The sequence below is a fragment of the Bacillus kalamii genome (genome assembly GCF_047238185.1).
Classification (GTDB): Bacteria; Bacillota; Bacilli; order Bacillales; family DSM-1321; genus Bacillus_AD.
The window spans coordinates 2,305,371-2,363,041 of sequence record NZ_JBDFMI010000001.1; the positions used below are offsets into that span (position 1 = coordinate 2,305,371).

General features: G+C 43.7%; 54 protein-coding genes and 1 other annotated feature (1 of these 55 only partly in view). Of the genes, 3 read left to right on the plus strand and 51 right to left on the minus strand.

All coding sequences use genetic code 11. The features are described 5' to 3' along the window. The 13 genes from ftsY to ABC357_RS11540 form a co-directional block, all read right to left on the minus strand. Window positions 1–254 carry the 5' portion of a signal recognition particle-docking protein FtsY gene (ftsY, locus tag ABC357_RS11480; RefSeq protein ID WP_412887633.1) on the minus strand. 733 nt of this gene lie to the left of the window's left edge, so the window shows 254 of its 987 coding nt (coding positions 1–254); the start codon lies at window positions 252–254; the stop codon falls past the left edge of the window. Window positions 255–265: 11 nt separating this feature from the next. Further along, complete coding sequence (gene smc / locus ABC357_RS11485) at window positions 266–3,829, minus strand: chromosome segregation protein SMC (RefSeq protein ID WP_412887634.1); 3,564 nt, start codon at window positions 3,827–3,829, stop codon at window positions 266–268. A gap of 40 nt (window positions 3,830–3,869) precedes the next feature. Then, window positions 3,870–4,598, minus strand: coding sequence for a ribonuclease III (rnc, locus tag ABC357_RS11490; protein ID WP_412887635.1), 729 nt, complete (start codon window positions 4,596–4,598; stop codon window positions 3,870–3,872). A gap of 321 nt (window positions 4,599–4,919) precedes the next feature. After that, entirely contained in the window at window positions 4,920–5,153 is a 234-nt protein-coding gene (gene acpP / locus ABC357_RS11495) for an acyl carrier protein (protein WP_412887636.1), read from the minus strand. A 103-nt stretch (window positions 5,154–5,256) separates the two neighbouring features. Further along, complete coding sequence (gene fabG, locus ABC357_RS11500; protein WP_412888645.1) at window positions 5,257–5,997, minus strand: 3-oxoacyl-[acyl-carrier-protein] reductase; 741 nt, start codon at window positions 5,995–5,997, stop codon at window positions 5,257–5,259. After that, the gene (gene fabD, locus ABC357_RS11505; RefSeq protein ID WP_412888646.1) at window positions 5,997–6,944 is read right to left on the minus strand and encodes an ACP S-malonyltransferase; all 948 of its coding nucleotides are present in this window, start codon (window positions 6,942–6,944) and stop codon (window positions 5,997–5,999) included. Before fabD ends, fabG begins: the two co-directional genes overlap by 1 nt. A gap of 27 nt (window positions 6,945–6,971) precedes the next feature. Beyond that, on the minus strand, window positions 6,972–7,961 hold the full coding sequence (gene plsX / locus ABC357_RS11510; protein WP_412887637.1) for a phosphate acyltransferase PlsX: 990 nt from the start codon (window positions 7,959–7,961) through the stop codon (window positions 6,972–6,974). Beyond that, window positions 7,945–8,544: a transcription factor FapR gene (fapR, locus tag ABC357_RS11515; RefSeq protein ID WP_412887638.1), complete on the minus strand. Its 600-nt coding sequence runs from the start codon at window positions 8,542–8,544 to the stop codon at window positions 7,945–7,947. The genes plsX and fapR overlap by 17 nt, the downstream gene beginning before the upstream one ends. A 124-nt stretch (window positions 8,545–8,668) precedes the next feature. Beyond that, complete coding sequence (gene recG, locus ABC357_RS11520) at window positions 8,669–10,714, minus strand: ATP-dependent DNA helicase RecG (protein WP_412887639.1); 2,046 nt, start codon at window positions 10,712–10,714, stop codon at window positions 8,669–8,671. Continuing rightward, the gene (sdaAA, locus tag ABC357_RS11525; RefSeq protein WP_412887640.1) at window positions 10,711–11,598 is read right to left on the minus strand and encodes an L-serine ammonia-lyase, iron-sulfur-dependent, subunit alpha; all 888 of its coding nucleotides are present in this window, start codon (window positions 11,596–11,598) and stop codon (window positions 10,711–10,713) included. Before sdaAA ends, recG begins: the two co-directional genes overlap by 4 nt. 45 nt (window positions 11,599–11,643) lie before the next feature. Next, window positions 11,644–12,306: an L-serine ammonia-lyase, iron-sulfur-dependent subunit beta gene (gene sdaAB / locus ABC357_RS11530; RefSeq protein WP_412887641.1), complete on the minus strand. Its 663-nt coding sequence runs from the start codon at window positions 12,304–12,306 to the stop codon at window positions 11,644–11,646. Between the two features lie 228 nt (window positions 12,307–12,534). After that, window positions 12,535–14,214 (minus strand): DAK2 domain-containing protein, encoded by a 1,680-nt coding sequence (locus tag ABC357_RS11535; RefSeq protein WP_412887642.1) that lies wholly within the window; start codon window positions 14,212–14,214, stop codon window positions 12,535–12,537. 16 nt (window positions 14,215–14,230) lie between these two features. Further along, window positions 14,231–14,593 carry an Asp23/Gls24 family envelope stress response protein gene (locus ABC357_RS11540; protein WP_412887643.1) on the minus strand — a complete coding sequence of 121 codons (363 nt, stop codon included), beginning with the start codon at window positions 14,591–14,593 and terminating at the stop codon, window positions 14,231–14,233. A 249-nt stretch (window positions 14,594–14,842) separates the two neighbouring features. Here ABC357_RS11540 and rpmB point away from each other — a divergent pair, with 249 nt between their 5' ends. Continuing rightward, window positions 14,843–15,031: a 50S ribosomal protein L28 gene (rpmB, locus tag ABC357_RS11545; protein ID WP_050614736.1), complete on the plus strand. Its 189-nt coding sequence runs from the start codon at window positions 14,843–14,845 to the stop codon at window positions 15,029–15,031. Between the two features lie 85 nt (window positions 15,032–15,116). Here the strand turns inward: rpmB and spoVM are convergent, their stop codons facing one another. The 17 genes from spoVM to ABC357_RS11630 form a co-directional block, all read right to left on the minus strand. After that, window positions 15,117–15,197, minus strand: a complete 81-nt coding sequence (gene spoVM / locus ABC357_RS11550; RefSeq protein WP_412888647.1) for a stage V sporulation protein SpoVM — start codon at window positions 15,195–15,197, stop codon at window positions 15,117–15,119. 165 nt (window positions 15,198–15,362) lie between these two features. After that, window positions 15,363–16,016, minus strand: a complete 654-nt coding sequence (locus ABC357_RS11555) for a thiamine diphosphokinase (RefSeq protein ID WP_412887644.1) — start codon at window positions 16,014–16,016, stop codon at window positions 15,363–15,365. A gap of 75 nt (window positions 16,017–16,091) precedes the next feature. Beyond that, window positions 16,092–16,739, minus strand: a complete 648-nt coding sequence (gene rpe, locus ABC357_RS11560; RefSeq protein ID WP_412887645.1) for a ribulose-phosphate 3-epimerase — start codon at window positions 16,737–16,739, stop codon at window positions 16,092–16,094. A gap of 4 nt (window positions 16,740–16,743) precedes the next feature. Next, on the minus strand, window positions 16,744–17,622 hold the full coding sequence (gene rsgA, locus ABC357_RS11565) for a ribosome small subunit-dependent GTPase A (protein ID WP_412887646.1): 879 nt from the start codon (window positions 17,620–17,622) through the stop codon (window positions 16,744–16,746). 37 nt (window positions 17,623–17,659) lie between these two features. After that, window positions 17,660–19,705, minus strand: coding sequence for a Stk1 family PASTA domain-containing Ser/Thr kinase (gene pknB / locus ABC357_RS11570; protein WP_412887647.1), 2,046 nt, complete (start codon window positions 19,703–19,705; stop codon window positions 17,660–17,662). A 6-nt stretch (window positions 19,706–19,711) separates the two neighbouring features. Beyond that, complete coding sequence (locus ABC357_RS11575) at window positions 19,712–20,458, minus strand: Stp1/IreP family PP2C-type Ser/Thr phosphatase (RefSeq protein ID WP_412887648.1); 747 nt, start codon at window positions 20,456–20,458, stop codon at window positions 19,712–19,714. Between the two features lie 5 nt (window positions 20,459–20,463). Beyond that, window positions 20,464–21,561 carry a dual-specificity RNA methyltransferase RlmN gene (rlmN, locus tag ABC357_RS11580; protein ID WP_412887649.1) on the minus strand — a complete coding sequence of 366 codons (1,098 nt, stop codon included), beginning with the start codon at window positions 21,559–21,561 and terminating at the stop codon, window positions 20,464–20,466. Window positions 21,562–21,563: 2 nt separating this feature from the next. After that, window positions 21,564–22,916: a 16S rRNA (cytosine(967)-C(5))-methyltransferase RsmB gene (gene rsmB, locus ABC357_RS11585; protein WP_412887650.1), complete on the minus strand. Its 1,353-nt coding sequence runs from the start codon at window positions 22,914–22,916 to the stop codon at window positions 21,564–21,566. Continuing rightward, on the minus strand, window positions 22,909–23,862 hold the full coding sequence (fmt, locus tag ABC357_RS11590) for a methionyl-tRNA formyltransferase (RefSeq protein WP_412887651.1): 954 nt from the start codon (window positions 23,860–23,862) through the stop codon (window positions 22,909–22,911). The genes rsmB and fmt overlap by 8 nt, the downstream gene beginning before the upstream one ends. Continuing rightward, window positions 23,859–24,344, minus strand: coding sequence for a peptide deformylase (gene def, locus ABC357_RS11595; protein WP_412887652.1), 486 nt, complete (start codon window positions 24,342–24,344; stop codon window positions 23,859–23,861). The genes fmt and def overlap by 4 nt, the downstream gene beginning before the upstream one ends. Window positions 24,345–24,374: 30 nt before the next feature. Then, window positions 24,375–26,783, minus strand: a complete 2,409-nt coding sequence (priA, locus tag ABC357_RS11600; protein ID WP_412887653.1) for a primosomal protein N' — start codon at window positions 26,781–26,783, stop codon at window positions 24,375–24,377. Between the two features lie 5 nt (window positions 26,784–26,788). Continuing rightward, complete coding sequence (coaBC, locus tag ABC357_RS11605; RefSeq protein WP_412887654.1) at window positions 26,789–27,997, minus strand: bifunctional phosphopantothenoylcysteine decarboxylase/phosphopantothenate--cysteine ligase CoaBC; 1,209 nt, start codon at window positions 27,995–27,997, stop codon at window positions 26,789–26,791. A gap of 130 nt (window positions 27,998–28,127) precedes the next feature. Beyond that, entirely contained in the window at window positions 28,128–28,343 is a 216-nt protein-coding gene (gene rpoZ, locus ABC357_RS11610; RefSeq protein WP_412887655.1) for a DNA-directed RNA polymerase subunit omega, read from the minus strand. After that, window positions 28,344–28,958 carry a guanylate kinase gene (gmk, locus tag ABC357_RS11615; RefSeq protein WP_412887656.1) on the minus strand — a complete coding sequence of 205 codons (615 nt, stop codon included), beginning with the start codon at window positions 28,956–28,958 and terminating at the stop codon, window positions 28,344–28,346. Between the two features lie 8 nt (window positions 28,959–28,966). Further along, window positions 28,967–29,230 carry an extracellular matrix/biofilm regulator RemA gene (remA, locus tag ABC357_RS11620; RefSeq protein WP_412887657.1) on the minus strand — a complete coding sequence of 88 codons (264 nt, stop codon included), beginning with the start codon at window positions 29,228–29,230 and terminating at the stop codon, window positions 28,967–28,969. Window positions 29,231–29,290: 60 nt separating this feature from the next. Beyond that, window positions 29,291–30,166, minus strand: a complete 876-nt coding sequence (locus ABC357_RS11625; protein WP_412888648.1) for a YicC/YloC family endoribonuclease — start codon at window positions 30,164–30,166, stop codon at window positions 29,291–29,293. Window positions 30,167–30,359: 193 nt separating this feature from the next. After that, on the minus strand, window positions 30,360–33,035 hold the full coding sequence (locus ABC357_RS11630; protein ID WP_412887658.1) for a cation-translocating P-type ATPase: 2,676 nt from the start codon (window positions 33,033–33,035) through the stop codon (window positions 30,360–30,362). 198 nt (window positions 33,036–33,233) lie between these two features. Between ABC357_RS11630 and ABC357_RS11635 the strand changes: the two genes are divergently transcribed. Both ABC357_RS11635 and ABC357_RS11640 read left to right on the plus strand, forming a co-directional pair. After that, on the plus strand, window positions 33,234–34,946 hold the full coding sequence (locus ABC357_RS11635; RefSeq protein ID WP_412887659.1) for an Rqc2 family fibronectin-binding protein: 1,713 nt from the start codon (window positions 33,234–33,236) through the stop codon (window positions 34,944–34,946). A 281-nt stretch (window positions 34,947–35,227) separates the two neighbouring features. Continuing rightward, window positions 35,228–35,827, plus strand: coding sequence for a GNAT family N-acetyltransferase (locus ABC357_RS11640; RefSeq protein WP_412887660.1), 600 nt, complete (start codon window positions 35,228–35,230; stop codon window positions 35,825–35,827). A 44-nt stretch (window positions 35,828–35,871) separates the two neighbouring features. On the opposite strand, the gene ABC357_RS11645 is transcribed toward ABC357_RS11640, so the two are convergent. The 21 genes from ABC357_RS11645 to ABC357_RS11745 form a co-directional block, all read right to left on the minus strand. Further along, the gene (locus ABC357_RS11645) at window positions 35,872–36,567 is read right to left on the minus strand and encodes an aspartate/glutamate racemase family protein (protein ID WP_412887661.1); all 696 of its coding nucleotides are present in this window, start codon (window positions 36,565–36,567) and stop codon (window positions 35,872–35,874) included. A 267-nt stretch (window positions 36,568–36,834) separates the two neighbouring features. Continuing rightward, complete coding sequence (gene pyrE / locus ABC357_RS11650) at window positions 36,835–37,467, minus strand: orotate phosphoribosyltransferase (RefSeq protein WP_412887662.1); 633 nt, start codon at window positions 37,465–37,467, stop codon at window positions 36,835–36,837. A gap of 1 nt (window position 37,468) precedes the next feature. Next, window positions 37,469–38,179, minus strand: a complete 711-nt coding sequence (gene pyrF, locus ABC357_RS11655; RefSeq protein ID WP_412887663.1) for an orotidine-5'-phosphate decarboxylase — start codon at window positions 38,177–38,179, stop codon at window positions 37,469–37,471. Continuing rightward, complete coding sequence (locus tag ABC357_RS11660) at window positions 38,151–39,089, minus strand: dihydroorotate dehydrogenase (protein ID WP_412887664.1); 939 nt, start codon at window positions 39,087–39,089, stop codon at window positions 38,151–38,153. The genes pyrF and ABC357_RS11660 overlap by 29 nt, the downstream gene beginning before the upstream one ends. Then, window positions 39,086–39,865, minus strand: a complete 780-nt coding sequence (locus ABC357_RS11665; RefSeq protein WP_412887665.1) for a dihydroorotate dehydrogenase electron transfer subunit — start codon at window positions 39,863–39,865, stop codon at window positions 39,086–39,088. Before ABC357_RS11665 ends, ABC357_RS11660 begins: the two co-directional genes overlap by 4 nt. After that, complete coding sequence (gene carB / locus ABC357_RS11670) at window positions 39,862–43,068, minus strand: carbamoyl-phosphate synthase large subunit (protein ID WP_412887666.1); 3,207 nt, start codon at window positions 43,066–43,068, stop codon at window positions 39,862–39,864. Before carB ends, ABC357_RS11665 begins: the two co-directional genes overlap by 4 nt. Beyond that, window positions 43,047–44,153, minus strand: a complete 1,107-nt coding sequence (locus ABC357_RS11675; protein ID WP_412887667.1) for a carbamoyl phosphate synthase small subunit — start codon at window positions 44,151–44,153, stop codon at window positions 43,047–43,049. The genes carB and ABC357_RS11675 overlap by 22 nt, the downstream gene beginning before the upstream one ends. Continuing rightward, complete coding sequence (locus ABC357_RS11680; protein ID WP_412887668.1) at window positions 44,150–45,436, minus strand: dihydroorotase; 1,287 nt, start codon at window positions 45,434–45,436, stop codon at window positions 44,150–44,152. The genes ABC357_RS11675 and ABC357_RS11680 overlap by 4 nt, the downstream gene beginning before the upstream one ends. Then, window positions 45,402–46,334, minus strand: coding sequence for an aspartate carbamoyltransferase catalytic subunit (locus ABC357_RS11685; RefSeq protein ID WP_412887669.1), 933 nt, complete (start codon window positions 46,332–46,334; stop codon window positions 45,402–45,404). Before ABC357_RS11685 ends, ABC357_RS11680 begins: the two co-directional genes overlap by 35 nt. 180 nt (window positions 46,335–46,514) lie before the next feature. Then, the gene (locus ABC357_RS11690; RefSeq protein WP_412887670.1) at window positions 46,515–47,840 is read right to left on the minus strand and encodes a solute carrier family 23 protein; all 1,326 of its coding nucleotides are present in this window, start codon (window positions 47,838–47,840) and stop codon (window positions 46,515–46,517) included. Between the two features lie 142 nt (window positions 47,841–47,982). Beyond that, window positions 47,983–48,528, minus strand: a complete 546-nt coding sequence (gene pyrR, locus ABC357_RS11695; protein ID WP_412887671.1) for a bifunctional pyr operon transcriptional regulator/uracil phosphoribosyltransferase PyrR — start codon at window positions 48,526–48,528, stop codon at window positions 47,983–47,985. A 205-nt stretch (window positions 48,529–48,733) separates the two neighbouring features. Then, a complete protein-coding gene (locus ABC357_RS11700) occupies window positions 48,734–49,645 on the minus strand; it encodes an RluA family pseudouridine synthase (RefSeq protein WP_412887672.1) in 912 nt (303 codons plus the stop codon). Further along, on the minus strand, window positions 49,638–50,108 hold the full coding sequence (lspA, locus tag ABC357_RS11705) for a signal peptidase II (protein WP_412887673.1): 471 nt from the start codon (window positions 50,106–50,108) through the stop codon (window positions 49,638–49,640). Before lspA ends, ABC357_RS11700 begins: the two co-directional genes overlap by 8 nt. Window positions 50,109–50,295: 187 nt before the next feature. Then, window positions 50,296–53,064 carry an isoleucine--tRNA ligase gene (gene ileS, locus ABC357_RS11710; RefSeq protein WP_412887674.1) on the minus strand — a complete coding sequence of 923 codons (2,769 nt, stop codon included), beginning with the start codon at window positions 53,062–53,064 and terminating at the stop codon, window positions 50,296–50,298. A gap of 110 nt (window positions 53,065–53,174) precedes the next feature. Then, window positions 53,175–53,428: a binding site (T-box leader), on the minus strand. Between the two features lie 44 nt (window positions 53,429–53,472). Further along, window positions 53,473–53,985: a DivIVA domain-containing protein gene (locus ABC357_RS11715; protein WP_412887675.1), complete on the minus strand. Its 513-nt coding sequence runs from the start codon at window positions 53,983–53,985 to the stop codon at window positions 53,473–53,475. 88 nt (window positions 53,986–54,073) lie between these two features. Next, on the minus strand, window positions 54,074–54,847 hold the full coding sequence (locus ABC357_RS11720; protein ID WP_412887676.1) for a YlmH family RNA-binding protein: 774 nt from the start codon (window positions 54,845–54,847) through the stop codon (window positions 54,074–54,076). 80 nt (window positions 54,848–54,927) lie between these two features. After that, window positions 54,928–55,197: a YggT family protein gene (locus ABC357_RS11725; RefSeq protein ID WP_412887677.1), complete on the minus strand. Its 270-nt coding sequence runs from the start codon at window positions 55,195–55,197 to the stop codon at window positions 54,928–54,930. A gap of 4 nt (window positions 55,198–55,201) precedes the next feature. After that, window positions 55,202–55,663, minus strand: a complete 462-nt coding sequence (locus tag ABC357_RS11730) for a cell division protein SepF (RefSeq protein WP_412887678.1) — start codon at window positions 55,661–55,663, stop codon at window positions 55,202–55,204. Between the two features lie 16 nt (window positions 55,664–55,679). After that, on the minus strand, window positions 55,680–56,363 hold the full coding sequence (locus ABC357_RS11735) for a YggS family pyridoxal phosphate-dependent enzyme (protein ID WP_412887679.1): 684 nt from the start codon (window positions 56,361–56,363) through the stop codon (window positions 55,680–55,682). Next, window positions 56,350–57,186, minus strand: a complete 837-nt coding sequence (gene pgeF, locus ABC357_RS11740) for a peptidoglycan editing factor PgeF (protein ID WP_412887680.1) — start codon at window positions 57,184–57,186, stop codon at window positions 56,350–56,352. The genes ABC357_RS11735 and pgeF overlap by 14 nt, the downstream gene beginning before the upstream one ends. A gap of 68 nt (window positions 57,187–57,254) precedes the next feature. After that, window positions 57,255–57,524, minus strand: a complete 270-nt coding sequence (locus tag ABC357_RS11745; RefSeq protein WP_412887681.1) for a YlmC/YmxH family sporulation protein — start codon at window positions 57,522–57,524, stop codon at window positions 57,255–57,257. Between the last annotated feature and the right edge of the window lie 147 nt (window positions 57,525–57,671).

Here is a 57,671-nt window from a genome sequence, read left to right on the forward strand (position 1 = left end):
ATATTTCTCAATTTAACTTCCTTTTTCAATTGCTCGATCAATTCCATCACAGTATTGAAACCGACATCTGCAGTAATAAGAATTTCTTCCAGTTCTTCGAAAAAGTCTTCATCTACTTTTCGGTAGCGGGCAACAAGACCGTTCACCTTTTCTGCAAATGAATTTCTCGTTTTAGATAAACCATCTTTAAATTTTTCACTTGTTTGGTCAGTCGCTGACGTAAACTTATCTTTCAACTTCTTAAAAAAACTCATCGTTTCACTTCCTATTTCATTTGTTCTTCTAATTCCGGATCATCCATCCGGACGGAAACCAATTTGGAGACTCCGGATTCCTGCATTGTGATTCCATATAGGACATCTGCAGATTCCATCGTCCCTTTTCGATGGGTAATCACGATAAATTGCGTTTGTTCGCTGAATTTTCTCAGGAACTGGCTGAAGCGGTGTACATTTGCTTCATCCAACGCAGCTTCCACTTCGTCCAATATACAGAAAGGCACAGGGCGAACAAGTAGGATGGAGAACAGAAGGGCAATGGCTGTCAATGCCCGCTCTCCGCCTGAGAGCAATCCTAAATTCTGCAGTTTTTTCCCTGGCGGCTGTGCAATGATCTCAACACCTGTATTCAGCAAGTCATCAGGGTCAGTCAATTTCAATTCAGCTTTTCCGCCCCCGAATAACTGTTGGAAAACATGGCCGAACTCTGCCCTGATCCCTTCAAATGTTTCCTGGAATCTCCGCTTCATCTCCACATCCATTTCATCTATTACCTGGAACAATGTATTTTTTGCTTCCATCAAATCTTCTCTCTGCTCGGTTAAGAAATGGTACCGTTCGTAAACCCGTTCATATTCATCGATCGCACCAATATTAATTGTGCCGAGTTCATCGATCGCCATACGGATCAGTTTTACTTTTTTCTTTGTCTCCTCTGGCGGCGAAGTCAATAGATACGTTTCTTTAGCAGCTTCGAACGTCAGCATATATTCCTCTTGAAGATGATGAAGGCGATTGTCAAGCTCCACGTCCAATCGATTGATTTTCACTTCTTCATCCTTCATCGCTTCCGCAAATCCTTTATGCATCCGCTTTAACTCCTGCAACTGAAGCTCTTCATCATCGAGCACCAGAGTGAGTTTTTGCCTTTCATCCCTGCGTGCAGAAATAAGACGGACAGTTTCTTCTTTATCTATTAACTTTTGCTTAGCATCCTCTTCAAGTTTCTCTTCTCCTGAGGAATTGGATTTCATATTATCAGATAAAAGTTCCAGATCTTCCTGTGCTTCTTTCTGTTTTTTTGTCCATTGTGCTAAATCCTTTTGGACGCGGTTATGTTTTTCTTGTATGCTCCGCAATATTTCATTCTTTGATGCGAATGAAACCTTTAATTCATGCATTTCATTTGTAAGCTCTTCCTTAGAACTTTGCTGAGTTTGCTTTTTGTCTGTAAGCTGGTCAATGGCCTCTTTTTGCCGGATTGACTGCTCGTCACACTTCTGAAGGAATGACTCCAATTCATTTAGTCTGGTTTTCTTGGATAGTGTATCTCTGTCAAGATCATCCTTCTCGATATCATACAGTGAAAGTCTGTCATTCATATTTCGTTCTTCGAACTCTACTTCCCGTAAATCGCTTTTTATGCTTTGTTCCTGCATACGCAGATCTTCCTGGACACCTCGAAGGTGTTCTTGCTGCTTTGTTGCTTCAGAGATGGATTCCTTTAACTGTTTCACCTCTTTTTCAAGGGCGTGCGTTTTTTCTTCCATCTGCGGAAGTTTTGAATGGAGATCGTCCAATTCGGCTTTTCTTGAAAGCAATGAATAGTTCTTTCCTTTAGAGCCTCCCCCGGTCATACTTCCACCAGGGTTGACCACATCTCCATCCAAAGTAACAAGCCGGTATCGGTATTGAAGCATTTTGGCCAGTTCATTGGCGCCTTTTAAGTCGTTAGTAATAATAACTGTTCCCAATAAATTAGAGATGACTGATGCATACTTCGGATGATGGTCAAGTAGTTGGGAAGCCACTCCGACATAAGAGGGATGCCCAGAAATGACTTGCAATTGATTTTGGGCAATATGCCTTTCCTTCATAACCGACAGCGGCAGGAATGTCGCCCTGCCAAATGCATTATTTTTCAGGAACTGGATTGCGCGGCGGGCATGTTCCTCGGCCGCAACGACAATATGCTGGGTAGCCGACCCCAAAGCGGTTTCAATGGCTGTATTGTATTGTTTAGGGACCGTTATCAATTCGGCTACTGCCCCTTCAATGCCGTCTAGTTGTTTAGACTTCAGCACTTCTTTTACACCTTGGAAAAACCCGGCGTATTCATCCTCCATTCCTTGGAGAATATCGATTCTGGATTGGCATTGCTGGACATATTGATAGGCTTTATATAAAGTCTTTTCCTGTGATTCATACTTGGACTGCCATTTTTCCAATTGATTTTTGCCTTTGAAAAAAAGCTCGGCTTGAGCATCCATTTTTTTCTTCAATGAATCAAGCAGTCCGGTCAGTTCTGCCCGTCTCTCACTGATTGCAGCCCTCTTAGCGACAAATCCCTCATTCTCTTTATCAAGGCGGCTATTGCGGGCATGCGTTTGCTGTAGCTGCTGTTCAATCATTCTTTTCTCATTTTTGGCCGCCGCCTGTTGATTCAGCAACTCGATATAGTCACTTTTCAACGCTTCGATCTCTTCTTCAAGACCTCCATTGAACTGAAGAAGGGTGGCTTCTTTTTCAGAAAGGCGTTTCTTTAAATCCGTGACCTCCTGCATAGAAGCTTCAAGCAGCTTCTGATGGGTCTCCTTTTCTATCGCCAAACTGGCTAGATGCCCTTTCGCTTCTTCAATTGTGTCATGAAGCTGCTGCCTGCTTTGAGTGGCATTTTTTTTGCGCTCAATCAGGACATTCTTCTTCCCTTCCAGCTTTTCAAGCTCTTCAGTCGTATGAAGCAGCACTTCTTGAAGATCGTTGATTGATTCATCCAATGCTGTAATCGTATCGCGGAGTTTAACGATGCCGCTTTCTTTTTTCAGCAGTTCAGTGTTCAATTCACTTTCTTTATGCTGATGGGTTTGATGCTGCTCTGAAAGAGTTTTCCAGTTTTGGTGGAGTGTCTCTATTTCATAAACAGTGAGGGCTACTTCATATTCACGGAGCTCTTCTTTCTTCTCCAGATAATCCTTTGCCATGGACGCCTGTATTTTTAGAGGCTCTACCTGTCCCTCTAATTCATACAGGATGTCCTGGACACGGTTCAGATTATCCTGGGTTTCATTCAATTTCACTTCCGCTTTTTTCTTGCGTGTTTTATATTTAAGGACTCCGGCAGCCTCTTCAAAGATGACCCGCCGTTCCTCGGCTTTACTGCTAAGGATTTCTTCAACTTTCCCTTGGGATATGATCGAGAAAGCTTCCCTTCCAAGCCCTGAATCCATGAATAAATCAATAATGTCTTTTAGTCGGCAATTTTGTTTATTGATAAAAAACTCGCTGTCTCCAGAACGGAATACTCTTCTCGTTACACTGACTTCATGAAAATCTATCGGAAGAAAATGGTCTTCGTTTGCGAGGGTAAGCGTTACTTCAGCAAAGTTCAGTGATTTTCTGGAATCGCTGCCTGCAAAGATGATGTCTTCCATTTTGGAGCCGCGGAGCGACTTCGCGGATTGCTCGCCCAGCACCCAGCGTATGGCATCTGTGACATTGCTTTTTCCGCTTCCGTTCGGGCCGACTACTGCTGTCACACCCTTCACAAAGTCGATGGATATCCTCTCTGCGAATGATTTAAATCCTATAACGTCTAATCGTTTGAGGAACAAGTATTATTTCCCCTTTCAACTTCTTTATGTTAATTTCTTTTTATGATTTTTTTAATGTATAAAGTGCTTCCTGCGCAGCTTTTTGCTCAGCTTCTTTTTTGGATCGGCCTACGCCTGTCCCCAAAATATCACCGTTCAGCGATACGTTAGAAACAAATTCTTTATTGTGTGCAGGGCCTTTTTCCATATGGATCTTGTATTCAATCATTCCTACGGCATCCCGCTGCACTAACTCTTGCAATTGGCTTTTATAATCCATCACATGAGAAAAAGCACCTTCATCTATTTTAGGGAATACAGTTTGCTTAAGAAATTCCGAAGCCACTTCCATTCCTTGGTCCAAGTATAAAGCTCCGACAAAGGCTTCGAATACATCCGCCAACAAAGCCGGACGCTCTCTTCCGCCCGTCAACTCTTCTCCTTTTCCAAGAAGGACATATTGACCGAAAGAAAGGGCATGCGCAAAAGTCACCAATGAGGGTTCGCATACAATTGCAGCACGCAGCTTAGTCAGCTCCCCTTCGCTCATTAGCGGATATTTCTTATACAAGTACTGGGATACTGTCAGTTCCAATACTGCATCCCCTAAAAATTCAAGCCGTTCGTTATCTTCATAAGGCTTGCGACGATGCTCATTCACATAAGATGAATGGGTGAAAGCTTGTTTTAAAATTCGCTCACTCGTGAAGTGAAAGCCTATTTCTTCTTGCAACTGTTGAAATTTATTATAATGACCTACTGATTTTTTCTCTTTTCCACTCTTTCGCATAACATCCTCCGAAACCACAAATATAACAACAGTCCACTGTCCGATGTCTAGCCGGATCATGCCGTTGCTATCTTTGTTACATCCATTTAGTATGGTTCTTTATCAGCCCTTTAGGCCAATAAAGCAAATATAGTATAGACAATCCAATCGTCCATCCCTTCTAATTTTACATGAGAGGTTGACGATAAGAAAGCTAAAGTAACAAAAAACAGAAAAAAGCCCGCTCTGGCAATGAAAGGGGGCGCATTCCGTCAATTTGACAGGGAAACGCCGCCATTCATCCAGCCTTGAGCAGGCTTCATCAATAATCTGATATTAGAATTACATATTACTCTTTATGTAATTAACGGCGTCTCCAACCGTTGCGATTTTTTCTGCGTCTTCGTCGGAGATTTCCATACCGAATTCATCTTCAAGCTCCATTACAAGCTCAACTACATCAAGAGAATCAGCACCAAGATCTTCTTTGAAAGAAGCTTCTAGTTTCACTTCTGACTCCTCGACCTCCAAACGGTCAACGACGATTTTTGTGATACGCTCAAACACATCTGCCACTCAAATCACCTCCCTTCAAGTCATTATAGTGTATTTCGACGTTTTAATAAATACGTTTTTCTTACATTAACATAATTTACTGTTCCATGGAACAGTAAAGAGATTACATGACCATCCCACCGTCGATTGTCAACGTTTGGCCGGTCATATAAGAGCTATCTTCAGACGCAAGGAAAGCAACAACTTTCGCAATATCTTCCGGTTGACCGAATCTTGCCAACGGAATTTGGCCCAGCATAGATTGGCGGACTTCCTCAGGCAATTGCTCCGTCATGTCAGTGGAGATGAATCCAGGAGCTACAGCATTGACTGTAATCCCCCTTGCAGCCAATTCCTTGGCCGTACTCTTCGTAAACCCGATCACTCCTGCTTTGGCAGCTACATAGTTAGCCTGGCCTGCATTTCCTGAAATGCCGACGACAGAAGCGACATTGATGATTCTTCCCTGGCGTTGCTTCATCATTGTCCTTGTCACACTCTTCGTGCATAGGAATACACCTTTTAAATTTGTGTTAATGACGGCATCCCATTCATCTTCTTTCATTCTCATCAATAAATTATCCCTTGTAACACCGGCATTATTGACAAGTATATCAATTCGGCCAAAAGCCTCCAGCACTGTTTTGATCATGCTGGCCACTTCATCGGAATTCGATACATCGCACCGGATTGCAAGCCCTTCGCCTCCACCGTCTTTAATCTCTTTCAACACCTGAAGCGCCTTTTCCTCACTGCCTGCGTAATTGACTACGACAGCGGCTCCGCGGCTAGCCAGTTCCAATGCGATTGCACGCCCGATTCCCCTTGAAGCTCCAGTTACAATTGCAACCTTGCCTTTCAGCATCATAACAATTCCTCCTTTAACGCACCAACGACAGCTTGGACTTCTTCCTCACTGCATGCAGAGTATAGTTTCACAGAACGGTTGGTTTTCTTAATTAAACCGGACAATACTTTCCCAGGACCGATTTCCACAAATGTATCAACGCCCAATTCGATCATTTTCTCAACGCAATCCTGCCATAATACAGGAGAATACAATTGCTCAATCAACAGCGATTGTATTTCTTTTGCCGAAGTGACAGGCTGTGCTGTTACATTCGAAATGACGGGAATGGAAGAATCATGCCACTTTTTTGCTCCAAATGCATCCTTCAGTTTAGCTGAAGCCGGCTCCATCAATCTCGAATGGAAAGGACCGCTTACATCCAATGGCAGTACCCTTTTCGCACCGATTTCTTTTGCTCTGTCCGCTACCTCTTTTACCCCTTCAGCCGAACCTGAAATGACGATTTGGCCTGGGCAGTTGATATTGGCCAATTGAACGGATTTTCCTTCAGCCGTAATAGCAGAAGTCAATTCCTCCAGTTTGCTTCGGTCCGAACCGAGTACAGCAGCCATGCTGCCAAGGCCGGCCGGCACAGCTTCTTCCATGAATTCTCCACGTTTCCGGACGAGTGTTACGGCATCCTCAAAAGATAGGACTCCTGCCGCGGCCAAAGCCGTATATTCGCCCAGGCTATGCCCCGCAACAAAGTCAGGATTGATGCCAGCGTCAGTGAAACGCGATAAAACAGCCATTGATGTCGTCAATAAAGCAGGCTGCGTGTTTGCAGTCAATGTCAATTTTTCTTGAGGCCCTTCGAAAATGAGTTTGCTCAATTCATCTCCCAATGCACGGTCAGCAGTAGTGAAGTATTCCTTTACAGAAAGGAACTGCTCACTAAGTTCCTTTCCCATTCCGACTGTTTGTGATCCTTGCCCTGGAAAAACAAAAGCTATTTTTGCCATCATCTTCTCTCCCTTACTCTTTTCTATCTATTCTTTTTCGTTATCCATATAAGCCTGTATAGTTGAAGCTACTTCATTTTGGACCATCGTCTTCGTTTGGCGGATGGCATTGTAGAAAGCATTGCTGTCGGAAGAGCCATGCGCCTTAATGACCGGCGCCTTCAGCCCAAATAATCCGGCACCGCCATACTCTGAATAATCCATTTGCTTTTTGATGTCCATCAATTCTGGTTTGAGCATTGCAGCGGCAAGCTTGCTTTTGAAGTTGCTCATCATTGCCCCTTTAATCATTTTGAACAGGTTGGATGCGGTCCCTTCGATTGTCTTAAGAACCATATTTCCCGTGAAGCCATCCGTGACAACGACATCGGCGACGCCATTCATCAAATCCCTGCTTTCCACATTCCCAATGAAATGGATCGGTGCATTGCTCAATACATCATAGGCAGCTTTCGTCAAATCGTTGCCTTTCTTCTCTTCTGTCCCGATATTGAGCAGGCCCACGCGAGGCTTTTCGATCCCTCTTACCTTTTGTGCATATACGGATCCCATAATGGCAAATTGCAACAGGTGCTCAGGTCTCGCTTCAGCATTTGCCCCAACATCCAGCAAGACAAAGCCGTCTCCGTTTAATGTCGGCAAAGTCGGCGCCAGCGCCGGCCGTTCGATCCCTTTAATGCGCCCGACCACGAATAATCCAGCTGCCATCAGCGCTCCCGTATTCCCTGCAGAGATGCAGGCATCCGCTTCACCGCTTGCAACCGCTTGTGCAGCAAGAACCATGGAAGCCTGTTTTTTCCTTCTGACAGCCCGGACAGGTTCATCCGTTGCCAATATTTCTTCTTCCGTATGAAGGATAGTAATCCTTTCGTGCGCGGTTATGTATTGGTTGATTTTTTTTTCATCACCGACTAATACGATTTCAACATCTTCAAATGCCTTTACTGCAGCGACTGCGCCTAATACTGCTTCTTTTGGGGCATGGTCGCCGCCCATTGCATCAATTGCGATTTTCATTATAGCTGTCATCCTTTTTGTCCGTATTCGATCTGTACATTTCAAACGAGCCCTTAAATACAGTTTCATTGCCCACACTACTATTGACTTCGACCGTCGACCGGTTATGGTCCTGATCCACCTTTATGACTTTCGCTTTGGCCACTACCCTTTCATGGAGCTTGACCGGGGTTGTAAAGATAATATTCGCTTTTGCGGTCAAAATGACTTCCTCATTCATGATGGCTACAGCCAGTGAATTGGCCTGTGCAAATAAATGATGCCCTCGGGCAATGCCATTCCTCGAGAAAACATGCTCTTTTTTGATATCCAAAATGGATATCCCACTTTTGTCCAATTCTATATCAATTATGTCACCGATGACCTCATCGATCGGCAAGGATCTGATTTCATCGCTATGGTTTTGTTCGGCTACATGCTTTATTCTTTCTCTTAATTCAGGAATTGATAACTCCAAACGATCCAAACGAATGGTTTGGACACTAACAGAAAATTTTTCTGCCAATTCCTCATCCGTAATAAAAGGATTCAATTTAATGGTCTCTTTCAATAAAGCTTGGCGGTCTTTTTTACTGCGTCTCATGCTATCACCACCCGAAGTATTATGACTAGGTACTAACAGTAGTATATAGATATAAAAAAAAGATTGCAAGATATTATAGGCAATCTTACAATCTATTTTTCAGTGTAACGCAGTAAAGGATATTCTAATCCAATTTTTCATTGGAGAAAACGCCGGTCTGATTAAGTTCGTCCCTTAAATCGTCATATATCTGTTCATGCCAGAACGCTTCGCTGTTCACCAATTGGGAGGCGTCTTCCCGGGCGGTCTCCAATATTCTGTAATCGTGGATTAAGTCTGCAACCTTGAATTCAGGCATGCCGCTTTGCTTCCTTCCAAAGAAATCCCCTGGGCCTCGAAGCTCAAGGTCTTTTTCCGAAAGAACAAATCCGTCTTGGGTCTCTGTCATGATCCGCATCCGCTCCTTGCCATTCTCCGATTTGGCATCGCTAATCAACATACAATAGGATTGGGAACTTCCCCTGCCAACCCGGCCGCGCAATTGGTGCAACTGGGAAAGGCCGAATCTTTCAGCATCATATATAACCATGAAAGATGCATTCGGCACATTGACTCCAACTTCAACAACTGTTGTAGAGACGAGTATTTGCGTATCATTATCGCTAAATGATTGCATCACCTCTTCCTTTTCAGACGGAAGGAGCTTGCCGTGCATTAAGCCGACCTTATAGCTTCCTGAAAAGTATTGCAGCAGCATATCATATACTTCAATCGCATTCTGCAGATCCAACTTCTCCGATTCTTCGATTAAGGGACAGATTACATAAGCCTGCCTACCCTGTTTCAATTCCTTTGTCATAAAAGCTAGAATTCGCTCAAGCATGTCATGTTTGACCCAAAAAGTTTCGATTGGCTTACGTCCTGCAGGCATTTCATCAATAATGCTTACGTCCATTTCACCAAAAACAGTAATGGCAAGCGTTCTCGGTATCGGTGTAGCCGTCATGAACAAAACATCGGGATTTTCGCCTTTCTCCCTCAATATGCGCCGCTGGTTCACTCCAAAGCGGTGCTGCTCGTCCGTTATAACCAAGCCCAATTTATTATAAAAGACTTCATCACCTATCAACGCATGTGTGCCGACTAAAATATCAATTTCCCCAGTCTTCAACTCTTCCAAAAGCTCTCTCCGTTTTTTTCCTTTGACGGATGAAGTGAAAAGTTCAGCCCTGACACCAGTGTGTTCGAATAATGCCTTTAATGACTGGGCATGCTGTTCAGCTAAGATTTCGGTTGGAACCATCAATGCCCCCTGAAAACCGGCACTCACTGTCGCAAGCAGAGCTATGGAAGCGACAACGGTTTTCCCCGACCCCACATCACCCTGGAGCAATCGGTTCATCCTGTAAGGACTTTTCATATCGGACAATATTTCTCCGACTACCCGATTTTGTGCCCCCGTAAGCGGAAAAGGAAGGCTTGTCAAATAAGCAGAAACTTGATTCTCATCCCACTTGTGGGAAATACCGGCCGAACCTTCTCGTTCCACTCTCCTCAATGCCTGCATTTTCAACTGGAACATTAATAGTTCTTCATAAGCCAACCTGCGCCTTGCCTGCTTTAAATCTTCAGAAGAAGCAGGGAAATGCATGGCCCTCAAGGCTTGCTCTTTTCCTAGCAATCGATACTTTTGCAATACGGCAGGAGGCAAGGGATCTTGTATGTGCCCCCCAAATTGTTCGAATGCTATGGAGATGAACTTCCTCAAGCCTTTAACGGTTATACTTCCTTTTGTGGAATAAACCGGCTCAAAAGACTGCTGCAATTCATGCTCCCCGATAAAAAAATCCGTAGCTGTTATCGTCTGCCTGTTCCGGTCCCATTTACCGCTTATTGTCACATGCTGCTGGAGTGAAAACTTATTTTTCAGATAAGGCTGGTTAAAGAAAACGACCGAAATCAAATATCGGCCTACAAGCAGCTTAAACGTTAGCCGGGACTTCTTTTTGCCGAAAAAGACCGTTGAAGGCGTGCTATGTATAACGCCTTCAACCGTAACCTTTTCATCCTGAACGGCTTCTTCAAGATCTTTTAAACGGAAATCCTCGTATCGGAAAGGAACATATTCCAAAAGGTCCTTTATTGAAGCAATCCCCATATCGGCAAGGGCTGATGCTGTTTCGCTCCCTATCCCTTTTATAATGGTTACTGGATTGGATAATTCGTTCATTTTTTCTTATTGAGCGACATCCCGAAAATTTTCGCTTCCAGTTCCCGCCCTGTCGGAGTTGCCGCCAAACCTCCTTGCGCTGTCTCGCGAAGTGCGACAGGCATTGTTTGGCCGATCCGGTACATAGCATCAATTACCTCATCGCACGGAATTCTGCTGGTCACCCCAGCCAACGCCATATCCGCAGCAACGACTGCATTTGCAGCTCCCATAGCATTGCGTTTAACACAAGGCACTTCGACCAGCCCAGCAACCGGGTCACAAACAAGGCCCAGCATATTTTTTAGCGTTATAGCCATCGCTTCCGCACTTTGGGAAGGTGTGCCTCCAGCCATTTCCACAATAGCAGCCGCAGCCATCCCCGCAGCTGAACCAACTTCAGCCTGGCAGCCGCCTGCAGCTCCGGAAATACTTGCATTGTTGGCTACCACATATCCAAAAGCACCCGAAGTGAAAAGGAACTCAACCATTTGCTCCTTGCTTGGATTCAATTTAGGTATTAAAGCGAACAACGTTCCAGGGACCACACCGGCAGAGCCTGCTGTCGGCGTGGCACAAATGGTACCCATAGCCGCATTCACTTCATTCGTGGCAACAGCCTTACTGACTGCGTCCAATAAAAGATTTCCTGAAAGGCCTTTTCCTGAAGCAATATATTTTTGAAGCAAGACTGCGTCTCCACCCGTTAAACCAGAATGGGAATGCACGCCTGCAAGCCCCCGTTCAATCGCCTTTTCCATTACATCGAGATTCTTTTCCATTTTTTGAATTACTTCCTCTTTGGAAAGTCCCGTTACTTTCATTTCCTGTTCAACCATGATTGCTGATATTTTTTTATTTTGGCTTTCTGCCAATTCAACCAATTCGGCAACATTTCTAAACATTATGCAACCCTCCCTGCGTTTGTAAGCGCTCTCAGACAAAGAGGCTTAATCAACGATTTTTGTCACAGCCAATATGTGTGGCAACTTCTCCAATTCATTCAGAATGGAATCATCGATATTTTCATCCACTTCAATGATCATAAGCGCTTTTTTACCGACCTCTTTACGCGATACTTCCATATGTCCAATATTGAGTTCATGCTTAGCCAACAAATTGGCTACATTAGCGATACAGCCAAAACGGTCTGTATGCTCGACCAAAAGGGCTGGATGATGGCCGGACAATTTCAATTCAAAGCCGTTAAGCTCGATAATCTCGATTTTTCCGCCCCCGATGGAGATCCCCACCAATTCCATTTCCGATTGATCATCTCCCATGTGGATCCGCACCGTATTCGGATGGTCAGTCAACGCTTCCTCTTCAAAAAATGCAATTTTCATTTTCTGTTTTTCGGCAATTGAGATGCTCTCGATAATCCGTTCGTCATCCGTGTCAAAATCCAATATGCCGCCGACGATGGCAACATCAGTGCCGTGGCCTTTATATGTCTTTGCAAATGAGCCGAACAGATGGACATTCACCCATTCTGGCTGCCTTCTAAAGAGGCTTCTTGCCACTTTGCCAATTCGGGCCGCCCCAGCTGTATGAGAACTTGAAGGTCCGATCATAATCGGGCCGATAATATCAAATACGCTTTTATATTTCATATAATCCCCTCACAAATAAAGATTATGGTATGCAGTTACTGTCAAACACATTTATTATAATATAAATAGCTCTGAACTCATATATTTTACTACATCTTCCAAACAGAAGCACATTAAATGCTATTTATGCCTGATAACGGTAAAACAGGAATAGGAGACGAGCTCCTATTCCTGTCCGTTATAATTGTTCGATTGTCTCGCAAAGCCGTCGAAGCATTACGTGCCAGTTTATTCAACCGCAAAAATAAAAGAGTAGAGCGGCTGTTTACCGTTATGCACTTCTACTTCCACTTCATCATACGTTTCTTCGCAATACGTAACAAGAGCATCCATATCCTCACCCGAAACATCTTCACCGTATATGATGGTCAGAATTTCGGAATCTCCGTCAATCATGTGCTCCAGCAATTGTTTAGCGGCATCGATTTGATTTTTGCTTTTGTTTTTAATTTTACCTTCTTCGATTCCCATGAAATCTCCGCTTTCGATATCAAGGCCTTCAATTTTCGTATCTCTAACAGCATACGTAACTTGTCCGGTTTTGACATGGGAAAGGGCGTTTTTCATTGCCTTGCTGTTCTCTTCGACAGATAAGGCCGGATTGAATGACAATAGGGCACTCATTCCTTGAGGAACTGTTTTAGAAGGGATTACGACCACATTTTCCTCGACTAGATCAACAGATTGTTGAGCCGCCATAATGATGTTTTTATTGTTTGGAAGGATAATCACGTTTTTCGCGTTGACCTCTTTGATGGCTTTCACAATATCCTCCGTACTTGGATTCATTGTTTGCCCGCCTTCAATCACGACTTTCGCGCCAATGCTTCTGAAGAGATCAGCTACACCAGATCCCATAGCAACCGTTACAATGCCGAACTCTTCTTTTTTCTTCTGCGCCGGCTTTTCTATAACAGGAGCCTGTGTTTTTCCGACAATGCTTGAATGCTGCTCTCTCATGTTATCGACTTTGATTTTGATCAAACTGCCGAATTTTTGCCCATAATTTAAGCATTCACCAGGCTGTTCAGAATGGATATGCACTTTGACAATCTCGTCATCGGAAATCACCAGCAAAGAATCTCCATAATGGCTTAGGTCATTTCTGAATGTCTTTTCATCAAAAGGGTGTTTCTTAAGTTTATCCTCTTCAAATCGGACCATAAATTCAGTACAGTATCCGAATACAATATCTTCTGTATTGATGTGTCCCTGAACATTCATATGATGTTCAGCGTTGACCAATTGATCCATGGATGGCTGTTCGGACATCGGTGCCTCTCCAGCCTTTTCACCTTTCATCTGGGCAAGAAATCCCTCGTAAACAAAAACGAGGCCTTGTCCGCCGCTATCGACTACGCCTACTTCCTTTAAGACAGGCAATAAGTCAGGAGTCCTTTGCAAAGAAGCATTAGCCTCTTTCACAATATCCTCCATAACGATAATCAAATCGTCCGTTCTCTCCGCTGAAGCGACCGCCGCTTTTGCTGCATCCTTCGCAACTGTCAGAATCGTCCCTTCAACCGGCTTCATAACCGCTTTATAAGCTGTATCGACACCAGCAGAAAATGCAGCTGCGAACTCCTGGGCATCGATGTTTTCATTGTTCTCTATTTTTTTCGCAAAACCGCGGAATAATTGAGATAGAATAACTCCCGAGTTTCCTCTTGCCCCCATCAGCAATCCTTTGGATAAAGCTGAACCAACTTTTCCGATATGGTCTTGAATGTGGGCTTGCGCTTCCTTGGCACCAGAAGTCATAGACAAATTCATATTTGTTCCAGTGTCGCCATCGGGCACAGGAAAGACGTTTAATGCATCAACCAACGCTGCATTGGCTGATAGCTGGTTTGCACCCATGATAATCATTTCTGCAAAACGCTTTCCATCTAAACTTGTAATTGACACAAATGTTTCCTCCTTACTAAGGGTTCGTCACACGAACTCCCTGCACAAAAATATTAACGGAATCCACTGACAAACCAACCGTCTTGTCCAGAGTGTACTTAACTTTAGACTGTACGTTATGAGCTATTTCCGAAATTTTCGTGCCGTAGCTTACAATAATGTACATATCAATATGAACTGAATCTTCATCTTGACGTACGATGACACCCTTAGTGAAGTTTTCTTTTCTTAGAATCTCTGCAATTCCGTCTTTAAGTTGTTTTTTACTAGCCATGCCGACTATGCCGTAACAATCAACAGCGGCCCCGCCAGCAATTGTAGCGATGACGTCGATAGATATATCAATTTGCCCGAAATTTGTTCTTAATTCAATGGACATAATTTATTCCCCCTTTGGAAAATACAGCTTGACTACAAACAGTTTACTATAACAAAAAAGTTTTTAAAAGTTTTTCTCTGTTTATTATAAAGCAATAGTGCATATATTATGTCAAGGTTTTTTTCTTGAAACCATATTCTATCAACTATTGCATTTAGATTTTATGTGTGGTACATTATTTAAGTATTTGAATATTGACTTAAGAACTATTGATACTTAAGCTCGCTGTAGTTGGGAGGGAATTTATATATGTCACGCAAATGTGTAATCACTGGTAAAGGTCCTAAAGCTGGTAACAAACGTTCACACGCGATGAACGCTAACAAACGTACTTGGGGCGCTAACGTTCAAAAGGTGCGCATCCTTGTTGATGGTAAACCTAAACGCGTATATGTTTCTGCTAGAGCATTGAAATCTGGTAAAGTTGAACGCGTATAATGCATCGGCATCCAATTGATTGGATGCCTTTTTACTTCAAAAAAAAGCAGCGGCCCTTAATTGGGTGGCTGCTTTTTTTTGCATTTTATCCCTTTTTGAACGCTCCAAGCATCGCTCTCACTAACCCTCCCAATATTCTAGGAAGTTTAATTGTATAAAATTTCATCATGTCCCTCCTCATAAAAGTGAAACTTTGCCAAGAGGAGGCTTTTTCCCTCCACTGAGCAGCTTTTTGGGTGAAACGGACCATTCGAAAAGACCCAACCGCAAGTTTCTTAGCTGTCCGATTCCCCCATTGTTTTAGTATAAGAAAGAGTCCTTGTATGCCTTCTCAATCTGTACTTCTTATGACTAATAATATGCCGCTCGCGAATGAAAAAGTACCATTTTCCTTAATAAGTTCGTTGCTGATGCATAAAGTCGATCCAAATCCGATGTCTTTATTGGCCAGGGGGTACTTGAACCCTTCCAGTGTAATTCCCTTTACTTCAGGTGTCATGGGCAGGAATGAAATGTATGTATAGGGTTTTTCGTTTTTGATTGAATAGCTGCCCGCTGGGACAGCGTATATGCAATTATAGCGGTCGATAATAAAAACTTTCGTGTTCGGCGACTGCTCAAGCGTTTTTTTTCCCACTAACAATTGCACCCCTCCAAAAGCATGGTCCATCCGTCCTCCGGTGTTGCCAAAAATCCGGATGATATCAGGCTTCTGTTCCATAGCCCAGTGAAAGGCCAAACCAAGGTCCGTATCGTCTTTTTCTGGAGGAAATTGAAACATAGCTGGATGCTTTTCCTGGATAAAAGCAAGATCCCGATCATATATCGAATCAAAATCACCGAAAATGATATCCGGTTCGATCCCTTGTGCAAGCATCGACGATATACCGCGGTCAACCCCCACCCAATGGGTCGGACTACCCCATTCGGACATAGAAGGAATTAAGTCATACGGACCGCCAGCTACAATATGGATTGTCTTCACTCTATTCTCTTGCTCCCTTCCGCAATGTTATGAAAGAAGCCGGCATTATCCAATGCCGGCCGCTGAAAGAACCTCTTATTCCCCTCTGATCGCTTCTATAGCCTGTTTACGGTCTTCCTTATTATAAATGGCTGAACCTGCCACAAGCACGTTAGCTCCCGCTTCTACGCACAATTTAGCTGTATCTGCATTCACGCCGCCATCCACTTCAATTTCTAACCCAGGATTGCGTTCATCAGCCATTTGTTTGACTTGCTTGATTTTAGTCAATACCTCAGGTATAAAAGATTGGCCGCCGAATCCAGGATTTACACTCATCAGCAAGACCATGTCCAAGTCTTGGATTACGTGCTGGATCATAGCGACAGGTGTGGCCGGATTCAAAACCACTCCTGCTTTAACACCAAAAGATTTAATAAGAGAGATTGTACGGTGCAGATGGGTGCAAGCCTCCACGTGCACAGTAATGTAATCGGCTCCTGCATTGGCAAATGCTTCGATGTAAGCGTCAGGGTTTTCAATCATCAGATGGACATCCAGCGGCAATTTAGTAACCGGTCGTACCGCTTCAACAATTAATGGGCCAATTGTAATATTCGGAACAAAGTGGCCATCCATTACATCCACATGGATATAATCGGCTCCTCCTCTTTCCACATCTTTGATTTCTTCCCCAAGTTTCGAAAAATCTGCTGATAAAATAGACGGTGCAATTTTTACCATACTGTTAATACCTCGGCTTTCTATCTCTTATTTCTGTTAAAAATTCCATGTAATGCTCATATCGATACGCTTGAATTGCCCCTGCCTCAACGCCCTCTTTTACTGCACACTTCGGCTCCTTATCATGAAGGCAGCCTCTGAATTTGCAATGATGGCTTGCTTCTTCCATTTCAGGGAAACAACTGGACAGCTCATTTTCCTCCATTGTAAAATCCAATGAAGAAAAACCGGGTGTATCCGCAACCAAGCCGCCTTCAACAGGGATAAGCTCTACGTGCCTTGTCGTATGCTTCCCTCTTCCGAGATGGGCGGATATATCATTAGTCTTTAATTTCAAATGGGGCATTAGCGTATTCAGGATAGATGATTTCCCTACCCCGGATTGGCCTGCGAATACACTGACACACTTTTTTAAATAAGGCATCAGGGAAGCCATCCCTTCTGAAGTGACACTTGAAGTCGCTATAATGGGATATCCTATTGCCCTGTAATCAGCCATATATTTCTCCATTTTTTCCTTTTCTTCCCCGGCCAATAAATCCATCTTGCTGATGACAATGACTGCATTAATTCCACTTGCCTCTATCAATACTAAAAATCGGTCCAAAAGAACCGTGTTAAAGGATGGTTCTACTGCGGAAAAGACTAAAATTGCCTGATCTACGTTGGAAATCGGCGGTCTGACCAATTCATTTTTCCTGTCATGGATTTCCAGTATATATCCTTCACTCTCTTTCTCATATTGATAGACAACATCGTCGCCGACAAGAGGAGTGACTTTCCTTTTCCGAAAGACACCCCTGCCTCGGCATTGGATGTATTTTTCGCCATCGCTGACATAATAAAAACCGCTGAGGGCTTTTACAATTTTCCCTTCAGGCAATTGCATCACTCCTACTTTCTTTTTCATAGATAGCTATTTAGTCTGTTATCGGATACGGGACAACCTCTTCCATGATGACATTTTTGTCCCTCATCACTTTATAGCCTGCTTTTTTGCCATGTTCTATTCTGAACTCTAATCTTTTTTTTGTTGTCTCTGTTATAGAAAATACTTCTGCCGGTTCTGTCATACTTTTATCCGCATCTTCTATATAAATTTGGACTTCCTGTGGCTCACCAGGATTTAATGGTTCATATGGGATGGTAATTTCCTTAGTGGCTATCTTGGAAGGATATGGCTTAGGGCCTTTTGACAAAACCACATGAATGATGCTTCCTTTCGCCACTTTGGTATACGCTTCGGGAGATTGGCGTATTACTTGTCCATTCGCCACTGTATCTGAATATTCTGTTCGTGACACCTTAATCTTGAAGCCGCTTTCCGATTCATAATCATTTAATCCAGTCTGGTTATAATTCAATAAATTCTTTACAGGAATTTTTTGCATTCCTTTGCTTATTATCAATTTCAGAATGGTCTCTGAAGGAACAATGTCCATTCCTGGATTGGGACTTTGTTCCATTATAATCCCTGCTTCAGCGTCATCATCGTAAACCTCATTCACTTCAACATTCTTAAAATGAAAACCGTCAATAAATGATTTCGCATCCTCATAATGGCGTTCAGTGAAATCAGTCAGTTCGATTTTCTTTTTGCCGGTACTGACATATACATTGACTGTAGAACCTTCCTTGACGACCGAGCCTATTTTGGGATTGGTTCCAATGACCTTGTTTTCTTCGATTTTATCGCTTTCCATCGGTATTTTCCTGCCCACTTTAAAGCCATCATTCAACAGGGCAACATAGGCATCATCATACGTTTCATTCTCTATATCAGGTACTGTCACCTCGGCAGGCTCAAGTAGTTTCGGCAATACGATTACAGCTAAAGCGGCCAAAATGGCTAATGTGATAAAAGTCACAATCAATACTTTCGCCAGTCTTTTTTTGGGCTTTTTCACTTTTTTGTCTTTTTTGCTTTTCTGTTTTGTGGGCTTGGACTTTTTTGCCTTTTTTTTCGGCGAGGCAGGCGCCTCATAATCGTAATCTTCATCCCCATCTTCCGGATACTGTGCAGTTTCAGGAGCCATGATGAGTGTGTCATCCTGTTCAGGTATATGGGTATCTGAAGAAATGATAGGGATCGCTTTTGTAGCATCCATATCCTCAGGAACTATAAACGGGCTCTCTCCCTTTCTGTCAGGGCGAAGTGCCGTTAATAAATCTTCTTTCATTTCATCGGCGCTTTCGTAACGGTGGAAAGGGTCTTTGGCGGTTGCTTTCAGGACAATATTTTCCACACTCTGCGGAATGGCCGGATTCCATCGCCTTGGAGATGGCGTACTCGATTGCAAATGCTTAAGGGCAATGGATACTGCGCTTTCTCCAGAAAAAGGCAATCTCCCTGTCAAGAGTTCAAACATCACGATGCCCATTGAATAAATATCCGATTTCTTGTTTGCCATCCCTCCCCGGGCCTGTTCTGGGGAAAGATAATGGACAGAGCCAAGCACGGCATTCGTTTGAGTGATGCTAGTAGCACTTAGCGCAGTCGCAATTCCAAAATCCGTTATTTTAACATGCCCATTTTCATCTATCAGAATATTTTGCGGCTTGATGTCACGGTGGATAATGCCATGCTGATGGGCATGTGAAATAGCTTCAGCTATTTGTTCCATGATCATAAGAGTCTTCTCAATCGGTATGAAAGCTGTTGTTTGTATATATTGCTTAAGGGTCATGCCCCTTACGTATTCCATCACAATAAAGTAGATTTGGTCTTCTTCGCCAACGTCATATATGCTTACGATATTCGGATGGGCCAGGCTCGTGGCAGACTGCGCCTCCCTATTGAACCTTTTAATGAACTCTTCATCATTCGAAAAATCCATTCTTAGGATCTTGACGGCAACTTCTCTTTCCAGAATCATATCTTCAGCCAGGTAGACATTCGCCATGCCGCCGCCGCCAATCATTTCTATCAATCGATAGCGGCCGTTTATTCGTTTACCGATCAACATGGTCCATCACCCGCTTTCTTCGACATGAGTATACTGTATTAGCAAGAGGGTAATATTATCTTCTCCACCATTTTCATTCGCCTTTTCAATCAATTGATCGCCTTTTTCCTCAATCGGGCCTTCCTGCTCAATGACAGCCTTCAATTCGTTTTCTCTTACTTTATTTGAAAGCCCATCGGAGCAAAGCAACACATAATCGCCTTCTTCGAAAATAATTGTGACGATGTCCATCTCCACTGAATTCTCCGTACCCACTGCCCGTATAAGCACATTCTTCCGTGGATGGTGTTCGGCATCCTCTTTGGAGATTTGTCCTGACCGTACTAATTCATTGACCAATGAATGGTCTTCGGTGAGTTGCTTAAAGCCGTTTTCATTGTATATGTAGCAGCGGCTATCGCCGATATTGGCAATGGTCGAAAAACGTTCCGTACATACGGCAGCCACAACGGTAGTACCCATTCCTTGGCACTCAGAATGGGATTCAGCATGTGTGAATATCTTTTTATTCACTTCCTGAATATGAGTCATAAGCCATTTTTCAGCATCTTCCGGATTTTGGATTTGCCCAGATTTTTCCCAAGCGTCCTTCAAATAGGAAGTCGCCATAGAGCTGGCGACATCGCCTGCTCTATGGCCCCCCATTCCATCTGCTACTACTGCCAGGATGCCTTGCTCATTTTCAAAAATGCCGCCATTGTCTTCATTATGCTGGCGCACTTTCCCACGGTCTGTTCTAAAAACAGCTTTCATCCTATTCACCTCGTCTCTTCTTTTCTCTCTTTCGCACGAAGTTGGCCACAGGCTGCATCTATGTCATGCCCTTGCTCTCTGCGGACTGTTACATTGATGCCTCGGTCTTTAAGCGTTTTTTCGAATAAATCGATTTGTTCCCTTGGCGTTCTTACATAATTCCGCTCAGGCACGTAGTTTACAGGAATCAAATTCACATGACATTTCAAATGTTTAATGAGGTTGGCCAATTCAATGGCATGTTCTACCTGGTCATTTTCCCCGCCAAACAATCCATACTCAAACGTGATGCGTCGTCCAGTCTTTTGCGTATAATATTTGACTGCTTCCATTAGGTCCGGCAACTTATACGCTTTATTGATAGGCATGAGCTTTGAACGCAATTCTGTATTAGGTGCATGCAAGGAAATGGCAAAATTGATCTGCAGGTTCTCATCCGCAAATTTATAAATTTTAGGAATAATGCCGCTTGTAGATACTGTAATATGGCGCGCACCAATGTTCAACCCTTTTTCATGGTTTATTATTTTAAGGAAGCCCATCATATTATCATAATTGTCAAACGGCTCTCCAATTCCCATTATAACGATTGATGATACACGTTCATCTGTTTCGTCAAGAGCCTGCTGAACGCGCAGAACCTGTGCAACGATTTCACCGGCTTCCAAGTGCCTTTTCAATCCGCCAAGTGTGGACGCACAGAAGGTACAGCCGATCCGGCAGCCAACTTGTGTTGTAACACATACGGAATTCCCATAGTCATGTCTCATCAGCACTGTTTCAATGGAATAGCCATCCTGTAGCTCAAATAAGAATTTCATCGTTCCATCAGCGGATGTTTGATTAATGATCGTTTTTAACGTTGTTAACGTGAAGCTTTCAGACAGCTTGGCACGTAATTCCTTCGATAAATTGGTCATTTCTTCAAAGCTGGCCACACGGTCTTTATAAAGCCATTTGTAAATTTGGTCTGCCCTGAATCCCTTTTCTCCATGTTCAACCAACCATTCTTTTAATTGATCGGGCTGCAAGGAATAAATAGATGGAGTTAAAGTTTCATTAATCTTATGCAATGGGAGTTTCTTTTTCTTTTCTACTGTCATACTCAAAGTTCCTTCTTTCTAAAACAAGCGATGAAAAAACCATCACTCCCCATATCTTGGGGGAATAATTGCAGGCTGCTTTCGGAAGCGAAAGGACGCACCTTCTCAGGCAATCTATTTTTCAGACTTGTATCTTTACTGTAGTTCGTATGATTCTTTAAAAATGTGTCGACAACAGCTTCATTTTCATTCTTATCCACTGTACACGTACTATAGACAAGCAATCCGCCATCCTTCAATAAAGGGTCAACAGCTTCCAATATATCCTGCTGTATGGATGCAAGGCGGGCAATATCTTCTTCTTTTTTTGTATATTTTACATCAGGCTTTCTTCTCATGACGCCTAACCCCGAGCAAGGCGCATCGACCAATATGGCATCGAATGTCTGAGGGTCGAATAAATCGCCTGCTTTTCTTGCATCATGGGAAGCTGCAGTTACATTCATTAAACCGAGCCTGTCAGCCTGCTGTTTGATTAGTTTTACCTTATGGTCATGCAAATCCAGCGCATAGACGGTTCCCTCTCCCAGTTTTTCTGCAATGCTTGTTGTTTTACCGCCTGGTGCTGCACAGCAATCCAGAACTTTTTCATCCGATTTCGCATTTACAGCGTATGATACAAGCATGGAACTCTCATCCTGGATGCTAATGAACCCTTCCTTGTATGCTGAGCTATGGGCAAGGTTGCCGCGGAGGCATATAATTCCTTCGGGGACATACTCACTGGCCTCGATGGAATACCCCTCTTCTTTCAGTATTTCCATTACTTGTTCACGGGATGCTTTCGGAAGATTCACACGTGCTGTTTGATGAGGTGCTTGCAGATTGAACAGGCACATTTCCCTTGTTTTTTCCTCTCCATACTGATCCGCCCATCTTTTTACAATCCATTCTGGATGGCTTGTCTCAATAGAAATTCGCTTAATTGGATCGGTAATTTCATCAAGCGATCGGATTCCATTGCGCTGCACACTCCGCAATACTCCATTGACCATACTTGCTATCCCCTTATGCCCTCTTTTTTTGCTGATTTCAACAGCTTCAAAAATAATGGCATGGTCAGGAACCTTATCCAAATAGATCATTTGATATAGAGACATTCTTAATAATATCCGAACCCATTGCTCCAATTTGCGGCTGTTCTGGATAAAGGGTTCTAAATAATAGTCCAGGGTCAGCTTTCTTTGAATGACTCCGTAAGCGAGTTCAGTCAGCAGGCCGCTATCCGCTGAAGATAAATGGTTTTTATTGATGACTGCATTCAGCAATAAATTGCTGTATGATTGGTTTTTTTCCACTGAGAGGATCAAATCTAAAGCGAGTTCCCTTACATTTTTGGCCGATTGCTTATTCATGTGCGTCTCCTAGCATCACACCGGCTGTTATATGAGAACCAGCTCCCCGCAAATAGTCGAAGGCGGACATTTTTTTCTTGCCTGCAGGTTGAAGTTCAATCATTTTAATAGCTGTTGCATTCCCCGTCTTCACCACTATTCCATCTTCTTCAATGGCGATGATTTCTCCAGGAATTGCAGCTGAGGCACTTTGCACTTTCTTCCCTTCCCATATCTTAAGCACTTTCCCTTCCAAAAGCGTATACGATACTGGCCAAGGATTTAAGCCGCGGATTTTATTATAGATAGTTTCTCCGGATGCCGACCAATCAATCTTTTCCTGTTCACGTTTGATATTGGATGCAAAAGTTGCCTTTTCTTCATCCTGCTTTATGCCTTGCAACTCGCCATTCAGTAATTTCGGCAGTGTATCGGCCAATAAGTCGCATCCTGCTGCACTCAGCTTGTCATGCAGGCTTCCCACGTTATCTTCTTCGGTGATTTCAACCTCTGCCTGTGTAAGGATATCCCCGGCATCAAGCTTTTCAGCCATATACATAATAGTGATGCCTGTCTTTTCTTTTCCCTCTAGGATGGCATAATGGATCGGTGCCCCGCCCCTTAACTCAGGCAATAGAGACGCATGGACATTAATGCAGCCAAACTTCGGCGCATCCAATAATTCTTTAGGCAGAATTTGGCCGAAAGCAGCTGTGATCACTAGGTCCGGTTCCAATTCGAGGATTTTGGCCAGTTCCGTTTTCTCGCGTATTTTCTCTGGCTGATACACAGGGATTCCGTGCTTTAAGGCTTCTACCTTAACCGGAGGGGGTGTCAGCACTTTCTTCCTGCCAACAGGCCGGTCAGGCTGTGTGACAACCGCTATGACATTATAGCCTTCATTTATTATTCTCTGTAGTACCGGCACTGAAAAATCAGGCGTCCCCATAAATACGATTTTTGTCATTCTTCTTCAAACCCTTCCAATTCTTCTTCATCTACATAACGGACGACTTTTGTGGTAAACAGCACTCCGTCCAAATGGTCGATTTCATGCTGTATAGCTCTGGCCAAAAAGTCTTCGGCCTCCACTTCAAGCCAGTTTCCGTTTCTATCCTGCCATTGTACTTTTACGTATGTGGCCCGCTCCACTTCCCCATAAAGGCCAGGAAAGCTCAGGCAACCTTCAATGTCCAACTCTTTCCCTTTCTTTTCAATAATGACCGGATTGATCATTTCGAGGGTACCCATCTCTTCATCTATTTCAACGATAGCAATTCGGCCATCGACGCCCACTTGGGGTGCCGCGAGCCCGACTCCATCCTCTTTAATCATTGTTTCATACATATCATCCAACAGTTTCGCCAATTTATGGTCGAAAACATGCACTTTCTTACATTTCTTCTCCAGTATTTCATTTGGAGCAAGAACAATCGGTAGAATAGACAAATTTGTTCCTCCTGGTCTAACATCACACCATTACATCATGATCTGCGGATTTTGATCAATTACGATTTTCAGTCCTTTATTAGCAGGATCCTGCTGATAGTGCTCAATTATTTTGTGTAGTAAATCATTCAAATTCGGTTCCCGTTTGTATTTTATCAGACATTGGTATCGATATCTATTATTGATGCGCGGAATAGGCGAAGCAGAAGGGCCTAAAATGATCGCCTTTCCGGACAATCCTTTCCGAATAAAAGTGGATATCTTTTCAGTCACGGAAACGGCCTTCATCAAATCTTCATGAGAAACCGATATAAGTGTAATGTAATAAAACGGCGGATATCTATTCTGCATACGCACTGCCATTTCCTGTTGATAGAACTCCTGATAATCCTGCTTGGAAGCAAGGATGATTGAATAATGCTCAGGCGTATAGGATTGCACCACCACCTCACCCGGCAGCTCATGCCTACCTGCACGGCCGCTCACCTGCGTAAGCAATTGGAATGTCTTTTCGGATGATCGGAAATCCGGCAAATGCAGCATCGTATCCGCGGATAATACGCCTACCAGAGTCACCTTGGCAAAATCCAACCCCTTGGCAATCATCTGGGTACCCAGCAAAATATCGGCCTTTCCTTCAGCAAATGCGGACAGAAGCCTTTCGTGGCTCCCTTTTTTACTGGTTGTATCAACATCCATCCGTATTACCCTTGCTTCAGGCAATATTTTCACAAGCTCTTCTTCCACCTTTTGCGTTCCGGTGCCAAAATAACGTATTGCGTCACTTCCACACGCCGGACAAACGGATGGCATCGATTCCTCATGACCGCAATAATGGCATTTAAGCGAGTTCGTATATTTGTGGTAGGTTAACGAAATTTCACAATTTGGGCATTGAGATACTTCCCCGCAACTGCGGCACATCACAAATGAAGAATAGCCTCTTTTATTCAGCATTAAGATCATTTGCTCTTTTTTTTCAAGGCGGTCTTTCATTTTTTCAAGCAGGGCCGCCGAAAAAACGGACCGGTTCCCTTTTCGGAGCTCTTCTCTCATATCGACAATTTCCACAGAGGGGAGAGGCCGTTGATTGACTCGATTCTGCAGTAACAAATGCTTATAAACGCCCTTTTGCGCGCGTGCTGAGGTTTCCAGCGTCGGAGTGGCACTGCCAAGGACAACGGGGCAATGATGATACAGCCCCCGTTGGATTGCAATATCCCTTGTATGGTATCGCGGAGTTTCTTCCTGCTTATAGCTTGTTTCATGTTCTTCATCAATAATAATGATTCCGAGGTTTTGGAAAGGGGAAAAAATAGCCGACCGCGCTCCGACTACAACCTGCACTTCCCTTCGGTATATTCTTCGCCATTCGTCGTATTTCTCTCCAGTAGATAACCCACTGTGAAATACAGCGACCCTGTCCCCAAACCGTTCCTTGAAACGACGAACCATTTGCGGGGTAAGCGATATTTCAGGCACAAGCATAATGGCTTCCTTCCCTTGCTTCATAGCCACATCGATTGACTGTAAATACACTTCCGTTTTCCCGCTTCCGGTTACGCCTTCCAAAAGGAAGACATCTTCACTTTCATCATCAATGCTTTTCTTAATAGGCTGAAAAACGGAAGATTGTTCATCTGTCAATGGCAAGTGGTTGCTCTCCTCAAACAAACGGTCCTTGAATGGGTCACGATACACCTCGGTTTGTACAATCGAAACAAGGTCTTTCTGTTCCAACCCTTTTACGGCGCTTTCCCCACAGTTCACTCGTTCCAACAACTGTTTTAAAGGGATGTCTTCAGGATGCTCTATAAAATAATCAATCAAAACCCTTTGTTTTCTAGCTGTTTTGTTTATTGTTTCTTTCGCTTTCTGCAATTGATTCTTTGAAGCTTGCAATCGGACTGTCCGCTCTGTTTTCTTATTCAATTTATTCTTCACTTCATATTGCGTATCGATATGCCCTTGTTTCAGCTCTTTTTGGAAAATCCTTGCGTTCGGATGCTCCATCGCTGCTTCGAAATCGACTTTATTTCCATTTCTGAAATAAGATCTGATGAGTTCATCAACTTGTTCCAATGGTCCCTTCAGTACAAGGAACTTTTTATATTTCGCTTTAAGCGCAGCTGGAAGCATCGCCTGAAATGCAGCAATCTTAAGGCACAATGTATGGGTTGTCATCCAGTCCCCCAATTGAAGAAGCTCCCGTGTGAGAGCTGGTTCTAGGTCCTGTACACTGTGGATGGCTTTCAGGCGGCCGATTTCTGAACTCTCGTGGATATTCGTCACGAAACCTTGGACAGTCCGGGGTCCAAATGGAACTAATACACGCATTCCAGGTGTAATCATGCCCTTCCATTTATCCGGAATGAGGTAATCAAACTCTTTGTCCGTCTGGCGCACTGGCACATCGACAATAACTGATGCGATTTCCATCTCTATCAATCCTTTTTCAACATACTGGCTGCTTTCTCTAAAATTCGTTGTGCCACTTCCCGTTTGCTCATTAAGGGCAATTCTGTTGTTTCTCCGTTCTTTTCATAGATTACGACAGCATTAGTATCCGCCCCGAAACCAGAGCCTTCTACAGACACATTATTCGCTACAATCATATCCGCATTTTTCTTCTCAAGCTTCGCTTTGGCATATTGTTCGACTTGTTCCGTCTCGGCAGCGAAGCCTATCAGAATTTGTTTGTCTTTCTTTTTCCCCAATGTCATCAATATATCATTGGTACGCTCCATATCGATGCTCAAGTCGCCTTCTTTTTTCTTGATTTTCTGGCTATGGACTACTTTCGGGCGGTAGTCTGCTACAGCAGCAGTTTTAATAATTACGTCCTGAGCTTCCATTTCTTCCATTACAGACTGATACATGTCTTGGGCGCTAATGACCGGCACCACCCTAACTCCTGCAGGCGCCTTTAGCTGAACAGGCCCTGAAATGAGTGTCACTTCAGCTCCCAATGCAGCCGCTTCGGCCGCCAATGCATATCCCATTTTCCCAGTGGAATGATTCGTTATGAATCGGACTGGGTCAATTGCTTCTCTAGTGGGACCTGCCGTAATCAATACCTTTTTCCCTTGAAGAACGGGATTTCCATTCTGCGCCCCATAGTATTGCTGAAGCTTTTCAACAATTGATTCAGGTTCTTCAAGGCGGCCTTTCCCTACATATCCGCAAGCCAAATATCCTTCGCCAGGTTCAATGAAATGATAGCCGAACTGTTTTAATATATTCATATTTCTTTGTACAGCCGGGTGGTTATACATATGGACATTCATGGCTGGCGCGATAAACACATCTGCTGTCACAGCAAGCATAATCGTAGATATCATATCGTCTGCGATACCGTTTGCCATCTTGGCGATGATATTAGCTGTAGCCGGTGCAACCAGAACAAGATCCGCCCAGTCAGCAAGGTCGATATGCGCAACCACTTTCGGATTATTTTCCTGGAAAGTGTCTGTATATACCTCATTTCTTGCTAGTGCCTGAAATGTAATCGGCGTAACGAACTTAGAGGCGGAATGACTCATCACCACTTTAACGTTCGCCCCTTGCTGAGTTAACTTGCTCGTCAAGGCAGCTGCTTTATAGACAGCTATGCCGCCTGTCACACAGAGTAAAATATTTTTATTTTTAAGCATGGACCGTTCCTCCCGTTTCATTCTTTCTCTATTATGAGGGATAGCCTATTTTTTTTCATCTATTTCAGAAACTCATTGCGTCTTCCAAAAAGAGGAACCTTGTCTGTTTGGACAAGGTTCCTTTTTAATGTTATGCATTTGTTTGTTCGGATGAATCATTCTTGTACGTAAGGATGCCCGCATTGATTTCTTCCAATGCTTTTCCGACACTCTTATGTGATACCGTTTTTGCAATCCGTTGATCATCGTTGATTTGCATTACGCGCGCACGCTTAGCGGCAACTGATACAAGTGAGTATTTGGAATCGATTTTGTTCAAAAGCGCATCGATAGAAGGATATAACATTTATTCAACCTCCAGCATATTTAGATATCTTTTTGCAACTAATTCTCTTTTGCAATGCTCTGCAGTTACAATAGCTTTTATTTTATCACAAGCAGACTGAATTGTATCATTTTCAACCACATAATCATACAAATCCATCATTTCGATCTCTTCTTTGGCTGTTTGCAGCCTCTGGGCAATAACATCTTCCGTTTCTGTACCGCGGTTGACAATTCTGTTTTCAAGTTCTGAAAGGCTTGGCGGCGCCAAGAAGATGAATAGCCCTTCAGGGAATTTCTCGCGTACCTGGCGTGCGCCCTGTACCTCTATTTCCAAGAAGACATCACGGCCGTCCTCAATTGTTTCACGCACATAATCAACAGGCGTTCCGTAGTAATTGCCGACGAACTCAGCATATTCCAACAGTTTTCCTTGTGCGATTAATGCTTCGAATTCATCGCGGGATTTAAAGAAATAGTCGATTCCGTCTCTTTCCCCTTCTCGCGGCTTCCTTGTCGTCATGCTGATTGAATATTCAAACGTAGTATCAGGCTGGTCAAACAGTTCTTTCCGTACCGTTCCCTTCCCTACTCCAGAAGGTCCTGATAATACAATTAGCAATCCTTTTTCTTTCATAACTTCACTTATCCTTCCTCTACACTATCTTCACGGTCATGAAGCCTTGATGCCACCGTTTCTGGCTGGACTGCCGACAGGATCACATGGTCGCTGTCCATTACTATGACCGCACGGGTCCTTCTGCCGTAAGTGGCATCAATTAGCCTTCCATTTTCCCTTGCTTCCTGTATGATTCGTTTAATCGGAGCTGACTCCGGACTTACAATAGATATGATCCGATTGGCAGAAACAATATTTCCAAACCCTATATTGATTAATTTGATTGGCATGTTTTTCCCCCAGTTACCGTAATACTAGTCTGACCCTCTCTATGAAGCACTAAACGATGTTTATTCGATATTTTGGATTTGTTCTTTCATCTTTTCAAGCAAGCTTTTCATTTCGACAACCTCTATGGCAATCTTGGAATCATTTGCTTTGGAACCGACGGTATTCACTTCACGGTTCATTTCCTGAATGAGGAAATCAAGCTTTCTGCCCATGGCATCCCCGCTTTCCAAGGTTGACTTGACTTGCCCGATATGGCTCTTTAAGCGGGTCAGTTCTTCATTTATGTCGGCCTTATCAGCAAAGATTGCCACTTCATTCATTAATCTGGTTTCGTCGATCACACCGGATGTCCATTCAGCCATTTTTTGCTGGAGCCGTTCACGGTATTGCTCGATGACGGTCGGTGCAAATGCACTTGTCCTTTCGGCAGCAGATTCCAACTTTTCCAACTGTGAAAGGATATCGCCCTTAAGCACTTTTCCTTCTTCTTCCCTCATCCGTATTAACTGCATGGTTGCTTCGGATACAGCTTCAAGGATAATCGCTTCCAATTCCGGCGGAGAAGATTGCTCTTCCTCGATTAAGAAAACGCCCTCCAATTGAGAAATTGTGTGGGGCGAATTATTCGGGTGCATTTGATAACGTCTAGATATCTCATCCATTTTGCTCATATATTGGTCCAATAGCAGCCAGTCCACTTCAAGGCGTTTCTGGATCAGTCCATCGCCCTCAACAGTAATGAACATCTCAATCCGGCCTCGCTTAATATGGGAAGCCAAATGTTTTTTTATTTTATCTTCAAGCACGAGCAGCTGGCGTGGCATCCGAATATTATATTCGCAGAAACGGTGGTTAACCGTCTTCACTTCCACTTGGACTTTCATTTGATCGTTCTTGCTTGTCCCTCTTCCGTAGCCTGTCATGCTTACAGCCATTAATACCACTTCCAATTCTAATGCAAGTATGTAGTTATGCTCTTGCCGTGTAAATAAAAGAGCATGCTGATTGATGCGTTTATGTTCACATACAGATTCCATTTATCCGCATGCCCAGCCGTTTAACAGCAGGTATGCCCATAATAAAAAGGTAATAGAGGACACTCTACTACCTTTTTAAGTATAGCATAGTTTATTTTGTTTTTCGCAGTAAAAATGAGCCCGCCAGTAAAAAAGTTGGCAGCGCAGACAAACCAAGAATTAGCAGCCAATCTTTCAGCGGTATACTGACCGTTTTGAAAATGCCTTGTAAGGATGGTACATAGATGACTGCCAACATCATGAGAAGTGAAATCACTACCGCGGCGACAAGATATAGGTTTCCGAACGGATTGCGGGCAAAGATGCTTTTTTCGCTCCGGCAGTCGAACACATGGATTAACTGGGCCAGAACAAGTGTAACGAATGCAATTGTCTGAGGGTAGTTTTCCCAATCGGGGTTATTGTGCAGGGCTGTTATGAATGCAAGCAATGTAACTCCGCCTATTAAAAAGCCCCGTGATATAATCTTCCAGCCCAATCCTCTGGAAAAGACACCTTCTTTCGGATGGCGCGGCCTCCGTTTCATTACATTTCCTTCAGGACGGTCGAGTCCAAGTGCCATCGCAGGCAAGCCGTCTGTCACAAGGTTAACCCACAGAATTTGGATAGGGAATAACGGAAGTGGGAGCGCAAGGATCATCGCAAACAGCATTACAAGGATTTCCCCTACATTCGACGCAAGCAAATATCTGATGAACTTTCTTATATTTTCATAGATATTCCTTCCTTCTTTAATAGCCGATTTAATCGTTGCAAAATTATCATCCAATAGAATAAGCGAAGAGGCTTCTTTCGCCACGTCTGTTCCCGTGATGCCCATCGCGATGCCGATATCGGCGGATTTGATCGCAGGTGCATCATTGACGCCGTCTCCGGTCATCGCTACTATATGGCCTTTATTCTGTAAGGCTTTGACGATTTTTAATTTATCCTTTGGAGAAACTCGTGCAAATACCGCGACGTCATCCACAATAGCTTCAAGCTTCTCTAAAGACATGTCCATCAATTGTTTGCCTTCTACGACCATTTTCCCTTTACTTAGAATACCCAGCTGTTTGGCAATGGCTGAAGCGGTTGTCACATGGTCTCCGGTTATCATAATGGTTTTAATGCCTGCTTTCTTGCATTCCTCAACGGCATCCTTCACTTCAGGGCGCGGTGGATCAATCATTCCTTGCAGGCCGATAAAGATGAGATCTTTCTCCGCCTCGAAATCTCTCATCGCCTCTATCGAAGTTTGAATCGTTTTATAGCCGATGGCAATCGTACGCAACGCTTGTGATGCAAGATCATCTACCGACTCCTGGACTTTTTTGGTCAAGGATCCATCAATATATTGCACCCGCTCTTCCCACATGATCGACTTGCATTTTCCAAGTAAAACATCGGGCGCTCCTTTAGTCACAACAAATAACTTGCCGTTTTCATCCTTAACAATCACACTCATTAGCTTCCTGGTTGAATCGAACGGAAATTCTTTCACGATTGAAAATTGTTTCATCAATGATTGCTTTGACAGTCCTGCCTTTAGCGCAGCAACGTGGATGGCCCCTTCTGTCGGGCTGCCGTCCATCACCACTTTCCCATCCTTCTCAATTACTTCAGAGCTGTTGCACAGCAACCCGAACGTCAACAATTGCTGCAGGGACTTATCTCCCGCTGCTTCTTCTTTGCCGTTTCTATAAAAGGAGCCTTGGAATTCGTTTTCTCCTGATGTGACTTCATATACATTTCCCGAATTCCAGACAGCTGTGACGGTCATCTTATTCTGTGTCATCGTTCCAGTCTTATCTGAACAAATGACTGAAGCGCAGCCTAATGTTTCAACGGCTGGCAATTTACGGACAATCGCGCGCTGCTTGATCATTCGTTGGACACCCAGTGATAAAGCGACGGTCACAATAGCTGGCAAGCCTTCAGGTATGGCTGCTACTGCGAGCGAAACACCTGAAAGGACCATGGTGTAAAGGTCATTTCCCTGTAGAACTCCCAAACCGACTACTAATATCGTCAAAAAAATGGCTGCTACTATTAAGATTTTTCCCAACTGCTCAAGTTTATGCTGCAGTGGCGTCATCAATGATTCAGAAGACTGGAGCATGTCGGCAATTTGGCCCATCGCTGTCTTCATTCCAGTTGCGGTGACAATACCTATTCCTTTTCCCCTTGTAACCATCGTACCCATGAAAGCCATATTTTCTTCATCGCCAATACTATTGATTTCATGGAGAATCGGCTTTTCTGTTTTAAGGACAGGAAGTGATTCACCCGTGAGAGCTGATTCCTCGACTTCCAAAGCGACCGCCTCGATAATCCTGACATCAGCGCCAATCCGGTCTCCCGTCCCGAACTTGATGATATCTCCAATAACCAATTGTTTGGCCGGTATGCGGATCCATTGATGATCCCTTAGGACCGCCGTCTGCGGCGCCGACATTTGTTTAAGTGCCTCTAGCGATTTTTCGGCCTTTCTTTCTTGGAAAAAACCCAATCCTGCGTTTATGAATACTATGGCGATAATGGCAACAGCATCGATGTACTCCCCAAGCAGTCCGGAAATCAAAGTCGCTGCCAGCAAAATAATGACCATGAAATCCTTGAACTGCGCAAAAAACAATAACAGCGCAGATTGCTTCTCGCCTTCATCCAATTCGTTCAATCCGTTCAATTGGACTCTTTTTTCCGCTTCCTTGCTTTGAAGCCCTGCCTTGCAATCAGTCTTCAGGGACTGTTCCAGCTTATCCCTATCCATTTCTCTCAGTATCATTGCTTCATCTCACTTCCAATCATCACAATAAAGGAGTTGTCCTTCTTTTTACCATGCTTATTCAGACAGGCTGCAAAAAATGCTATACTTATGAAGAAAACAAACGGGCCATTCACCGCTATTATCCTAGCTGAGCATGGCACCGGGCACTGCCTCTCTCACGGGGAAGTGATTCTTAGCGAAAAGGAAGTTTTAAACATGTCATTTGATGGTTTATTTACAAAAGCAATGTGTGAGGAACTCACTGAACATATCTCGGGAGGCCGGATTAATAAGATCCATCAGCCATATCCAAATGAAATTATATTGATTGTCAGAGCAAACGGAAAGAACCACAAGGTGCTCCTTTCCGCACATCCCAGCTACAGCAGGTCGCAATTAACGAATGAAAGCTACGAAAACCCGCAGGATCCGCCAATGTTCTGCATGCTTCTCCGCAAGCATCTGGAAGGGGCCATTATTGAGAAAATCGAACAAAAAGGACAGGACCGCATACTGATCTTTGATCTGAAAGGCCGGACAGAAATAGGAGATGTTAGCTATAAACGGCTTATTGTCGAAATTATGGGCAGACACAGTAATATCGTTCTTATAGATAAGGAAAACGGTATGATATTGGATAGTATTAAACATATATCGCATGCTGTGAATTCATACAGAGCTATTTTGCCGGGACAGACGTATACATATCCTCCCGAACAGCATAAAATGGATCCTCTCACAGCGGCGGATGAAGACATTCGAAGAGTTCTTAACTTTAATGAAGGAAAGCTTCAGCAGCAGATAGTCCACGCATTCGGTGGTGTATCGCCATTGTTGGCTAAAGAAATAGTGTTCGTAAGCGGATTGCCGACAATTGACAATATCCTTAAAGGATTCCAGGCCGTTATGGGGCCATTCAGGGCAAATGTTTACGCCCCCACTATGGTATCAACAGCGAACAAAGACTATTTTTATTGCATATCCTTGAGCCACTTGGAAGGGAAAACAGAATCGTTCCAAACACTTAGTGAATTGCTGGACCGTTTCTATTTTGGCAAAGCTTCCCGCGACCGAATCAAACAGCAGGCACAGGATCTCGACCGCTTCATTGCCAACGAAAAAGAAAAGAACGTAAAAAAGATTGCCAAGCTAGAAAATACGTTAAAGGATAGTGAAAAAGCGGAACAACATCAACTATATGGAGAGCTATTGACAGCCAATATGCATCAAGTGAAGCAAGGAATGAAGGAAATCACTGCAGTGAATTATTACGATGAGAACCAAGGCACTGTGACTATTCCTTTAGATCCGCAAAAAACGCCATCCCAAAACGCCCAAAAATATTTCACTAAATACCAAAAGGCAAAAAACGCGAAATCGGCGGTAACCGAACAAATCGGACTAGCCCAAGAGGAAGTCGATTACTTCGATCAATTGCTTCAGCAGCTGGATTCGGCACAACCTAGAGATATTGAGGAAATGCGCGAGGAGCTTCAGGAGGAAGGCTATCTGAAACAGCGGAATAAAAAAGGGTTTAAGAAACCGAAAAATTCAAAGCCCGCCTTGGATGAATATATCTCTTCCGATGGCGATGAAATATGGGTCGGTAAAAACAATAAACAAAATGAATACTTGACGAACAAGGCTAGCCGCCGTGATGATCTATGGTTCCATACAAAGGATATTCCTGGTTCACACGTTGTGATCCGAAATAGCCGACCAAGCGAACAAACAATTCAAGAAGCCGCAATGATTGCAGCCTATTTCAGTAAAGCGAAAGATTCAAGCGGTGTTCCAGTCGACTTTACACAGATTCGGCACGTCAAAAAACCAAAGGGAAGCAAGCCTGGGTTTGTCACATATGATCAACAGAATACCGTATATGTAACTCCTGACGCGAATCTAGTGATCAAACTCCAAAAACAATAAAGGCTATTGAAAAAGGATTTAAAATGGCTAGGGAGATCGATTGAAAGCAATCGATCTCCCTTTTCTATCTATAATGATGGGATACAAAGGATATCCAGCCATTCATCTCTTCCGATTTAATTGATTGCAGCGGGGATAAGCCAATTCCATAGGAAAAACAAAGATGTTGTTCACTATTGTTCTATCAAATATAGGGCCCCACTTTCTGAATATACACTTTTTATTTGATTCCACTCCCTTTATAATAGAGACAACCAATCATTAAGAGAGAAGTGAATCGCATGAACATTGAAGATATTTATGGCGACTTGCCTGAAATAGAAACAGAGAGACTTTCCCTTCGTAAATTGACTCTGGATGATCTCACCGATATGCATGAATACACTTCCAATAACAAAGTGAGCACTTACGTTACATGGGACAGACACCAATCGTTAGCAGACACAAAAGGATTCATCCATTTTGTCTTGAAACAATATACAGAAAAAAGGATTGCCCCCTGGGGAATTGTCCATAAACAGGACCGGAAGCTAATCGGCACAATTGACTTTGTCAAATGGGAGACAAAACACCGATCTGCAGAATTGGGGTACGCCATCTCAGAAAACTATTGGGGGCGAGGGCTGACAACAGAAGCAGCCAAAGCGTTGCTTATTTTCGGTTTTGAACAGATGGATTTATTAAGGATACAAGCTAGGTGCCTTGCCGAAAATATAGCTTCCGAAAGTGTGATGAAAAAAATTGGAATGCAATATGAAGGAACTTTAAGGCAGGCAATGCTTCTGAAAGGAAAACACCGTGATATAAAAATGTACTCCATTTTATTGAATGAGTACCAGGAGAGAAATAAAAAAGAAACACTGGCCCAAACAGAAAGATAAACTAGGCTGCAAGGATGGAAACAACCGTCCTTGCAGCCTGTTTTTCAATCATTTTCTAATGATATATTCACTGCTTCCTGTGCATGTATCTTTGTTGTATCGAATAAAGGCAGATCGATATCCTTCCCACCTACCAACATTCCTATCTCGGTACAACCAAGGATAATGCCTTCCGCTCCCTGCAGGCGCAAATCTTCCATGATTCTGTTGAAAGCATCCCTAGATGGAGCCCTAACCTTCCCCAGGCACAATTCCTCAAATATAACCTTATTAATAAAATTCCTTTCCTTTTTCCCGGGAACCAGGATATCAATGCCCGATTCTGCGATTCTATCTTTATAAAAAGATTGCTCCATTGTGTATGAGGTCCCTAAAAGACCTACTTTCTCCAATCCAGATTTAGTTATGGCTGCAGCAGTGGCATCTGCTATATGCAGGACTGGTATCTTCACAGAGTCTTGGATGCTTCCAAACACTTTATGCATTGTATTTGTGCAGATGAGGATAAAATCAGCTCCACCCTCTTCCAATTGAGCTGCTGCCTGTCCGAGCAATTCACCGGCCTTATCCCACTCGCCACATCTCTGCAGTTCTTCAATTTCAGCAAAATCAACACTCACCAATACTATTTTTGCGCTGTGTAGTCCGCCTAATTGTTCCCTAACCTGTTCATTTATAAAAGAATAATATAGAGCAGAGGATTCCCAGCTCATTCCCCCCAGCAAACCGATTGTTTTCAATGGATCCACCTTCCTTACTATAAGAGTGATGTACTTTGATCCTACCATTTGGCAACAGTAAATAATAGACAAGGAAATCAATAAATATCCCGGATATATACGGAGTGTTGCCTAGTAGCTGCCCCTCCTGCTTTATCACCTATCCAAAAAGCCGGACATCCCCTTTTTTTAGAGGTGTCATTTACAAATTTCAACTCCCTCCAAAACATAACTAAGAGACCGAGTGAAAGTACCCGATCTCTTTTGCCATTATTCATAAAGGATGTTTCAGCCTTCCATCCATGCCGTAGTATGAGGCTGTTCACGCCATTTGGTCAATTTTTGAACTTCCGCTTCTTTAATATAGCCATTCTGTCCAGCAACCTGTACCAACGTCCCATAGTTACTTAATGAGTGGTTTATTATATTTGCTTTTTGAAGCATTTCTTTTCCTTTTTCGAGCTCGTATGTAAAGATAGATGCCACCCCTAAAATCTCACACCCTGCCTCACGCAAGGCTTTTGCAGCAGTGATGACGCTTCCTCCCGTAGAAATGAGGTCTTCAATGATAACCACCTTTTGTCCAGGTGAAGCAAGACCTTCAATTTGGTTGCCTTTGCCATGTTCCTTGGCTCTCGAACGGATATAGCACATTGGCAAGTCTAAAAGATCGCTTACCCAGGCAGCATGGGGAATCCCTGCGGTAGCCGTTCCCGCAATCAATTCTGCATCCGGAAATTCTTTCTTTATGATATCCGCCAAACCTGAAGCAATTTGCTTTCGTAGTTCAGGATACGATAACGTAAGCCGATTATCGCAATAGATAGGCGATTTCATCCCTGAAGACCATGTGAATGGATCATTCGGCTGTAAAAATACAGCTTTTATTTTCAATAATTGTTCTGCAATTGCTTCTTTCATGTCATTTTTCCTCCCAGGCTGATTTTATATGTTGATAGGCAGCAATCGGTGATTGTGCTTTTGTGATTGATCTTCCTACAACGATTGCATTCGTCCCTAATTCTCTTGCTCTTTCAGGAGTCGCGATTCTGATTTGGTCGTTCTGGTCATCATTGGACATCCGGATGCCCGGAGTGACGGTCAGGAAATCGCCGCCCAGCTCTTTATGAATCCTTTCCACTTCCCAAGGGGAACAAACAACGCCATCCAGTCCCGCTTCCTTTGTTAACGCTGCATAATGAAGCACGCTGTCTTCCAAGGACATCCCAATTCCCTGTTCCCGCTGCATTGCGTTTTCGGATGTACTTGTCAGCTGGGTTACAGCAATCAATAAGGGCCGATTTCTCCCTGGCACTGTTCCTGCTTCAAGACCCGCCAACGCTTCTGCCATCATTTTACTTCCGCCGGCAGCATGTACATTCACCATATCGATTTCAAGTGACGCCAACCCTTTCATAGCCTGATGAACAGTATTAGGAATATCATGAAGCTTTAAATCCAAGAAGATTTTATGGCCCCGGCCCTTAATGTCCTTTATAAGGGCAGGTCCATTTTGATAAAAAAGTTCCATCCCGATTTTCACATATAATTCCTCTTGAGTGAATTGATCCAGAAAGGCACTCACCTCATCCATATGACTGAAGTCAAGCGCGACTATTAATGAGTTGTTCATTTTTCCAGCTCCTCCCTGTACATTCAGATATATGTTCATAGCCCAATGCATCCAATAATTGAGGCAATTCGTCAATAATCGCTGGGCAAACAAACGGGTCGACAAAGTTGGCAGTACCTACTGCAACTGCACTTGCACCAGCATAAAAGAATTCAATGACATCCTCTGCATTCATGATTCCGCCCATTCCTATGATCGGAATGTGCACTTGCTGGCTTACCTCATGAATCATCCGGATAGCAACCGGCTTTATCGCAGGTCCTGATAAACCGCCTGTCTTATTGGCAATGATCGGCTTGGCAGTCTTAAGGTCAAGTCTCATGCCTAATAAAGTATTGATCATTGTCAGGCCATCAGCCCCGCCATCCTCAACGGCTTTAGCCATTGAAACGATATTCGTCACATTGGGCGAAAGCTTTACATAAACAGGTACTTCAGATGCTTCCTTCACCTTTTTCGTCAATCGTTTAGCCGTCTCCGGATCTGTTCCGAAGGCTATGCCCCCTTCTTTCACATTCGGGCAGGAAATATTCAATTCCAATGCTGCGACATTAGGTGCGGTGCTGATTTTTTTCGCCACTTCAACATACTCTTCTTCCGTGGATCCGGCTATATTGGCAATGATCGGCAAGTCATATTGTTCGAGCCATACAAGTTCATTTTCCATAACATGTTCAAGGCCAGGATTTTGCAAGCCGATTGCATTCAACATTCCTGAGTGGGTTTCAGCGACTCTAGGTGTCGGATTCCCAAATCGAGGTTCCACAGTCGTTGCCTTAATCATGATGCTTCCAAGTTTATTCAAATCGTATAGTTCACTGAATTCCTTACCGAATCCAAAGCACCCCGATGCCGGCATAACAGGATTTTTCAAGGATAATCCTGGAAGTTCCATTTGCAATTTGGTCATAGGATCACCTCTCCCGCACGGAATACCGGTCCATCACTGCACACTTTTTTATAGTGCTTGCCAGGACGGCCGTCTTTTGTTTTACAGACGCATGCATAACACGCGCCGATGCCGCAGCCCATTCTTTCTTCCAATGAAAGAAACACTTTCTGTTCCGGATAGCTTTGTTCAATAGAACGCAGCATGGCAATTGGGCCACAAGAGAACAATACATCGAAAGAAAGCATTCCATCCTTTATAACATCCGTAACAAACCCTTTATAGCCGTGTGTACCATCAACAGTTGCAATATGGACGTCGCCGAATTCACGGAATTTTTCCTCATAGAATACAACCGATTTTGTCTGGAAGCCCAAAACAGCTATTACCTTGACACCTTTGGCGGCCAGCCTTTTTCCAAGCTCATACAATGGCGGCACGCCGATTCCTCCGCCGACCAAAAGGGCTGTTTCTCCAGGAAGAGCTTCCTCTTCTTGAAAACCATTGCCCAAAGGGCCAAGAACATCAATTGTTTCGCCGCGCTTTTTTTCGGCGATCAATGCGGTCCCTCTTCCTTCGGCCCTGTATATCATGGTGAACTGCTTCTTTTCAGAATCAATCGAACAGATGCTGATCGGTCTTCTTAACAGCGGCTCGTAGCTGTTTCCTGCTTTTAATTGCACAAATTGCCCCGGCTCCTTCATCTGTGAAACGAGCTCACCCTGCAGGGTAAGCTCGTAAATAGATTGAGCGATTTCTTGTTGTGAGACGATAGCCATATTCTCTTTCTTGATCATTGGACCGCTCCTTCCATTGTCATTTCATGCATAGCAGAAGCTGAGAACGTCATGGATTCGATGACCCTCAGTATAGCCTCTGCCGTATCTAATGAAGTGAGGCAGGCAACACCATTTTCTACGGATTCGCGTCTGATGCGGAAACCGTCCCGTTCAGGCTGTTTTCCTTTTGTCAGTGTATTGACGACAAATTGAGCGTCCCCATTACGGATCACATCCAACAGAGTCGGTTCATCATTGCCGATTTTATTGACTACTTTAACCGGAATGCCCGCTTTTTCCAAAAAGGCTGCTGTTCCGCTTGTCGCGATTAATTGATAGCCGATTGCGTGGAAGCGGCGTGCCAGTTGCAAGGCTTCCTGTTTATCTTTATCTGCTATGGTCAAAAGCACGGAACCATGCCCCTTCATTTGGATTCCAGAAGCAACAAGCCCTTTGTATAACGCTTTTTCGAGTGTAATATCTTTGCCCATCACTTCACCCGTCGATTTCATTTCCGGTCCAAGTGTAATATCCACACCGCGTAGCTTGGCAAATGAGAAGACCGGCACTTTTACATAGACACCTGCCTTTTCAGGCGCAAGCCCTGTTTTGTATCCCTGGCTTTCAAGGCTTTGCCCTAAAATAACTTTTGTAGCGACGTTGGCCATCGGGATATTCGTAATTTTGCTTAAGAAGGGTACTGTTCTGCTCGAGCGTGGATTCACTTCAATTACAAACACTTCATCCCCTGCAACAACATACTGGATGTTCAATAGCCCTTTTATATTCAGCCCTCTGGCCAATCGAATGGTATAATCGATGATTTGCTCTTTGACCGTTTCTTTAAGTTGCTGCGGCGGATAAACTGCAATGGAATCCCCAGAATGGACGCCCGCACGTTCTATATGTTCCATAATCCCAGGAATAACTACTTGTTCTCCGTCTGAAATGGCATCCACTTCAATTTCTTTTCCCGTAACATACCGATCGATCAACACAGGATGTTCCGGATTTACTTTAACCGCATTTTTCATGTAAACAAGCAGTTCCTTCTCTTGGTAAACAATTTCCATAGCACGTCCGCCAAGCACATAGGATGGACGCACTAACACTGGATATCCGATATCGGAAGCGATCGCTACCGCTTCGTGGACAGATGTAGCAGTCTTTCCCTTCGGCTGTGGAATACTCATTTCCTGCAATGCTTGCTCAAACTTATCGCGGTTTTCAGCACGATCGAGGTCTTCAAGGGATGTTCCCAGGATTTTCACGCCCCTCTTCACGAGGCCGTCCGCCAAGTTGATAGCTGTTTGGCCGCCAAATTGAACAACAACCCCCATCGGCTTTTCAAGATCGATAATGTGCATCACATCCTCGATCGTCAACGGCTCAAAGTATAACTTATCTGAAATGCTGAAATCAGTAGATACCGTCTCAGGATTATTATTAATGATAATAGCTTCATAGCCGGCTTGTTTAATTGCCCATACAGAATGGACAGTCGCATAATCGAATTCCACGCCTTGCCCTATACGGATTGGCCCTGAACCAAGCACAATCACACTCTGGCGATCGGTTACAGTGCTTTCATTCTCTTCTTCATACGTCCCGTAGAAGTATGGCGTTTCTGATTCGAATTCAGCTGCACATGTGTCGACCATCTTATAAACCGGAACAATGCCATTCTCTTTTCTCCAGGCATACACATCTTCTTGCGGGACATTCCAAAGACTTGCAATCGTCAGATCCGCAAAGCCCATTTCTTTCGCTTTTCGAGCAATGTGCACTTCAAATGGCGAAGCTTGCAGTTCTTTCTCAAATTGGACTATGTTGTTACATTTATGTAAGAAAAACAGATCAATTTTACACCATTCATGAATTGTCTGAATCGTAATCCCTCTGCGCAGAGCTTCCCCAATATAGAACAACCGTTCATCTCCTGCTTTTCGAATCCGTTTTTCGATCAACTCATCGGTTATCCCCTCTTGATCATTAAGGCCTAAATGAAAGATGCCCGATTCAAGTGATCTGACGGCCTTCAGCAAAGATTCTTCGAATGTTCTTCCTATCGCCATAACCTCACCTGTCGCTTTCATTTGTGTACCTAGGTTGCGGTTTGCGCTTTCGAACTTATCGAACGGCCATCTCGGTATTTTACTCACTACATAATCAAGTGCCGGCTCGAAGCTGGCGTATGTTCTTCCTGTAACCGGGTTCAGCATTTCATCCAATGTCAGGCCTACAGCAATCTTCGCAGCTAATTTAGCGATAGGATAGCCCGTTGCTTTCGAAGCAAGTGCAGATGATCGGCTTACCCTCGGGTTCACTTCGATTATGTAGTAATTGAAGCTATCCGGGTCAAGTGCAAGTTGGACATTGCATCCCCCTTCAATCTTCAAGGCGCGGATAATTTTAAGTGAGCAATTTCTAAGCAACTGGTACTCACGGTCGCTCAGTGTTTGGCTTGGAGCCACAACGATGCTATCGCCTGTATGGACTCCGACCGGATCAATGTTTTCCATATTGCACACGACGATTGCATTGTCATTATGGTCGCGCATTACTTCATATTCTATTTCTTTAAACCCGGCAATGCTTTTCTCAATCAAGCATTGATGGACAGGGCTGTGCTTCAATCCGCTGCTGACGATTTCTTTAAGTTCTTCTTCATCTGTGCAAATTCCCCCGCCTGTTCCTCCTAAAGTGAAGGCAGGGCGCACAATGATCGGGAATCCAACCCGCTCTACAAATGTGTACGCTTCTTCAAGGCTATGGATGATATCGCTATCCGGAACCGGTTCGCCCAGTTCATTCATTAAACTTCTGAACAGATCCCTGTCCTCCGCCTGCTGGATAGCGGACAACTTCGTCCCCAGAATTTCAACATTGCATTCTTCCAGAACGCCTGCTTCTGACAGTTCAACCGCCAAGTTAAGCCCCGTTTGCCCTCCAAGTGTTGGAAGCAATGCATCTGGCCGTTCTTTACGGATGATTTTGCTAACAAATTCCAACGTAAGCGGTTCGATGTAAACTGCATCGGCGATCTCGGTATCCGTCATGATTGTCGCGGGATTTGAGTTGATAAGGATAACCCGGTACCCTTCTTCTTTTAGGGCCATGCACGCTTGGGTTCCAGCATAATCAAACTCGGCTGCCTGGCCGATGATGATTGGACCAGATCCGATAACTAAAATGCTTTTTATATCTGTACGTTTTGGCATTGTTTTTCTCCTTCCGCTTTTGCACGTTCAATCATTTTGATAAATTGGTCGAATAATCCATTTGCATCCTCCGGGCCTGGAGAAGCTTCCGGGTGGTACTGGACAGTGAAGGCCGGGAAATCTTTATGCCTTAACCCTTCAACTGTTCCATCATTCAAGGCAATATGAGTGATTTCCAGAGGTGTTCCTGCAAGTGATGATTCCTCAACTGCATAACCATGGTTTTGGGAGGTGATGGCTATTTTGCCTGTGGACAAATCCTTTACTGGGTGGTTAGAGCCGCGGTGCCCGAATTTCAATCTCATTGTATTTGCTTGATTTGCTAGCGCGAATAATTGGTGCCCAAGGCATATACCGAAAATAGGCACTTTCCCTTGTATACCCTTGATCATTTCAATTGCCTGAGGGACATCCTTAGGATCTCCAGGGCCATTTGACAGCATAATTCCATCAGGACTAAGCGTCAGGATTTCTTCTGCAGTCGTATTATATGGCACTACCACTACATCGCAATCACGTTTGTTTAACTCTCTTAAGATTCCATGCTTCATGCCGAAATCTACAAGCACTACTCTCGACCCTCTTCCTGGGCTTGGATATGCGCGTTTTGTCGATACCTTTTTGACTTGGTCATTATGCAGAACGGTTGCTCTAAGCACCTCGATAACCGCTTCAGGGCTTTGCTCCATATTGGCCAGCGCACCTTTCAAAGTACCGTGCTTGCGGATGATTCTGGTTAGTTTTCTTGTATCAATTCCTGCTATCCCAGGAATATCCTTCAATTTGAAATATTCATCCAACGAAAATTCACTTCTCCAGTTGGAGGGCTTATCTGCTATTTCCTTTACGATAAATCCGGAAATGGCAGGGTTAATCGATTCAAAATCATCCCGGTTAATGCCATAGTTTCCGATCAAAGGATATGTAAGTGTAACGATTTGTCCGCAATAAGAAGGATCGGACAGGACTTCTTGATAACCGGTCATTCCTGTATTGAAAACAACCTCTCCCATCCGGTCGACGTTCGCGCCGAATGCCGTTCCGATAAATACTGTACCGTCCTCTAAAATTAATTGTCTTTTCACGCTGTTATTTCCTCCTTTAGCCACACAATCTTCCCTCCAACCATTGTCAATAATGGCCAGCCCTTACACTTCCAGCCAGCAAACGGTGTGTTTTTTCCTTTTGAAGCAAATCGGTCGGCATCGATTTCCTTCTCTTCTTCCAAATCAATCAGGACAATATCTGCATGGCTTCCAACTGATAGATGCCCGTATGGCAGCTTAAATGCTTCTGCCGGTTTCTTCGAAAGCAATGCTACTAAATCTGAAAGTGTAAGAACTCCTTTTTCTACAAGGTGTGTATATAGGAGAGGGAAAGCTGTTTCCAATCCAACAATGCCAAACGGAGCCAATTGCATGCTTGCTTGTTTTTCTACTTCTGAGTGCGGGGCATGGTCTGTTGCGATAAAATCGATTGTTCCGTCCAACAATCCTTTGATCAACGCTTCATGGTCCTTTTTGCCTCTAAGCGGCGGATTCATTTTATAATTGGTATCCAATCCTGGAATATCATCTTCACATAAAAGCAAATGGTGCGGTGTTACTTCTGCTGTCACTTTTATACCTGCTGCTTTGGCATCTCTGACGACTCTTACCGATGCTTCTGTCGAGATGTGGCAAACATGATAATGGCAATCTGCCGCTTCCGCGAGCAGAACATCGCGTGCGATCTGTACCGATTCACATACGGATGGGATTCCGTTCAAGCCATGCTGCTTTGAAAATGCACCCTCATGGACACATCCTTTATTAATGAGGGTATTTTCCTCACAATGTGCTACGATTGCCATGTCGATGCTTGCCGCTTTTTTCATTGCGTCCAGCATCATGGAAGCGGATTGAACGCCAACGCCGTCATCAGTGAAGGCAAAAGCGCCGGCCTCCTTCAATTGCTCAAGATCAGTCAATTCTTTGCCTGCTTCACGGATAGTGATTGAACCATATGGCAGCACCCGAACTGCTGCCGTTTCTTCAATGCGTTTCATCAGTTCTTCCATATGCTCTTTCGTATCAGGCACCGGCCGCGTGTTCGGCATTGCCGCAACTGTCGTAAACCCTCCGCGGGCTGCAGCTTTTGTTCCTGTTTCAATTGTTTCCTTATGTTCGCCGCCCGGTTCCCGAAGATGGACATGGAGATCAACGAAGCCAGGTGATACCAGCAAGCCCTTTGCATCAATAACCGCTTCGTCTGTTGCTTGAATATCATTTTCTATGGATGCAATCCGCCCACCCACAATCAATATATCCTTTGTATGTAGCTGGCCGTTCTGATCAAATAACTGACCATTTTTTATAATCGTCTGCATATGTATTTCCTCCTTCTTTCGTTTCCAATGCTCTTTTTAATACTGCCATACGAACATATACGCCATTTTCCATTTGTTTAAAAATTCTTGAACGTCCACACTCGATCAAGTCTTCATCGATTTCTACATTCCGATTGACTGGGGCAGGATGCATGATAATGCTTGAATGCTTCATTTGCTGTTCACGTTCTTTCGTCAATCCGTGCATACGCAGATATTCTTCTTTACTGTTCGTCATTCCGGCTTTATGTCTTTCATGCTGAATGCGCAGCAGCATTACGACATCTGCAGTCTTCACAGCATCGTCCAGGGGCTCGTAATCGCAATCAGTAATGCTTGAATCGAACCATTCCTCCGGCCCTGAGAATACGACATTTGCACCAAGGCGTGTGAGGGCATCAGCATTGGATCTTGCAACGCGGCTATGAAGAATGTCACCGACAATAGCAACCTTCAACCCTTCAAATCTGCCAAATTCTTGATAAATGGTCAGAAGGTCCAGCAAGCATTGGGTAGGATGATGGCCGCATCCATCTCCTCCATTGATGACCGGAATACCCACTTTGCCTACCAATTGATTGAAATACTCATCTTCAGGATGTCTGATGACTACCGCTTCAACGCCGATTGATTCCAATGTTTTCACAGTGTCATATAACGTCTCTCCTTTTTGCACTGAGCTTGTTGATACCTCAAAAGGGATAACATCCATTCCAAGCCGTCTTTCAGCCACTTCAAAACTGACTTTTGTCCGTGTGCTATTTTCGAAGAAAAGGTTTGCGACAAACGATTTATTTAGTTGGCCATACTGTTTGCCTTCAGCAAAACCAGCTGCATCCTTCAATATGCCAAAAATTTCTGATGTGGATAATTCATTAGTAGTTAATAAATGCTTCATAATGTTGCGTCCCCCTTAGGATTCATCATTTTTTCAAAAAAAGCACCCTAAACAGTTGTTTAGGGTGCTTCAAAAAGAGACAGGTCAATGTTGGAGCTGCAAAGCCTTCCAACTAACTGGTCTTATCTTCTCATGCACACCCTTATAAGCCTCTCTGGACTTCTTTTAAAAGGTGACGATTTATGCTGCTGAATTTGAATCTGTTTCTTCTAAGATTGAAGCCTGCTTATCTCTGCCAGGCAACACAAGATTTAGGACAACACCGACGATGGCTGCAAGCGCCATGCCTGATAGTGAAAATTTAGAACCAATTTGTACAAACGCTCCGCCGATGCCTAACACCAAAGTGGCTGATGCGATAATTAAGTTGCGATTTTCGCCGAAGTCGACTTTATGGTCGACTAACATCCGCAAACCGCTTGAAGCGATGATTCCAAAAAGCAGGATCGATACACCACCCATTACTGCCTGCGGAATTGACTGGATCAGCGCTGACACTTTTCCGACAAATCCGATCAAGATCGCAACTACACCTGCTCCACCGATAATATAGACACTGAATGCCCGTGTAATAGCCAGCACCCCGATATTTTCTCCGTAGGATGTTAAAGGCGGCCCGCCGATCAAAGAACCGATGACAATGCCCACACCGTCCCCCAAAATCGATTTGTGCAATCCCGGCTTTTTGATGAAATCTCTGCCTACCACTTTGCTTAGCACTAATTGATGACCGATGTGCTCGGACAAAGTGACGATGACAACCGGCACCATGACTAAAGCGATTTGCCATGAAAATACCGGATCATATGTGAGGTAAGGAATATGGAAATCCGGCATTGCAAACCATTTGGCTGCTTTAACTCCGCTGAAATCGACAATTCCGAATGCCCATGCTGATAAGTACCCTGCTGTAATCCCAAACAGGAGAGGTATCAGTTTTGCGAACCCTCTGAAAAAGGTGGATGCGATGATTGTCACCACTAAAGTAATCATGGCGACCGATAGATGGGTCAAACTATAATGCAGCGGTTCAGTGGTTGAACCATTATTGCTGTACATGGCCATATTTACGGCTGTTCCAGCAAGGCCCAGTCCGATTACCATGATGACCGGCCCGACTACGACCGGCGGAAGCAATTTCATTAACCAATTGACACCTACGCTTTTAATAACCAGTGACACGATTCCGTATATAAGGCCCGCCAGCAAACAGCCAAACATGACTGATTCAGGTCCGCCAAGCGATTTCGCCAAAAGGATTGGTGAAATGAATGCAAAGGATGAGCCGAGGTAAGCAGGTATTTGCCCTCTCGTAATGAGCAGGTATGAAAGTGTGCCGAGCCCGCTGGAAACTAATGCCACCGCAGGATTCATCCCTGTTAAGAAAGGTACAAGCACGGTTGATCCAAACATAGCGAACACATGCTGTATACTCAACGTGATCCATTTTCCAACTTTAGGTACTTCTTCGACGTCTAGGACGATATGCTGCTTTTCCTGTTCCATTTTGTCTCCCCCTACCTTTTATCCGAAAAAAAACCCTTGCCAGAGCAAGGGTACAAAGGTGCAAAGGATCTGTTCTTCCAGCCGTTTTATGCCGGAATCGTCCTTCCCTTTGTCAGTCTCTCTGGACTGCCGTTAAAAGGGTTTATTTATTTTCATCAATGCTGACTTTATCCAAGCCATCCACTTCTTCTAAGCTGACAGTAATCTTTTCATTAAGTGAAGTAGGTACATTTTTACCGACATAGTCTGCACGGATCGGCAACTCGCGGTGGCCTCTGTCAATCAATACTCCCAGTTGGATCTGTGAGGGCCTGCCGATATCGATTAATGCATCCAGCGCCGCACGGACAGTCCGACCTGTATACAATACATCATCAACCAGGATTACTTTTTTATTCGCGATATCGACTGGTATGTCGGAACCTTTAACCAGCGGTTCGCCATCTTGGTTTTTCTTGCTAAGATCATCCCTGTAAAGCGTAATGTCAAGCTCACCAACCTCAATGGGTTTCCCTTCAATCTGTTCGATTTTGGAAGCTAGCCGATTGGCGATAAAAATTCCACGTGTCTTAATCCCTACGAGTACGCAATCATGGATACCTTTGTTTTTCTCGATGATCTCATGTGCGATCCTTGTCAAAGCCCGTCTGATTGCCTGTTCATCCAGGACAACCGCTTTTTCCTGCATATACATCACCCTTTGTTGTCTTTCAATTTTTCTTGCTGAATTGGCCCGGTGTAGGCATAAAAAAATCCTCCTGCCCGATGCAGGAGGACTTTCGTTTATAAGACACGTCAATCCGCATCTTTATCCGTTTCCTTCTCAGCCTCTCGGGACTGTATTAAAGGGTCATATTCAACTGATACCATCATACAGGCTCATGCTGAAATTGTCAACGGTCATTTCTCAGTTTAGTCAATAGTTCTTCATAATATTCCGGAAGGGGTGCCGTAAATTCCATATACTCCTTCGTTCTCGGGTGGATGAAGCCAAGCACCTCCGCATGCAGAGCCTGTCCTCCAATATCCAATGTCTTTTTAGGGCCATATTTAGGATCCCCCGCTAAAGGAAAACCAATATATTTCATATGGACGCGGATTTGGTGTGTGCGGCCTGTTTCAAGGCGGCATTGGACTAATGTAAAGTCGCGGAAATTCTCAAGGACTTCAAAATGGGTAACGGCCTGCTTACCGTCAGGATCGACAGTCATGCTCTGGCGGTCCTTTTTATCCCTCCCTATCGGTGCGTCAATAGTACCATGCTGATGCTGGATATTTCCATGGACCAACGCTTTATAGCGCCGTGTCACTGTTTTATCAACCAATTGCTGCACAAGCGCCTCATGGGCCATGTCATTTTTTGCGACCATCAACAGCCCTGATGTATCCTTATCGATTCGGTGTACAATACCAGGGCGCATTACACCATTTATGCCGGATAAGTCCTTGCAATGTGCCATCAATCCATTGACCAATGTTCCTGTTGTGTGGCCAGGTGCGGGATGGACCACCATTCCCTTCGGCTTGTTGACTACTACAACATCCTCATCCTCATAATAGATATCTAAAGGAATCTCCTCAGCTTGGATATCCAGTTCAACCGGTTCAGGGATGTCCACGATCACTTCATTGCCTATTTTTACTTTGTAATTCGTTTTGACCGGTTGGCCATTCACAGTAATATGGCCATCTTTGATCAGCAATTGCACCTGCGTCCTTGACAAGTCCTTATTCACAGTTGAAAGGAACTTATCCAATCGGTCTCCAGACTGTCCCTCTTCTATGTTGTATATCATTTTATCCATTCTTTTTCTCCTTCATTATCTTTTCTTCAAATAGCATAAAAATAATCAATAGTGCTACACCTACTGTTAGTGCTGCATCAGCGACGTTAAAGATAGGGAAATCGTAGCCAAAAATATTTGTATCGATGAAATCGACAACTTCTTTGCGGAATATGCGGTCGATGAAATTCCCGATTGCTCCCCCAAGCATAAATGCCAAAGACAAACCGACCAATACATGCGTTTTGCTCATTTTTTGCATGTAATAAACAAGTACTGCAACAACTACAATTGTAATCAAATAGAATAGCCACATTTGCCCCTCGAGGATTCCCCAGGCAGCGCCGGTATTCCGGTGGGAGGTTATATGTAAAAAGTCTCCGATTACTTGTATACTTTCGCCTAATTCCATATTTTTCACTATTGCATATTTCGTAACTTGATCAAGCGCTATTAAAATAAGCGCAACGATATAATATTTCACGGTCATCCCCCAGCTTCTGTAGTTTGTTTATCCCTTAGAATTGTAGCATATTGTTAAAAATAAACACAATGGCGCCATCCATGGATAGAAAAAAACACCTCTGCAGCCGATATAGGAGAAAAAGCCGAACGAACGGCCTTCCCTCCTTTCATCTAAGCTGCACTAGGTGCTCTTCTACTATAATCAATCAGTTCGTATATGCTTCTTTTACAACTGACGCACAACGAGGGCAAAGCGTTGGATGCTGCTCATCCTTGCCAACTTCAGGCGTTACATTCCAGCAGCGTTCACACGTTTCTCCGCCTGCTTTAGAAATGACAATGGCACAATCATCGAATGCAGCACTGCCCTCAGGAGCATCTTCAAGCTTGCCGGCCACTTCGAATTGAGACACAATGAATAGTTGTTCGAAGCTTTCATGGAATTGTTTAAGGAATGCTTCCGTTTCCTCATTGACATACATAGATACTTTAGCATTTAACGATTTACCGATAACCTTTGCATTTCGAGCTTCTTCCAATGCTTTCAGGACATTGTCGCGGATAGCCAAGAAGTGGTTCCATTTCTTTTCTAGCTCTGCGCTGTTAGGCAATTGCTCAGCCTTAGGCATGTCGGTCAATTGTACGCTTTCTTCTTCGGCATTAGGGATATAAGCCCACACCTCATCTGCAGTATGCGCGAGAATTGGGGCAACCAATTTAGTCAATGCCACCAGCACATCATATAAAACGGTTTGGATCGCACGGCGCTCTTTACTGTCAGGAGCTTCGCAATAAAGGATATCCTTTGCATAATCCAAGTAGAATGCGCTCAGGTCCAATGTACAGAAATTATTGATATTATGGTAAATAGTTGCAAATTCATAATTTTCGTAGCCCTTAGTCACATTTTCAATTAAGCGGTTCAATTTCACCAGCATGAATTGATCCACTTCCTGTAAATCCTCATATGCAAGACGATCCTTTGTTGGATCAAATTGGTCTAGCGTCCCTAATAAGAAACGGAACGTATTGCGGATTTTACGATATACTTCCGCAACTTGCTTAAGAATTGGATCAGATACACGCACATCCGCCTGATAATCAACAGAAGCTACCCATAAACGCAGGATATCAGCACCCAATTGATTCATGACTTTAGAAGGAAGGATGGTATTGCCCAATGACTTGCTCATTTTTCTTCCTTCGCCGTCCAGTGCGAATCCATGGCTCAAAACACCTTTATATGGCGCTTTTCCTGTCACAGCTACAGCTGTTGACAAAGAAGAGTTGAACCAACCGCGATATTGGTCAGATCCTTCAAGGTACAGATCAGCTGGTCGGACAAGCTCCTCGCGTTCTTCAAGTACTGCTTGATGTGATGAACCTGAATCGAACCAAACGTCCATAATATCGGTTTCTTTTGTAAAGATTCCATTTGGGCTTGATTCATGAGTAAAGTTTTCAGGAAGCAGTTCCTTCGCTTCGCGTTCGAACCAAATATTAGATCCGTATTCACGGAACAGATTTGAAATATGTTCGATTGTTTCGTCTGTAATAATCGGCTCACCGTTCTCACCGTAGAATACAGGAATCGGGACACCCCAAGCTCTTTGACGTGAAATACACCAATCACCCCGGTCGCGGACCATGTTGAACAATCGTGTTTCTCCCCACGCAGGCACCCATTTTGTTTCCTTAATGGCATCCAGCAAGTCCTGGCGGAAGTCTTGAATGCTTGCAAACCATTGTGCAGTGGCACGGAAGATGGTAGGTTTCTTTGTTCTCCAATCGTGCGGATAAGAGTGTGTAATGAATGACAAGTTCAACAATGCACCTTTTTCCTCTAATGCTTCTGTGATCGCCTTATTGGCTTTATCATAGAACATCCCTTCAAATCCAGGCGCTTCACTTGTCATATGGCCTTTTTCATCTACAGGGCATAATACGCCCAACTTGTATTTTTGGCCTACGATAAAATCGTCTTCCCCATGCCCAGGCGCTGTATGGACGCATCCAGTACCGGCGTCGGTTGTTACATGGTCTCCGAGGATAACAAGTGAATCACGGTCATACAATGGGTGTTTTGCAACAACCCTTTCAAGGTCCTTCCCTTTAATTGTTTTTACAACCGTTGCTTCTTCCCAGCCAATCGCTTCTTTCACGGATGGCAATAAGTCCTTGCCGACAAGATAACGGTCTCCTGCTGCCTCTACCACAACGTAATCGAGTTCTGGATGAACGGCAATGCCCAAGTTCGCTGGAATCGTCCAAGGAGTTGTAGTCCAGATGATGATTTTCGTGCCCTCATCCACAACGCCATTTCCTTGTTTGACTTCAAAAGCCACATAAATGGAAGCGGAGCGCTTATCTTGATACTCGATTTCAGCTTCTGCAAGTGCCGATTCACTTGAAGGCGACCAATATACAGGTTTTTTGCCTTTGTAGATGTACCCTTTCTTCGCCATTTCGCCGAATACCTTAATTTGTTGAGCTTCGTATTCCGGTTTCAATGTAATATAAGGATTGTCCCAGTCTGCTCTTACACCTAGGCGCTTAAATTGTTCACGTTGGCTATCAACCTGCTCATACGCATACTTTTCACAAAGCTTGCGGAATTCCGCTACACTCATTTCTTTTCGGTTGACTTTGCCATTCTTCGTCAAGGCAGTTTCAATCGGAAGACCATGTGTATCCCAGCCAGGAACATAAGGGGCATCATAACCGCTCATCGATTTAAAACGAACGATAAAATCTTTCAATACTTTATTTAGCGCATGCCCCATATGGATATCGCCATTTGCGTATGGGGGGCCATCATGAAGAATAAATTTCGGAAGCCCCTTTGTACGGTCTTGAACTTTCTTGTAGATGTCCATGTCATTCCATGATTTTTGCATTTCTGGCTCGCGTTTCGGGAGATTCCCTCGCATGGGGAATTCTGTTTTAGGCATTAATAAAGTGTCTTTGTAATCCATGAATATAACCTCCTATTATCAAGCAATCATTTTCTATGAATGATTGCATATATCCAATCATTATATGGCAACGGGCATATGGGAAAACAAAAAAAGCCAACTCATCCCAAAAAAGGGACGAGAAGGCTTTGTTCCCGCGGTACCACCCTGGTAAATGCGCACATATTAACAATGCGCATCCGCTCAATCATCCTTAACGCGGATGAAACGCTGAGACTACTTCCTATTCCGGGTTCAACTCAGAACTCCAGGGTGATCTTCCCCTTTCATTCCCACACCGGGATTTCACCATCCCCGGATCTCTATGAAGCATATGCTTCCTGTGGGCCATATGAAAGCGTACTGTCCCTTTCAACGTTGCCTGTATACTAATCTTGTATGAAATTATATACGAAAAAGTGCAGAGAATCAATAAGACGATTCATGATCTTTTAATAAAACTTCAGAAGCATCGTGTTCGAAATCCATCAGGTGCTCCCAGTCTTCATTTTTAATGAGATCGAGCTGCGCCTCGACAAGCATTGTGAATCTTGTCCGGAATACTTTGGATTGTTTCTTAAGCTCTTCTATCTCCATAGCAATTTTTCTGGCTTTGGATAAAGACTCATTCACAATCCTATCGGCATTCTTTTCTGCTTCTTTAATGATTAATTTGGCTTCCTTCTGCGCATTTCTCTTTACTTCTTCAGCCGTTTCCTGGGCAATGAGGATCGATTTATTCAGCGTTCCTTCGATATTATTATAATGACCGAGTTTTTCATTGGCATCTTGAAGTTTATCTTCGAGCGTTTTCTTCTCGCGGAGTATCAGCTCGTAATCTTTCATCACTTGTTCAAGGAATTCGTTCACTTCATCTTCATCATATCCACGAAATCCCTTATTGAAACTTTTGTTATGTATATCGAGTGGCGTTAAAGGCATTTTGCACCTCCGTATTTGAATTGGTTAGTCAGTCTTACCTTTTATTCTACGTTCCGGCAGACATTTTGTAAATCCTTCTACAGAGGATTTATTTCTGCTGCCCAAACACTATTTTCCACTTATCTTTTTTCGTTCTTCCTTCGATTTCCATGATTTTAAAACGGCCATAACGCCGGCATGAAATTGTATCGCCCTGATGGCACGGGTAATCCTTCTCTTCAATAACCATATGGTTCACTTTCACATGCCCTGCCGCGATGTATTCCTGCGCTTTCTGCCTCGATAACCGGGACATCGATGAAAGAAGTGAATCCAGCCGCAGTGAAGAGGACGTCAACGTTCCTTCTTGCCAATTAGTATATACAGGCACAACATCTCTTAGTCTTATTTCCTGTAGCGTAACACCTGCTTGCCCAATCTTGTCTATATTATTGCAAACAAAGGATGCGATTTCTTTATCAACGATGACCTGGGCAGCCTGGTCGGATAAAAGGACATCTCCGAACTTGTCCCTTCTCATCCCAAGGGACATAACGGTTCCTAGGATTTGTGGATGCGTGATTTCATGGAATTTTTTGTTGTAGGAAATTTCAATGAGCGAACATTGAAAATCTTCAGGCGCCACTTCATCATACTGTGGATATAGCAGAGCCCTTTTCCGTTCAGCCTCTTTATATCCGCCAAAAAAAGCGAGTCTGCAATCCTCATTATTGCCGATAATAGCCGTTACGATTTGCTGTTCCCTTGGATCGAGGAATGAAGAGAGTTTTGGACTGTAGTATGTCTCTACATGCTCTTTCCAATCTAATACATTATCAATGAAAACTTTTTCCTCTTTACGGAAATGTTGGTAAATCTCCATAGCTGGCTCCTTACGAATCGATTTTTCCGGTATAAATCAGGAAGGCTGAGTTCCCTAAAAAGCGACTCAGCCCAACATTTTTACCCGAATAAAATCATTCTAAACAATTGATGTAAACCAAGTGTAGCTAAATTCAATACGATAAAGGCTACGATTGGCGAAAAATCAATCATACCGATTGGAGGTATGAACCGTCTGAATACTTCCAGATATGGTTCGCAAATACGTCCAAGGAATTGTCCGATAACTGATTCCCGGGCACCCGGAAACCATGACATGAAAATATAAACAATTAGAGCATATGAGTATATTTTCACCAGCGTCAATACTAAATTAAAAAGTAAAACCATTCACTTACCACCTTAAATCTTCATTGTTATCCTGAAGAAGGCCTGAAATATTGCCAGACACATCTACATTATCGGGTGTGCACAAAAAAATATTTGTACCCACTTTCTGAATATCTCCCCCAATAGCATACACTGTGCCGCTCAAGAAATCTACAATGCGTTTGGCCTGATCATGTGAAATGCTCTGCAAATTAACGACAACAGCCCTTCTTGATTTCAAATGGTCGGCTATTTCCTGCGCTTCTGAATAGGCGCGGGGTTCGAAAAGAACCACTTTCGAGGTTTTCTGTACACTCTGCAGGCTCACTACATTCTGCGGCAAAGCATTGCCTTGATTCGCCATTTGTGATTTCCCGGACGTTTTGACCGGTATTTCCTGCCGCACTTCTTCTTCGGCAGGCTCTTCTCTATATTCATATTCATCTTCCAGAGCAAAAAATGATTTAAATTTTGATCCTATTGACATCTTTTCGTTGCCTCCTTTATGAATCTTCACCAACAAGTGCAGTTCCTATACGAATAAAAGTAGAGCCTTCTTCGATGGCTATGCCGTAATCATTGCTCATACCCATTGAAAGTTCTGTGCACGGTGCTTGTTCTATATTCATTTCTACAATCTCTTGCTGCAGTCGTTTCATTTTTTTGAAGCAGCTCCGCAATTGATCCTCATTGTCTGTTAAAGGAGCCATAGTCATTAATCCGACAACGCGGATATGTCCATAATCGCCATTTTGCAATGCCTTTATAAACGGAACGGCCTCTTCGGGTTTTAAGCCATGCTTTGATTCTTCACCCGACGCATTCACTTGGACAAAGCAACGAATAGCCGATTTGGATCGTTTTTGAATTTCCTTTGCAAGCGAAAGCCTGTCCAAGGAATGGATATAATCAACATGTTCGATTATTTCTTTTACTTTTCGCGTCTGCAAAGATCCTATGTAATGCCAATTGACTTGTCCATCTATATGCCGCTGCTTTTCGAGCAGCCCTTCTGGCCGATTTTCGCCAAGATTGTTGATCCCGGCTGCCACAGCCTCTTGAGTACGTTCATTGCTCACATATTTTGTGACGGCAATTAAATTGATTTCTTCTCTGTTGCGTCCACTTTTTTTACAGGCGAGCTCGATTTGACGCTCCACCTTAGAAAGGTTATCACTTACTTTCATGATGACCTGTTGCCTCCTTCCAGCCGATGAAGCTCATAAGCCTGCCGGTTTTTCCTCCATCTCTTCGATAGGAAAAAAAATCTTCTGCTTGACAAGAAGTGCATAGATTAGTAACTTGCACATGCTTTAACCCGGCCTGCAGCATAATTTGCTTATTAAGCTGTTGTAAATTCAAATGGTACTGGCCGTCTTTAATTAAATTATATGGCTTTTTGCCCTTGCCTTCCAGTACTTTATTGACTTCTCTAATGACTTTATCGTCAACTATATAACATTTTTCACAGATAGATGGCCCTATCGCACCATAAATACCCTCCAAAGGAACCCCTTCGCCCTTGAAACGCTCTATCATTTCAGCTGCTATGCCTGCAACTGAACCTTTCCAGCCTGCATGGACTATCCCAATATATTGATGGGCAGGAGCAAAAAAATAGATGGGCACACAATCTGCATAACAAAGCGTTAACAGAACACCTTTTTCATTTGTATATAGGCCGTCTGTATCTTTCAATGCTGATTCATAATCGCAAGCGCCCTTGCCGGCCATCTCCTTGGTCACTTTGACTATAGACTTCCTGTGGGTCTGTTCTGCCCCCACCCACGTTTCCAATGGAGCACCAATCTCATTTGCGATGATAGTCCGGTTTTGGACCACAACTTGTTTTTCATCACCCACATGATACCCTGTATTTAAAGATGTAAACTCATTCGTGCTAACTCCGCCGTTTTTTGTCGTAAAACCGACCGTAAGGCCACTGTCCATATCTTTCCATCCACGGATCGTATAATACGTTTCCTTCTCTTTTTTGAATAGTTCATTCATAATGGCTTTCTTCCCTCTGTTTTAGTAACAGTTTACCATATGAACCAATCGTGCTCCTAGCCAATTTGCTATTTTTCATCTTCAGGAGAATACTCCATTTTAGGATTGGCGTAGTCGACAAAGATGATGTCTTTCCCAATTTTCTTGATTTTCTTCCAAGGAATGATCACTTCATCTTCCCTGTGGAACAAGTTGAGCCATTTACCATTAGCCGCTACAATCAAAGCCTCTATTTGCCCAGTATGAGTATTGATCACTAAATCCTGAAGGTTGCCGAGTCTTTTGCCGTCTGCCAGATTGATGATATCCTTCACCTGGAATTCTGAAATTTTCCCCATATTTCCATCCTCCCGTCAAATCCCTTACTCCAAATATATGTAATTGATCGTCAATGGATGAATATGAATCGTAAGGAAAACAGAAAGAGGGCAAGCTCAAATCTAAAAAGACCCTATGCAATAGAGATGTCCACTCTGTGCAAAAAG

Coding starts and splice junctions, on each gene's coding strand:
- rnc (WP_412887635.1), bottom strand. CDS start 4,598: ATGCGAAAGAGTGGAAAAGAGAAAAAATCAGTAGGTCATTATAATAAA.
- fabG (WP_412888645.1), bottom strand. CDS start 5,997: ATGCTGAAAGGCAAGGTTGCAATTGTAACTGGAGCTTCAAGGGGAATC.
- fabD (WP_412888646.1), bottom strand. CDS start 6,944: ATGGCAAAAATAGCTTTTGTTTTTCCAGGGCAAGGATCACAAACAGTC.
- plsX (WP_412887637.1), bottom strand. CDS start 7,961: ATGAAAATCGCAATTGATGCAATGGGCGGCGACCATGCCCCAAAAGAA.
- fapR (WP_412887638.1), bottom strand. CDS start 8,544: ATGAGACGCAGTAAAAAAGACCGCCAAGCTTTATTGAAAGAGACCATT.
- recG (WP_412887639.1), bottom strand. CDS start 10,714: ATGAACGAATTATCCAATCCAGTAACCATTATAAAAGGGATAGGGAGC.
- sdaAA (WP_412887640.1), bottom strand. CDS start 11,598: ATGTTTAGAAATGTTGCCGAATTGGTTGAATTGGCAGAAAGCCAAAAT.
- sdaAB (WP_412887641.1), bottom strand. CDS start 12,306: ATGAAATATAAAAGCGTATTTGATATTATCGGCCCGATTATGATCGGA.
- ABC357_RS11540 (WP_412887643.1), bottom strand. CDS start 14,593: ATGTCCATTGAATTAAGAACAAATTTCGGGCAAATTGATATATCTATC.
- rpmB (WP_050614736.1), top strand. CDS start 14,843: ATGTCACGCAAATGTGTAATCACTGGTAAAGGTCCTAAAGCTGGTAAC.
- spoVM (WP_412888647.1), bottom strand. CDS start 15,197: ATGAAATTTTATACAATTAAACTTCCTAGAATATTGGGAGGGTTAGTG.
- rpe (WP_412887645.1), bottom strand. CDS start 16,739: ATGGTAAAAATTGCACCGTCTATTTTATCAGCAGATTTTTCGAAACTT.
- pknB (WP_412887647.1), bottom strand. CDS start 19,705: ATGTTGATCGGTAAACGAATAAACGGCCGCTATCGATTGATAGAAATG.
- ABC357_RS11575 (WP_412887648.1), bottom strand. CDS start 20,458: ATGAAAGCTGTTTTTAGAACAGACCGTGGGAAAGTGCGCCAGCATAAT.
- rlmN (WP_412887649.1), bottom strand. CDS start 21,561: ATGACAGTAGAAAAGAAAAAGAAACTCCCATTGCATAAGATTAATGAA.
- rsmB (WP_412887650.1), bottom strand. CDS start 22,916: ATGAATAAGCAATCGGCCAAAAATGTAAGGGAACTCGCTTTAGATTTG.
- fmt (WP_412887651.1), bottom strand. CDS start 23,862: ATGACAAAAATCGTATTTATGGGGACGCCTGATTTTTCAGTGCCGGTA.
- priA (WP_412887653.1), bottom strand. CDS start 26,783: ATGGAAATCGCATCAGTTATTGTCGATGTGCCAGTGCGCCAGACGGAC.
- coaBC (WP_412887654.1), bottom strand. CDS start 27,997: ATGCTTAAAAATAAAAATATTTTACTCTGTGTGACAGGCGGCATAGCT.
- rpoZ (WP_412887655.1), bottom strand. CDS start 28,343: ATGTTATATCCTTCTATCGATGCGCTTTTGAACAAAATCGATTCCAAA.
- gmk (WP_412887656.1), bottom strand. CDS start 28,958: ATGAAAGAAAAAGGATTGCTAATTGTATTATCAGGACCTTCTGGAGTA.
- remA (WP_412887657.1), bottom strand. CDS start 29,230: ATGCCAATCAAATTAATCAATATAGGGTTTGGAAATATTGTTTCTGCC.
- ABC357_RS11625 (WP_412888648.1), bottom strand. CDS start 30,166: ATGGCTGTAAGCATGACAGGCTACGGAAGAGGGACAAGCAAGAACGAT.
- ABC357_RS11630 (WP_412887658.1), bottom strand. CDS start 33,035: ATGATACTGAGAGAAATGGATAGGGATAAGCTGGAACAGTCCCTGAAG.
- ABC357_RS11635 (WP_412887659.1), top strand. CDS start 33,234: ATGTCATTTGATGGTTTATTTACAAAAGCAATGTGTGAGGAACTCACT.
- ABC357_RS11640 (WP_412887660.1), top strand. CDS start 35,228: ATGAACATTGAAGATATTTATGGCGACTTGCCTGAAATAGAAACAGAG.
- pyrE (WP_412887662.1), bottom strand. CDS start 37,467: ATGAAAGAAGCAATTGCAGAACAATTATTGAAAATAAAAGCTGTATTT.
- pyrF (WP_412887663.1), bottom strand. CDS start 38,179: ATGAACAACTCATTAATAGTCGCGCTTGACTTCAGTCATATGGATGAG.
- ABC357_RS11660 (WP_412887664.1), bottom strand. CDS start 39,089: ATGACCAAATTGCAAATGGAACTTCCAGGATTATCCTTGAAAAATCCT.
- ABC357_RS11665 (WP_412887665.1), bottom strand. CDS start 39,865: ATGATCAAGAAAGAGAATATGGCTATCGTCTCACAACAAGAAATCGCT.
- carB (WP_412887666.1), bottom strand. CDS start 43,068: ATGCCAAAACGTACAGATATAAAAAGCATTTTAGTTATCGGATCTGGT.
- ABC357_RS11680 (WP_412887668.1), bottom strand. CDS start 45,436: ATGCAGACGATTATAAAAAATGGTCAGTTATTTGATCAGAACGGCCAG.
- ABC357_RS11685 (WP_412887669.1), bottom strand. CDS start 46,334: ATGAAGCATTTATTAACTACTAATGAATTATCCACATCAGAAATTTTT.
- ABC357_RS11690 (WP_412887670.1), bottom strand. CDS start 47,840: ATGGAACAGGAAAAGCAGCATATCGTCCTAGACGTCGAAGAAGTACCT.
- pyrR (WP_412887671.1), bottom strand. CDS start 48,528: ATGCAGGAAAAAGCGGTTGTCCTGGATGAACAGGCAATCAGACGGGCT.
- ABC357_RS11700 (WP_412887672.1), bottom strand. CDS start 49,645: ATGGATAAAATGATATACAACATAGAAGAGGGACAGTCTGGAGACCGA.
- ileS (WP_412887674.1), bottom strand. CDS start 53,064: ATGGATTACAAAGACACTTTATTAATGCCTAAAACAGAATTCCCCATG.
- ABC357_RS11715 (WP_412887675.1), bottom strand. CDS start 53,985: ATGCCTTTAACGCCACTCGATATACATAACAAAAGTTTCAATAAGGGA.
- ABC357_RS11720 (WP_412887676.1), bottom strand. CDS start 54,847: ATGGAGATTTACCAACATTTCCGTAAAGAGGAAAAAGTTTTCATTGAT.
- ABC357_RS11725 (WP_412887677.1), bottom strand. CDS start 55,197: ATGGTTTTACTTTTTAATTTAGTATTGACGCTGGTGAAAATATACTCA.
- ABC357_RS11730 (WP_412887678.1), bottom strand. CDS start 55,663: ATGTCAATAGGATCAAAATTTAAATCATTTTTTGCTCTGGAAGATGAA.
- ABC357_RS11735 (WP_412887679.1), bottom strand. CDS start 56,363: ATGAAAGTAAGTGATAACCTTTCTAAGGTGGAGCGTCAAATCGAGCTC.
- pgeF (WP_412887680.1), bottom strand. CDS start 57,186: ATGAATGAACTATTCAAAAAAGAGAAGGAAACGTATTATACGATCCGT.
- ABC357_RS11745 (WP_412887681.1), bottom strand. CDS start 57,524: ATGGGGAAAATTTCAGAATTCCAGGTGAAGGATATCATCAATCTGGCA.